Annotated in this window: 45 protein-coding genes and 2 pseudogenes; 9 read left to right on the top strand and 38 right to left on the bottom strand. The window is 47.0% G+C overall.

All coding sequences use genetic code 11. The features are described from left to right. Window positions 1-135 precede the first annotated feature (135 nt). The 8 genes from murJ to ACFSB2_RS21185 all read right to left on the bottom strand — a co-directional run bounded on the left by murJ (window position 136) and on the right by ACFSB2_RS21185 (window position 10,668). Window positions 136-1,677 carry a murein biosynthesis integral membrane protein MurJ gene (gene murJ / locus ACFSB2_RS21150; protein ID WP_377945098.1) on the bottom strand — a complete coding sequence of 514 codons (1,542 nt, stop codon included), beginning with the start codon at window positions 1,675-1,677 and terminating at the stop codon, window positions 136-138. A gap of 444 nt (window positions 1,678-2,121) precedes the next feature. Continuing rightward, complete coding sequence (locus tag ACFSB2_RS21155; RefSeq protein WP_377945099.1) at window positions 2,122-3,012, bottom strand: sulfotransferase family protein; 891 nt, start codon at window positions 3,010-3,012, stop codon at window positions 2,122-2,124. Between the two features lie 73 nt (window positions 3,013-3,085). Then, a complete protein-coding gene (locus tag ACFSB2_RS21160) occupies window positions 3,086-4,144 on the bottom strand; it encodes a glycosyltransferase family 4 protein (RefSeq protein WP_377945100.1) in 1,059 nt (352 codons plus the stop codon). Between the two features lie 317 nt (window positions 4,145-4,461). Beyond that, the gene (locus ACFSB2_RS21165; protein ID WP_377945101.1) at window positions 4,462-5,691 is read right to left on the bottom strand and encodes a glycosyltransferase family 4 protein; all 1,230 of its coding nucleotides are present in this window, start codon (window positions 5,689-5,691) and stop codon (window positions 4,462-4,464) included. Between the two features lie 141 nt (window positions 5,692-5,832). Then, window positions 5,833-7,017 (bottom strand): glycosyltransferase family 4 protein, encoded by a 1,185-nt coding sequence (locus ACFSB2_RS21170; protein WP_377945102.1) that lies wholly within the window; start codon window positions 7,015-7,017, stop codon window positions 5,833-5,835. Continuing rightward, complete coding sequence (locus ACFSB2_RS21175; RefSeq protein WP_377945103.1) at window positions 7,010-7,936, bottom strand: glycosyltransferase family 2 protein; 927 nt, start codon at window positions 7,934-7,936, stop codon at window positions 7,010-7,012. The genes ACFSB2_RS21170 and ACFSB2_RS21175 overlap by 8 nt, the downstream gene beginning before the upstream one ends. Further along, on the bottom strand, window positions 7,845-9,338 hold the full coding sequence (locus ACFSB2_RS21180; protein ID WP_377945104.1) for an O-antigen ligase family protein: 1,494 nt from the start codon (window positions 9,336-9,338) through the stop codon (window positions 7,845-7,847). Before ACFSB2_RS21180 ends, ACFSB2_RS21175 begins: the two co-directional genes overlap by 92 nt. A 229-nt stretch (window positions 9,339-9,567) precedes the next feature. Further along, a complete protein-coding gene (locus tag ACFSB2_RS21185; protein ID WP_377945105.1) occupies window positions 9,568-10,668 on the bottom strand; it encodes a glycosyltransferase in 1,101 nt (366 codons plus the stop codon). Window positions 10,669-11,736: 1,068 nt separating this feature from the next. On the opposite strand from ACFSB2_RS21185, the pseudogene asnB reads away from it, so the two are divergent. The 5 genes and pseudogenes from asnB (at window position 11,737) to ACFSB2_RS21210 (ending at window position 18,169) form a co-directional block, all read left to right on the top strand. Next, window positions 11,737-13,570, top strand: a pseudogene (asnB, locus tag ACFSB2_RS21190) (asparagine synthase (glutamine-hydrolyzing)). A 236-nt stretch (window positions 13,571-13,806) separates the two neighbouring features. Further along, a complete protein-coding gene (locus ACFSB2_RS21195) occupies window positions 13,807-14,688 on the top strand; it encodes an Rpn family recombination-promoting nuclease/putative transposase (RefSeq protein ID WP_377945106.1) in 882 nt (293 codons plus the stop codon). Between the two features lie 539 nt (window positions 14,689-15,227). Continuing rightward, window positions 15,228-16,256 (top strand): hypothetical protein, encoded by a 1,029-nt coding sequence (locus ACFSB2_RS21200; protein WP_377945107.1) that lies wholly within the window; start codon window positions 15,228-15,230, stop codon window positions 16,254-16,256. Between the two features lie 218 nt (window positions 16,257-16,474). Then, complete coding sequence (locus tag ACFSB2_RS21205) at window positions 16,475-17,140, top strand: GntR family transcriptional regulator (protein WP_377945108.1); 666 nt, start codon at window positions 16,475-16,477, stop codon at window positions 17,138-17,140. 15 nt (window positions 17,141-17,155) lie between these two features. Next, a complete protein-coding gene (locus tag ACFSB2_RS21210) occupies window positions 17,156-18,169 on the top strand; it encodes a bile acid:sodium symporter family protein (protein ID WP_377945109.1) in 1,014 nt (337 codons plus the stop codon). Between the two features lie 60 nt (window positions 18,170-18,229). Here the strand turns inward: ACFSB2_RS21210 and ACFSB2_RS21215 are convergent, their stop codons facing one another. From ACFSB2_RS21215 to ACFSB2_RS21240, 6 genes are all read right to left on the bottom strand, one after another. After that, window positions 18,230-19,945 carry an ABC transporter ATP-binding protein gene (locus tag ACFSB2_RS21215; protein WP_377945110.1) on the bottom strand — a complete coding sequence of 572 codons (1,716 nt, stop codon included), beginning with the start codon at window positions 19,943-19,945 and terminating at the stop codon, window positions 18,230-18,232. A gap of 38 nt (window positions 19,946-19,983) precedes the next feature. Next, the gene (locus tag ACFSB2_RS21220) at window positions 19,984-20,781 is read right to left on the bottom strand and encodes a hypothetical protein (protein WP_377945111.1); all 798 of its coding nucleotides are present in this window, start codon (window positions 20,779-20,781) and stop codon (window positions 19,984-19,986) included. A gap of 97 nt (window positions 20,782-20,878) precedes the next feature. Beyond that, window positions 20,879-21,841 carry an ABC transporter substrate-binding protein gene (locus tag ACFSB2_RS21225; RefSeq protein ID WP_377945112.1) on the bottom strand — a complete coding sequence of 321 codons (963 nt, stop codon included), beginning with the start codon at window positions 21,839-21,841 and terminating at the stop codon, window positions 20,879-20,881. 95 nt (window positions 21,842-21,936) lie between these two features. After that, on the bottom strand, window positions 21,937-22,902 hold the full coding sequence (locus ACFSB2_RS21230) for an ABC transporter substrate-binding protein (RefSeq protein WP_377945113.1): 966 nt from the start codon (window positions 22,900-22,902) through the stop codon (window positions 21,937-21,939). Between the two features lie 76 nt (window positions 22,903-22,978). Continuing rightward, window positions 22,979-23,944 carry an ABC transporter substrate-binding protein gene (locus tag ACFSB2_RS21235; RefSeq protein WP_377945114.1) on the bottom strand — a complete coding sequence of 322 codons (966 nt, stop codon included), beginning with the start codon at window positions 23,942-23,944 and terminating at the stop codon, window positions 22,979-22,981. 297 nt (window positions 23,945-24,241) lie between these two features. Then, window positions 24,242-25,234 carry an FTR1 family iron permease gene (locus ACFSB2_RS21240; protein ID WP_377945115.1) on the bottom strand — a complete coding sequence of 331 codons (993 nt, stop codon included), beginning with the start codon at window positions 25,232-25,234 and terminating at the stop codon, window positions 24,242-24,244. A 778-nt stretch (window positions 25,235-26,012) separates the two neighbouring features. Here ACFSB2_RS21240 and ACFSB2_RS21245 point away from each other — a divergent pair. The 3 genes from ACFSB2_RS21245 (at window position 26,013) to ACFSB2_RS21255 (ending at window position 28,998) form a co-directional block, all read left to right on the top strand. Then, the gene (locus ACFSB2_RS21245; protein ID WP_377945116.1) at window positions 26,013-26,918 is read left to right on the top strand and encodes a hypothetical protein; all 906 of its coding nucleotides are present in this window, start codon (window positions 26,013-26,015) and stop codon (window positions 26,916-26,918) included. Between the two features lie 896 nt (window positions 26,919-27,814). Further along, the gene (locus tag ACFSB2_RS21250) at window positions 27,815-28,750 is read left to right on the top strand and encodes an HD-GYP domain-containing protein (RefSeq protein ID WP_377945117.1); all 936 of its coding nucleotides are present in this window, start codon (window positions 27,815-27,817) and stop codon (window positions 28,748-28,750) included. A gap of 17 nt (window positions 28,751-28,767) precedes the next feature. Continuing rightward, window positions 28,768-28,998, top strand: coding sequence for a hypothetical protein (locus ACFSB2_RS21255; RefSeq protein WP_377945118.1), 231 nt, complete (start codon window positions 28,768-28,770; stop codon window positions 28,996-28,998). Between the two features lie 69 nt (window positions 28,999-29,067). Here ACFSB2_RS21255 and ACFSB2_RS21260 read toward each other — a convergent pair whose 3' ends face one another. From ACFSB2_RS21260 to ACFSB2_RS21315, 12 genes are all read right to left on the bottom strand, one after another. Next, entirely contained in the window at window positions 29,068-30,252 is a 1,185-nt protein-coding gene (locus ACFSB2_RS21260) for a GGDEF domain-containing protein (RefSeq protein ID WP_377945119.1), read from the bottom strand. 86 nt (window positions 30,253-30,338) lie between these two features. Next, window positions 30,339-30,899 (bottom strand): histidine phosphatase family protein, encoded by a 561-nt coding sequence (locus ACFSB2_RS21265; protein WP_377945120.1) that lies wholly within the window; start codon window positions 30,897-30,899, stop codon window positions 30,339-30,341. A gap of 36 nt (window positions 30,900-30,935) precedes the next feature. Next, a complete protein-coding gene (locus ACFSB2_RS21270; protein ID WP_377945121.1) occupies window positions 30,936-32,156 on the bottom strand; it encodes a hypothetical protein in 1,221 nt (406 codons plus the stop codon). Beyond that, the gene (locus tag ACFSB2_RS21275; RefSeq protein ID WP_377945145.1) at window positions 32,153-33,142 is read right to left on the bottom strand and encodes a glycosyltransferase family 2 protein; all 990 of its coding nucleotides are present in this window, start codon (window positions 33,140-33,142) and stop codon (window positions 32,153-32,155) included. Before ACFSB2_RS21275 ends, ACFSB2_RS21270 begins: the two co-directional genes overlap by 4 nt. A gap of 302 nt (window positions 33,143-33,444) precedes the next feature. Beyond that, the gene (locus ACFSB2_RS21280; RefSeq protein WP_377945122.1) at window positions 33,445-33,654 is read right to left on the bottom strand and encodes a hypothetical protein; all 210 of its coding nucleotides are present in this window, start codon (window positions 33,652-33,654) and stop codon (window positions 33,445-33,447) included. Between the two features lie 19 nt (window positions 33,655-33,673). After that, window positions 33,674-34,711, bottom strand: coding sequence for an oligopeptide/dipeptide ABC transporter ATP-binding protein (locus ACFSB2_RS21285; protein ID WP_377945123.1), 1,038 nt, complete (start codon window positions 34,709-34,711; stop codon window positions 33,674-33,676). After that, window positions 34,711-35,724 carry an ABC transporter ATP-binding protein gene (locus ACFSB2_RS21290; protein ID WP_377945124.1) on the bottom strand — a complete coding sequence of 338 codons (1,014 nt, stop codon included), beginning with the start codon at window positions 35,722-35,724 and terminating at the stop codon, window positions 34,711-34,713. The genes ACFSB2_RS21285 and ACFSB2_RS21290 overlap by 1 nt, the downstream gene beginning before the upstream one ends. Before the next feature lie 160 nt (window positions 35,725-35,884). Further along, complete coding sequence (locus ACFSB2_RS21295) at window positions 35,885-36,811, bottom strand: ABC transporter permease (RefSeq protein ID WP_377945125.1); 927 nt, start codon at window positions 36,809-36,811, stop codon at window positions 35,885-35,887. 6 nt (window positions 36,812-36,817) lie between these two features. Further along, complete coding sequence (locus ACFSB2_RS21300) at window positions 36,818-37,816, bottom strand: ABC transporter permease (protein WP_377945126.1); 999 nt, start codon at window positions 37,814-37,816, stop codon at window positions 36,818-36,820. A 67-nt stretch (window positions 37,817-37,883) separates the two neighbouring features. Next, complete coding sequence (locus ACFSB2_RS21305) at window positions 37,884-39,791, bottom strand: ABC transporter substrate-binding protein (protein ID WP_377945127.1); 1,908 nt, start codon at window positions 39,789-39,791, stop codon at window positions 37,884-37,886. A 2,023-nt stretch (window positions 39,792-41,814) separates the two neighbouring features. Beyond that, window positions 41,815-42,369 carry a DJ-1/PfpI family protein gene (locus tag ACFSB2_RS21310; protein ID WP_377945128.1) on the bottom strand — a complete coding sequence of 185 codons (555 nt, stop codon included), beginning with the start codon at window positions 42,367-42,369 and terminating at the stop codon, window positions 41,815-41,817. 325 nt (window positions 42,370-42,694) lie between these two features. After that, window positions 42,695-43,564, bottom strand: a complete 870-nt coding sequence (locus ACFSB2_RS21315) for a GNAT family N-acetyltransferase (RefSeq protein ID WP_377945129.1) — start codon at window positions 43,562-43,564, stop codon at window positions 42,695-42,697. A 678-nt stretch (window positions 43,565-44,242) separates the two neighbouring features. Between ACFSB2_RS21315 and ACFSB2_RS21320 the strand changes: the two are divergent. Continuing rightward, window positions 44,243-44,884, top strand: a pseudogene (locus ACFSB2_RS21320) (PSP1 domain-containing protein); the annotation flags it as partial. A 406-nt stretch (window positions 44,885-45,290) separates the two neighbouring features. Here the strand turns inward: ACFSB2_RS21320 and ACFSB2_RS21325 are convergent. From ACFSB2_RS21325 to ACFSB2_RS21380, 12 genes are all read right to left on the bottom strand, one after another. After that, window positions 45,291-45,962: a FadR/GntR family transcriptional regulator gene (locus ACFSB2_RS21325; RefSeq protein ID WP_377945130.1), complete on the bottom strand. Its 672-nt coding sequence runs from the start codon at window positions 45,960-45,962 to the stop codon at window positions 45,291-45,293. Between the two features lie 25 nt (window positions 45,963-45,987). Further along, on the bottom strand, window positions 45,988-47,046 hold the full coding sequence (locus tag ACFSB2_RS21330; RefSeq protein WP_377945131.1) for an Ldh family oxidoreductase: 1,059 nt from the start codon (window positions 47,044-47,046) through the stop codon (window positions 45,988-45,990). Between the two features lie 139 nt (window positions 47,047-47,185). Further along, a complete protein-coding gene (locus ACFSB2_RS21335; RefSeq protein ID WP_377945132.1) occupies window positions 47,186-48,340 on the bottom strand; it encodes a UxaA family hydrolase in 1,155 nt (384 codons plus the stop codon). Window positions 48,341-48,342: 2 nt separating this feature from the next. After that, the gene (locus ACFSB2_RS21340) at window positions 48,343-48,621 is read right to left on the bottom strand and encodes a UxaA family hydrolase (protein ID WP_377945133.1); all 279 of its coding nucleotides are present in this window, start codon (window positions 48,619-48,621) and stop codon (window positions 48,343-48,345) included. A 115-nt stretch (window positions 48,622-48,736) separates the two neighbouring features. Further along, window positions 48,737-49,678, bottom strand: coding sequence for a hydroxyacid dehydrogenase (locus ACFSB2_RS21345; RefSeq protein ID WP_377945134.1), 942 nt, complete (start codon window positions 49,676-49,678; stop codon window positions 48,737-48,739). Between the two features lie 12 nt (window positions 49,679-49,690). Next, window positions 49,691-51,136, bottom strand: coding sequence for an NAD-dependent succinate-semialdehyde dehydrogenase (locus ACFSB2_RS21350; protein ID WP_377945135.1), 1,446 nt, complete (start codon window positions 51,134-51,136; stop codon window positions 49,691-49,693). Next, window positions 51,111-51,980, bottom strand: coding sequence for a class II fructose-bisphosphate aldolase (locus ACFSB2_RS21355; RefSeq protein WP_377945136.1), 870 nt, complete (start codon window positions 51,978-51,980; stop codon window positions 51,111-51,113). Before ACFSB2_RS21355 ends, ACFSB2_RS21350 begins: the two co-directional genes overlap by 26 nt. 17 nt (window positions 51,981-51,997) lie before the next feature. Beyond that, window positions 51,998-53,182: a diphosphate--fructose-6-phosphate 1-phosphotransferase gene (locus ACFSB2_RS21360; protein WP_377945137.1), complete on the bottom strand. Its 1,185-nt coding sequence runs from the start codon at window positions 53,180-53,182 to the stop codon at window positions 51,998-52,000. Between the two features lie 9 nt (window positions 53,183-53,191). Beyond that, window positions 53,192-54,574: a hypothetical protein gene (locus tag ACFSB2_RS21365; protein ID WP_377945138.1), complete on the bottom strand. Its 1,383-nt coding sequence runs from the start codon at window positions 54,572-54,574 to the stop codon at window positions 53,192-53,194. A 45-nt stretch (window positions 54,575-54,619) separates the two neighbouring features. After that, window positions 54,620-55,558, bottom strand: coding sequence for a sugar phosphate isomerase/epimerase family protein (locus ACFSB2_RS21370; RefSeq protein ID WP_377945139.1), 939 nt, complete (start codon window positions 55,556-55,558; stop codon window positions 54,620-54,622). A 47-nt stretch (window positions 55,559-55,605) separates the two neighbouring features. Then, entirely contained in the window at window positions 55,606-56,664 is a 1,059-nt protein-coding gene (locus ACFSB2_RS21375; RefSeq protein WP_377945140.1) for a M24 family metallopeptidase, read from the bottom strand. 64 nt (window positions 56,665-56,728) lie between these two features. Beyond that, window positions 56,729-57,472 (bottom strand): sugar phosphate isomerase/epimerase family protein, encoded by a 744-nt coding sequence (locus ACFSB2_RS21380; protein WP_377945141.1) that lies wholly within the window; start codon window positions 57,470-57,472, stop codon window positions 56,729-56,731. Window positions 57,473-57,671: the final 199 nt, after the last annotated feature.

Raw genomic sequence — 57,671 nt, forward strand, 5'->3', positions numbered from 1 at the left:
TTGGCCCCCTACCTCTCTAGTTTCGATACACAATATATAGAACATACCATTATCCCTAATTTACTATGATTTTGTGATGGATTATCAACTATGGTTTAAACAGTTCTTTGACACACCATTGATTCACGGTTCTTCTCATGTTATTCTTTTTACTCCAAGTATTTTTCTCAGAAAGATAGAAATATCGCTCTTACCGTCAACAAAGGTGTAGATAGTGAGGAATAGTACTCCAAATCCAAGTGCAATCATACCTTGAAATACCAGTAGTTTCAGACTACCTTCTCCCCATGTTCTCGTAATACACAATGATGCACCAAAAGAACAAAATACCAAGATTCCAGGTATCCCACCCCTTCTAAATGCTTGTAACATGATTCTCACATATGATATACGGGTCCATTTGAAGATGGCTGTACACAGCATTACAACCGCCACCACTTGTGCAAGGCCATTTCCTAAAACAAGACCTTTAATTCCCAATCTATGTACGGTCAACACGCTAACCAATATGTTAACACCAACTGCTAGCAGAGAACGCATCATCACAGACCGATTTTTCTTCGCAGCGTAAAACACCCTATCCAAAATTGGTATCAGAATGTAAAATGGCTGAAAAACACCATAAATAATTAGCGGAGTAGCCGTAATCGCAACATCTTTAAGCGTAAAGGCACCATGTCTAAAAAGGAGATATATAATATCGCTTGAAAAAAGAATGAATATGCCACCAATAACAATGCTAATAAAAACTACCCAAGTGGTTGCTTTGACCAGATTCTTTTGCAACTGTACGAAATTATTGTCTAGAATGTTCGAGACAAATTGATTATACAATGTTGTAGCCAATGAACCACCTACAAGAATTGCCGGCATCAAACCTATTTTTGAGGCATAAGTTAAGTCACTTATGTAACCATTTGGAAGACCGGAAGCAAGAACCCTATCAATAATAAGATTTATTGTCCCTAATCCAGAACTAATTAAAATAGGAGGCATCAACCGTGCTACAGTTGGAACGCTAGGATGCCAGATACTTTGGCGTTTACTTAAGTATCGATATCGGATAACCGGAACAAATTGTATTATCAATTTCCCGAAAACACCTATTAAAAAACCAAATGCAAGGCTTCTAATACCGAGAACCGGTGCCAATATGATAGAGGTTGAAATCAAAATCACATTATATACCACACCTACTGCTGCAGGAAATGTAAACTCCTCAAAAGCGTTATTCACACCCGATAAAACTCCGGAGATTCCGGTAAACACGACCCCAACAATCATAACAGATAATAGCTGTACCGCTATGAGGTGCTCTCTTTTTGAGAACCCCGGGGAAAATAGTGAAACTAATGGATTTCTAAATAGAAAAGCTATAATGGTCATTATCGTAAAAATGACCATACTAAGAAGGAGAATTACATAGATCAGTGTACTCGCAGACTTATCGTCCTTTCTTCTTTCCGCCTTTAAAACTGGTACTAGAGAATACGTTAGGGCGGATTGAATAAGTCCAACTATTGTATCTGGGAAAATTAGCGCAATATAAAAAGCGTCTGTAAGTCCAGTCGCTCCAAATAGAAAAGCAATATACGACTCTCTCACAAACCCTAGGATCGAACTTATTGTTGTGAGTATAAATACAACAGTTGTTGATTTTGTGATTGACCTTTGCACCGATAATGCCTCCTATAACATTCCTTCAACAATTATATGTTTAGTATTTGTGGCATCCGAACTAATAAGCTACTTAATGAACATACGTTTGGAACCACTTTAGCAGATATACCAGATTAATCCTCAGAAATAGTACTTTAGTTGTGTTATGGGCATTATCGCTTGATATGCATATATCGAACGTCATTTGTAGTTCCTAGATACCTTGATCAACAATTTGATTTATATTCAACTTATAACTGTAATTCACCTACTGTTTTTTTGGAATTTGTATCAAATGTATCGTATTTTAGAGTTTATCAGGGTTCAATTTTTGTCGAATAAACTTAATGTTTAAAGCATTCGAACCTTTGATCAACACTCTGTACCATGTGTTGATCAAAGGAGAAGATATCTTGTAAAAAGCTCATTTTTATGGATCGTTATTCAATTTACTGAAATTTCTCAAGTCCAAAAGCTTAAATCCCTTTCTAAAAGATACTCAAGACGTCGGATGTCATCATAAAATACATTAACCAAGTTTCTCCTTGTAGTTGCATCCATACGGGGCTTATCGAAGGAAATTTTCCCCAACAAACGTGCCTTAACGACTTGACGCAGGTATTGAGGCAAAAATGGCTTAATTATTGTCTTAAGAGAATTTGGCTTAGTAATAAAATCATACGTCACCTTGGAACGAGGAATCCCAGATTTATTTAATTGAACATCTGTACTAACTTCGACAGTTTCATCAACTCCAAGGAATTTATATAGATTTACAAGCACACTGTTAGGCACAGATACAAACTCATCATAAATAACTATGAATACAGACTCCCTGCCAAACGTATCAATGTATCTTTTAATCTGCTCATAGTACATTCCAAGTCCTTTAAGCATCCATATAGGTTCGAAATTGTTCCTTTGTCTCTCACCCTCTATATTAAGAGCTTTCTCAAAAGACAAGTTCTCGCGTTGGTCTCGCAAAAGATGCCAATAAGCACTGTATGCCCGATCAATCGGATTGCGAAGAACAATAATAATTTTCGCATGTGGGACTAGAGATTTGATTGTCTTAGGGGTTTGTGGATAATATAAGTAATAAACAGATGACTCACCTACGACCTTTTCATTGGTGACCCCCGTGAACAGCCCTTCATAAGTAGAAACATCTCGTACAATCCCCTTCAGTATTCCTTCGTCACCCGGACCGTTAAATTGTGTTATTTCCTGAGAAGAAAAAAAATGAGACTCCTTAACCGGAGACATGTAGATATCCTTATGCTTTTTAAGAAAATAGTCTAAAGCTGTCGTTCCAGATTTTGCGGATCCTACCAGAATGAAGTTTGGAAGCATGTGCGAGTCCTCCTTGAATCGCATTAATCGAGATGCGTTTTATTATAAATAGCTGCACCATAAACTTTGCTATTCATGATTTAATTACGTGACTTATTAAATCGGAGAATGACTCTTCCCAGGTCCATTCTCTTACGCTGTTATAAGCTTCTTTTCTTATCCGATCTACCTCACCCCAATGCTCCCATGACCACAATATAGCCCTCACAATTTCCTCAACATCTAATTCCGTAAGTATTCCATTTTCCCAACTCGTAATTACATCCTTCATACCACAACGATTAGTCGTAATAACTAGCGACCCACATGACATCGCCTCTAAGACACTTAGGGGCAATCCCTCGAAACGCGATGGTAATATACATATATCATGTGAACGGTAAGCATTTATTGATTCTTCATCCGATGATAAACTTACTATCTCAACTCCATCTATATTAGAAAGGTCTAACTCTTTATCACCAACAGCTAATGTTAATCTGGCACAAGGATAAAATTGCTTGACTTTCACGAATGATGCCAAAAGCAAATCGAATCCCTTTCTATATATAGGGGATCCCACAAAAAGTATAGAATAACTAGGCTTTCGGCGTGATTTAAACTCTATACTTCTATAATTGTTATTTATCGAGTTACGAAACAAATACAGTTGCTCTGGGCTGGCGACATAATTCCCTAATAGCCAGTCTTTATCTTCGTTACTCATCACAACCGTCATATAAGAGTATCTTACAGACCAACAACTCTGCAATTCCGCAAAATAACGGCGAATTCCCCATTGATTTTTTTGTTCTATCTGTCGCAAACGCTGTTCAATTCCGTGAGTAAATGTTACTAACCTACGACTTTTACCGAATACCCGTGTAATTAATCCGCATATGGCAACAAAAGCCCCATCTGACCCATGAGCAATTACAATGTCACTTTTAAGTGAAACAAACGCTGCATTTAAGCGAAAACGAAGTCTACTAAGTGCAGTCAGGTGATTTGTTGTTTTATCTACTGACAACACCTCAACCTCAAACCCTTTGCGTTCAAGATATTCTATCTGCTCGTTTACCACACGCTCGAGTCCACCAACATGCTTTAGATTTGTTTGTGATACCACTAAAATCCTCAAACCTCGATTCATTATGCTATCCCTTCCCATTTTCTCTGTTTATAATTGATCAGTCTGTCTTAATAAGATCGAGAATAGCTTAACCAACGTCGCCGTGTGCTCTTAAAAATACTGTATATTCTAACAACAAACACACAAACAACATATTTGACCCTGACAATCAGCTCATAAGCTGTTGCGTTTAAAATAGGATGCACCATGCCGCACCTCAACAAAGAAAACATTCTTTCGTTACTCAAGAAACATGTAATCCTCCTCACCTCCTGAAAACTTTGGCTGCAAACGAACAGCGCTGCACATTACACAAAATATACCATTTAGACCATTTTTCATTTCACATCTATATCACCACTAACTAGTGCCTGGTAATCCGATACCCTCTGCCGCACCAATTCCTCCCATGCATACTTCGAAACAAAATTCCTACAGGTTTGAGCTTCAATTGGTCCCCACTTAAAGTATCCCTCTATGGAAGAAGCAATGTCGCTGGCCGTTAATCCCTTTGAAAGAAGCCTTTCATCAAGCCCACTTATTACTTCAGGAAGACCTCCGACGGGAGTTGCAACCACTGGTGTCCCAGAGGCAAGAGATTCTATTACGGTGAGGCCGAATCCTTCGAGCTCCTTAGACGGGAGTACCACCAAATCGGCTGCTTTGTAGTAAAGCAAGAGTTCTTCATCATCCACAAAACCAACAAAGTTCACACAATCTTGAACACCTAAGTTATGTGCTACAGCATTCAGGTGGTTTAACATTGGACCTCTTCCTGCCACAAATAGATGATAAGATACTTGCCCTTTACGTATTTTTAGTTCCGCCATTGCTTCAATCAAAAGGTCGAGACCCATCCGTTGTCTCAATCGTCTTGCTGTGAATAATATCCTAACATTGTCAGGTAATTGTAATTTAGCTCTGGCCGACAGCTTGTTATCAGATTCAGAATCTAATTGAAAATGGCTCATATCAACCCCTGCCCCAAGGATTGAAAAGGACTTCGAGCGTTTACGAAAGTGCTTCTGTTCACAAAGGAGCTTCATGTAATTACTCGCAGTAATGATGACATCTGACTCTCTAACAGATACCCGTTCTGCTTGGTTAATTACTGCTATCAAAGTTCGGGTAATAATCGATTTCATCTTATCCGGAATCTCTGCGCTAAACTCATCTGCCGCGGGCCCATGGAATGAGTAAACTAACCGCGGCACGTTGTTAGATTTAAACATCCGAATGAGTTTTCTCCAAATTGCGACGGATAATCCCGGAAGCGGCCAATTAACTTCGATTAAATCTGGTTTCGTTTTTCGACTTATCCGGATCAGGAGTCGAGTAACTCCGGTAACATAGTCGAATCCTCCGAATGGAAGAGGCTTTCTGTCATATCTTAAATAGCGTATGCCGTCGATTACCTCATCATAGGGTCGTTCATCCAATCTTGGCACAATCATAGTGACTACGAATCCAAAATTGTTCACTAGCCTCTTACATACTTCATATGTGTATCGGTGCGATCCACCCATTGAGTCTGGATATGCAGTATCGGCAACGTAGACAATCTCCAACTACGCTCTCTCCCCTCACTAAAATAACCAAGGCACTAATAAGTTAAGTCTAGAAAAATGTTGCTTAGTGATTATTCAGGTGCAATAGCGCGTTTGCGTAGACTACCTAGTGTACGCGCAGAGTATCTCCAACTAGCTTCCTTACGCGTTATGGGATTGGTACACGTTCGTAATCTTGCTAACAAACTTTGTTGAGCTACAAGCCTCACAAATAGAGATACCTTTAGACACTCTCTCTTCTATATGTTGGGTTCGCAGAACCATTAAAGCTCTCTCCATTCCTAAAACCAATGAATCAATATCTCCTGGTTCAGTGAGGATCCCCCCCCATTTCTTCAATATATCTCCAAGTCCTCCGGCATTAGTCCCCACCACCACTCGTCCTAAGGCAAGTGCCTCTAAAGCAGCCAGCCCAAAAGGCTCTGGCTCGACAGACGGAATTACCACTATATCTGCGCCAGCAATTACACTGTGTGCATCGTCTTGAGGAAGAAAATCAAGAAAACTAATCTGCTCCTGAAGACCGTAATCACTAACAAGTTTATATAAAGTATTCTCATACCGTAAATCGGAGGAATGGGCATTAACTCCTAAAATTATTGTGTGAATTTTATACCCTTGATTCAACAATACTGCCACGGCCTGAATTAAGATGTGTACACCCTTCCACGGAACAATTCTTCCGGAAAAGACCACAATAGGCGCTTCACCTCGTAGTCCCAAAAACACTTGAGGATTTTTAGACTTGAGATTAAGAATATCAGACGATATCCCATTCCAAATCATTTGGATCCTTCGTCCTGAAGAGTGCCTGTACTTACTTCGGACACTATCCGAAACGCAAATCACTGTATTGAACATTCTTAAAATGATTTTATGAAAGATGGATGAAGTAAGAGTATGATCATGATAAACATAAAAAGCACTGGAATTAAACCTCAATTTGGAAAATAAAATGATTGGGACAAGTAGAATAGCACACTTCAGTGTGTGAACGTGAACAATGTCTGGATTAAAAATCTTGCAAGCTTGGCACAACGATAAAATAGGTCGTATCAATTTTAGAGGCATGCACATTAGGGACAAAATCGTGTCCCTCAATCCATCCGCATACTTTCGATCAGCTAACTTACGATCTAATTTTAATTGAAAAAAGAGTATGCCTTTCCGAGCGCAAAAAGATTCTAGTGCCGACCCTGGAGAGCCACAAACTGCAACATCATATTGATCTGCGGGCAGTTCTGTTGCCAATAACTCGACTACAACCTCACCGCCACCCCTGAATATCTGATGATCTAAAAACAGGATACGCTTTCGTCTATGCATGAACATTCTCCCGCCGTCCATTGATCAACCCAAGGAATCGTCCTTTCATTGCTATATACCAACAAACCCAGCTTTGCTTCAATCCCCATCGGGTTATGCACCTAAGTACACCTGGCGCAGCAGCATCCCCACAAAGAGACCAGTAGACTACAGCAGGAAAGCATTGATTCCAGGGTCGAAACTTAGCAAAAGCATATGAAAAATTGTAAGCAGCATCAAACACCGCCTCAAGGCTTAAATCCTTTCGGTCATCTCCAACGGGTCTGGGAGCAGAGTGATGGTGGACAATTACATTTGGGTCGTATATAACTTTTTTTCCCCTACTTGTTAGAGCTAGTCCCAAATAGACTTCCCAGTGGATCTGCGCACCCGATCCAGATAATTGATTTGGCAACTCGATAAACCGCCGTCTAACACTCATGTTGACTCCTTTCGGCACATCTATCTCTTGTCTCGCCTTTCCTGCCTGACAATGGTCCCCAATCAGCCTGCCATAGCCAGTTACTATACCAACTCTTCCAAAAGAAAACCTTTGTATCGGTATTTGAGCATCTAAAATGTCACGCCCCGCGACACAAGCAATAGAGTCCGTATCGTTTATATAGTACGAACAATGTGCAGAAATCCAATTACTTGGAGCTTCGGCATCATCATCAATAAATAAGACAATGTCACCTTTTGAAGCAGAAACCCCCACCTTCATTGCCTCAAGTACACCAGGGTGATTAACATACACTGGTACGAGGCGTTGATTTAGGAATTGACTGACTACTAGTTCTGTATCTTTATCACCTCGACGAATAACCACAAGTACTTCGTAATCAAGATCATTGCACGTTTGTTGGTTTAGAATACTTGCTAGGCAGTCTGAAAGATATTTTGCCCGTTGGTAACTTGGTACTATGATCGATGCGAACATCAATCTTTCCTCCTTCTTCCATAAAATATTGAGAGAAAAAAAACGCTGTGACAAAAAACAAAACAGGAATTGTTTTCCAAAAAGTAAATACATCTCCTGTTAATGATTGCAATAACTCAGAAACCCAAATAGCTAGTATCATCCAGGTTATTGATCCACGAGACAGATTTCTAATGGACATTACAATTGGGGTAAACAGAAAGAGTGTAAAAGATATTAATCCAATAATACCTTGTTCTAAAATCGATGAGATAAACCCATTGTCAGTAAACATAGTGTAATTAAATACAGTCGATGCATAGTTAACTCCGTTATATCCGATACCGAGAAAAAGACTCCAAAGATGAGAAGCTATAAAAGACAATGAGTTGCTCCAAGAAGTTACTCGTCCTCCTCCTGCAACATTAAACTGCTGAACACTCGATATAGAGAAGAGTGGCACAACTCTAGTCATCCACAATTGTGCAATAAATCCATGCATGAATTCATTCATCGCTATAATAATGGTCGATGTTGTGACCGCAACTCCTATTAAGCTTACGGCCTTACCACGATTCCCTATCCAAAGTAATAAAAAATTAACGGCAATGGCCAACATGGCTGCTCTTGAGTAAGACGAAATTGCCCCAAAAGCAAATAGTGCTGTAGCCAAAAAATAGCAAACCATAACAAGGCCCCGACGTCGATATGTCATCCATAAGGATATGCCGAACAAAATTGACTCATAGTTCCCGAAAGCTCCAGCATTCTCATAGATTGTCCCACCTGCTCTATACATCTGAACTCCATTTAATGTGAAATACTGTTGCGACGTCATGCCTATACCTAGCTTGAACTCGATCAAAGTTACAATACACCCAACCACCGAACCAAAGATGGTCAAGTCTAAAATCCGATAGGCTTCCGATGTTTGCATGTATCCTTGGGAACGAACAAGTACGAACATAAACAAGGCAGCAAAAAGGCGAAATATCCTAAAATCGCTTGCGATTCCAGCCGAAAATGACGATGTATACCATGTAAGTATAAAGACAGATAAGATTCCAGTAATAATATAGATAATAAAAGAGCGCTGAAAAAAACCAAAAGTCCAATACCCTCTAGTATTACGAAAAAAAAGAACAATTCCAATCAAAGCTAAAATATCACCAATTTCAATCCGAAAGTTACCTATATTGAAACTAGGTGATATCGCCCAAGCCAGCAGCGTAAGAGCGAACCAGTAATTCACACTGTTATGGAAGAATTTCCTCACCAGAAATAATATGAGTAGTCCGACTACTACCAATACAATTGGTATACTATATATCTTTGTCGATATAGCTCCTATGAAAATTGATAAAATAATGATTATACCTACCAAAATAGCAGTTGTTCCGTGCCGACTCATGGCGACAGGCATACACTCATACTCCCCTTTGATGAAGACATTTATCCTAGCATATCTTCAGAGTGATGTAGGGCAAGTTCATTCCTAAAAACTAATAGCCGTAGTACGCACAAAGTATTACAAGAGGGCAATATCCGCCATCAAACAAATAACATACATTGTATTTATTAGTATTTTTTGGGTATTTATTTTTCCGAAAATTCACCAACTCAAATTTGAATATTATAGATACTCTGAAATATTAACGCCGTTTTCCCACAACCAACATCTCTTTTATATTCGACTCAAAAACTTCACGACCAAAATTCTTTGCCCATGTATGGATTTCGTTAGAATCCCATTTATGTTTCGATGCTTGATATAAGGTTTGAACCAAGTCTTCGACAGTTTGCTTATCAAAATATAATCCATTTAGCTCATGCTTGACAGTATCCAAAGCCCCGCCCGCTCTATAGGCGACAACAGGACGACCTAATCCGTTTACTTCCAACGGGGTAATACCGAAATCCTCCTCTCCCGGGAAAATTAACGCCCTGCATCGGGCCATGTATTCCAATTTAGATTCTTCAGATTGATAACCAAGAAATCTAATAGATGGGCCAGCGACACTCTCGAGCCTATTTCTGTCTGGCCCATCACCGATCACTAGAAGGGGTAGGTCGGCCTCTGTACATGCTCTGACAGCAAGGTCAATGCGTTTATAGCTAACCAATCTTGATACAACTAAAAAATAGTCCCCTGGTTCTTCAAACGTAGGTTTTATAGGTATATCCACAGGAGGAAAGATCACCTTTGAACTCCTGTTGTAATAATTCTTTATTCTTTTTGAAACTACTGAAGAGTTGGCGATGAAATAGTCGACATTCTTCGCTGTTTGTACATCCCACATTTTCAGGAAAGGTACCAACAACCTTGCCAATCTCCTAAGTAATCCTTTTGAGGTTTCATTTTCTATATACTCATCAAAATTCCACGCAAAACGCATCGGGGTATGGCAGTAACAAATGTGTATAGGCTTTGTTCCATCGTCAGTTGGTCCAATGGACACAGCCTTTCCGTATGCGCTACTTGATGAAATAACTAAATCGTATCCCCTTACAGGAAGTGTGCGAATTACAAACGGATATAGCCAGAAAAATAGCTTAAAGTGATTTTGTACAAAACCCATTTTTTGTATGAAGCTTGTTATTATGTTAGCGTCCTTCATCTCACTCCATAACTTGTCCGGGTCAACAAGAATTGTGTACACTGGAGCCTCCGGGAACATCTGATGCAGTGTAGCAACAACCCGCTCTGCTCCCCCTAGTTGATTTAAATAATCATGTACAATAGCGATCTTCAACTTACTCTCACTCCATACCCAGAGTAAAAAATTGGATGAAATTGATCTAGCCATATCTAAAGCGAGTGTTAATATCCGCTCCTCCTCGTTGAGATATAGCTTATTCAGTTAAACTAATATCGCTCTTATACCTATCCACTTGAGCAGCTCATTTATCCCCTAAACACAAGTCTGCGCCTTCGAAAAGTAACCTAATGATGGGTGATATCGATTGAAGCGATAATTAACATCAACGGCAAGTCCACTAAACTGCCTTGCCTCGAGCGGTTTTTCATTTATTCGACGTGCTTTTCCATCCAAAACAGTTATGAACAATTCGGTTGTAAGCTGCATGGTTCAGGTTACCATTAAACATCTTAATAGATGTGGGCCCTGCCCAAAGAAGATTAAACTGTGAATTACAATTGGAAGTTTATCGCGGTTAATCAATCTGGAACAGCCGCTTCTAACGGAGAGGGGAGCACAAAGCTGAAGAGAGCAAAAATGTAGGACTCTCCACTTTAGAGTATATGTATTTTTTTATCCCTATTCCCCAGTCAAAGCTTCTTTTTCTTTTCGAGCTATTATTATGGTAGAACATTTCTAGCGAATTTTCTTAAAGAATTTTCATCATTACGCCTTAGCATAACCAAGATACACAGGAATTCACATCATTAATTGGTTTATTAATGATAAAATAGTCATTTATCTGTGCTCCTAATTCATGCTCACATAACAAAATTACACCACTCGACTTTTTTCGTCAATCTATATATCCTTATCGTTCAGTAACATTTTTCACAAAAGATATTAATACGACACTTAGCATTGGCTCTTCGCTAACCCATCAAGCACTACGTTCTTGTGGGACTCTTCGCTGACCTACGTATGTTTACTCCACTTAACATTTCAATAGCTTTGTCTTGAAAAGGCTACCCAAATGACCCCCCACCCCAATTATTCATCATATCCCCATCCCGCTCCACCCCACCTCAATTCTGCTACAGTATTCTTTACAAACCATATATTCACCCACCCGAAATATTCTCGTGGCAAACACCTATGGTTTAGCAAAGGATGTGACTAATCATGTGCGGTATCACAGGATGGGTAGATTGGCGGCGTGACTTGACCAAAGAAAAAGAAGTGCTGCAAGCCATGACAGACACGATGGAGTGTCGTGGACCGGATACCGATTTGGCTGTCCCCCCGCGTCGCTTTTGGCCACAGACGCCTGGCCGTCATCGACATTGAGGGCGGCAGTCAGCCGATGGTCAAAAAAATCTCCGATACAAAGACATATGTCATCACGTACAGCGGCGAAATCTACAATTTCCAAGAACTGCAACGTGAGCTCAAATCGCGTGGGCATAGCTTTACGACGCGCTCTGATACGGAAGTCCTGCTGACTTCCTACATTGAATGGGGCCCTGCCTGTGTCGAACACCTGAACGGCATTTTCGCGTTCGGCATCTGGGATGAGGAAAACCAGGAACTCTTCCTGGCCAGAGATAGACTAGGGGTGAAACCGCTATTCTATGCAGAACGCGACAACGCCATCGTCTTTGGTTCAGAGCCAAAAGCGTTTCTGGCCAATCCGCTGGTAGAACCTGAAGTGAACATGGAAGGGTTGGCTGAAATCTTCACCATGCATCCCCTGCGAACACCTGGGCATGGGATTTACAAGGATGTGCATGAAATCCGACCGGGTTATACACTTCGCTTCAACCGTTCTGGCAGCCACCTCACTCAATATTGGCAATTGGAGAGCCACCCACACACAGCCGACGTTGACACCACCGCAAAACACATCCGGGAACTGCTTTACGATATCGTCGAACGCCAGCTGATTTCCGATGTGCCTTATTGCACCCTCTTGTCCGGCGGCTTGGATTCCAGCGCCTTGTCTGCGATTGCCGCCGACATTCTCAACCGCCAAAAGAAAGAGACCTTACAGACGTTTGCCGTCGACTTCAAAGACAGCGATAAACATTTTCAGCCAAGTATGATCCGACCGGATCTCGACGGGCCATACGCCCATCTCGTGGCAGAACATATCAAATCCCGCCATCGTGATATCGTGATCGACACGCCCGATTTGATCAAATCCGCCTTCATTCCATTGCGTGCGCGTGATCTACCCGCGATGGGTGAAATGGATACCTCCTTGTACCTGATGTTCAAGGCGCTCAAACAGAATGCCACGGTGGCGTTATCCGGCGAATCCGCGGATGAGGTGTTTGGCGGGTACCCCTGGTTCCATTCGGAGAAATACGTCAAAGCAAAGACATTTCCATTCCATGCGACACGGCCCAGTGTCTTAATGGAAGACATCGAAACTAAAATCAAACCAGAGGAATACCTGCAAGCGCGCTACCAACAAGCGATGGCAGAGGTCCCCCGCTTGGCTGGTGAAAGCGCATCCGACGAACGCATGCGGGAGATCTTCTACCTTCACTTGGTGTGGGGGTCGCTGCCAACCCTGCTGGATCGCAAAGACAGGATGAGCATGGCCATTGGCTTGGAGGTGCGGGTGCCATTTTGTGATCATCGACTCGTTGAGTATGTGTGGAATATTCCCTGGAACATCAAGACCGTCGGTGATAGAGAGAAGGGCATCTTGCGGGAGGCTGTGAAGGATTTGTTGCCGCATGAGGTGCTCTATCGCAAAAAGAGTGGTTATCCCGGCACACAGAATCCGTCTTATGTTGAGGCCGTTCGTTCCAGTGTGTTGGACATCTTGTCCGATGCAAACGCGCCTTTGTTGGCATTGGTGGACAAAGACAAAGTGAAGCGGCTTCTGGCCCCTGCGGAAACAGGCGATTCCATCATGACTGAAGCGCAGATGCGGACGCACTACTTGGCGTTTTTGGTCCAGGTCAACAAGTGGCTGCAAGACTACCACATATCTATTCGTGCATGATCGCAAGTGACATGCCGCAATTGCCACAGGGCCGCTGGAAAATGCAGCGGCTTTGTGGCGTTGTAGGATCGCAGTTGGTGTCGGATCGAACCTGCGCCTACTGATGATGCTCAAGGAAATCATGCCCTCACATACTCGCTTTGATGAACTTGTACTGTACATAATCGCACTATTGCTGGAATGACAGTACACTCTGTTGAGAGGTGAGCGGCATGCTACGAAGTCAGGATTTATGAATGGATTTAAAAGTGGATTTTGCCTTCAAACAGATGTTTGGTCAACCGCAGAACGCAGAACTACTGATAGACCTTCTCAACGCATTGTTCAAACGGAGCAAAAGGGAGCACATTGTGTCTGTGACGTTTCCCAATACAGAGTTGACGGCGGAAACCTTCGGCGACAAGGAAGCCCGTCTGGATGTGTTTGCCGTCACCGATGCAGAGGAACGAATCAATATCGAAATTCAACTATCCAATCACAGGGATATGGTGAAGCGCTCGTTGTATTACTGGGCAAGCCTTTTTCGTAGCCAAGCGAAATCGGGCATGAAATACCTCGAATTGAATCGCACCATCACGGTGAACATCTTGGATTTTCACTATTTCGACTCGACACCAGTGTACCACTCGACATATCATTTACTTGACGAAAAAACACAGATGCCGATGACCGATGTGATGGAGATTCATTTTATCGAGTTGCCGAAATTGCGGAAATCATATCTAGACAACCTTGCACAGGCTGTTCAAGACCCACTGGAAAGATGGTTGCTGTTGCTCGATGCAGCAGACAATGAACAAATTCGTACAGAGCTGGAGGCGTTGGCGATGAAAGATCCAATAATGGAGAAGGCGATGGAAGCATGGGAGCAAATCAGTCGAGATCCAGATAATTGGGCAGCTTATCTCGCTCGTCACATGGCGATGATGGATAAGGCTTCATGGTTGGCCGATGCGAGAGCGGAGGGCATTGAAGTTGGCAGGGAAGAAGGCAAATTAGAAAAATCCCTGGAAATTGCCCGTAATTTTTTATTGATGAACCATGATGTTTCGGAAGTGGCGAATGCCACTGGATTAAGCGTTGCACAGGTGGAAGAGATCAAGCGTCAATTACATTGATGAGCTTCATGCTGTTCTTCATGAGTATGAAAAATCGGACAGACGCTCATCTCAAATGAATGTCTGCCCGTCAGTTTAATCAAGATAGACACGGGCGGACAGACCTTCGGGATCACACTGCTGTTTGACAAGTCGCAAATGTGCCAGATTCGCGCCGTAACCGTCGATAAGCCGAGCGTCATCGGCCACGTACATCTCTTAGCAACTGATCGTAGGGAAAGAGTTGAGTGACTACGCGTTCCTCTGTTTGCTGCACACTCATGTTCTTTCCATCACCCTTACCATCATAATTTTCCATCCCTTGCAAATAGGGATGACATAAACAGCTTCGCGTTTTGGATAGAATCCACTTTACGGGTGTGGTTATTTGGCATGCCATGGGCACTTTTTCAATCGTTTTCCGTTTGCTTCTTTGGCCTAGCGCTTAGGGAATTTTTTCTCCAAAGCGTGCATTGTAGGGAAGATGAACACCATCTATACTGAGGTCCATAGGCAAACGAGTTAGCTCTTATCCGCTTTTAAGATAGGAGGAACAGTGAATGGATGAAGAACTAAAATCTTTTCTCACTGATTTTAAAAACGATATCAACACGCGATTTGACAAAATGGATGCGAAGTTCAGTCGTGAATTGCGCGAAGGGCTTGATGGACTGCGTTCCGAGTTTAATAGCGAATTTTCTACCGTCCGTAATGAATTCAAGGATGCACTCGCTGCTGACCGTGCCAAATCCGACAGTGATTTCGCCGCTGCTCAAATAGAATTCAAGGATGCGCTCGCTGCCGACCGCAAAGAATCCGACGATAAGTTCGCTGCTGCTCAAATAGAATTCAAGGATGCGCTCGCCGCCAACCGCAAAGAATCCGACAATAAGTTCGCTGCTGCTCAAATAGAATTCAAGGATGCGCTCGCTGCCGACCGCAAAGAATTCAAAGATATGCTCGCCGCCGCTCGCAAAGAATTCAAAGATGCGCTCGCTGCTGACCGTGCCAAATCCGACAGTAAGTTCGCCGCTGTTCAAAAAGAATTCAAAGATACGCTCGCTGCCGACCGTGCCAAATCCGACAGTGATTTCGCCGCTGCTCGCAAAGAATTCAAAGATGCGCTCGCTGCCGGCCGTGCCAAATCCGACAGTAAGTTCGCCGCTGCTCAAATAGAATTCAAAGATACGCTCGCTGCCGACCGTGCCAAATCCGACAGTGATTTCGCCGCCGCTCGCAAAGAATTCAAAGATGCGCTTGCTGCTGACCGTGCCGAATCCAACGATAAGTTCGCTGCTGCTCGCAAAGAATTCAAAGATACGCTCGCTGACTTCCGTAACGATGTGAATCGTCGCTTTGACGAAGCACATGTGGAACTCAAGAACGTCCGTAATCTTACAGAGCAAAATAACCGCATGCTTGCACAAATGATACACAACCACATCCCTGCACTAAAAGCAGATGTAACTTCAAACCATATGCTCACTTCCGAATTGCAGGAGGATGTAGATACAGTTGTAAACGCCTATGAACAGGTTGTAGAAAAGAGACAGATGCGAAAGTTGAAAAAGAACCCAGAGGGCGCTTGAATCGTAAGTCCAGAAAATACGCGAAGATTTCTCTCTAGCACCATCACGACGCACTTGAATATGTATCGAGTCGCTTCCGGCGCAAAAGCGTCGTACCATCAAGCACCACCGGAAATTCCTTGCACAGGCTTGTAAAATCCATCGACCAGAGGGATGCCCGAGGGTCCACCTCTTCCGATTTCTTGACGTATATTTTATACACGTATACAATATGCGTCATGAAGAATCTAACCGGATCGAAAAATGTAAAACAACTCCAAAAAAGTACTCCTCAATTGATTGCTGAGGCGCTGCGGGAGTCCATCATGCAGGGAGAACTGGCGGCTGGAGAACAACTTTTCCAGGATGAGATTGCAAACCAGTTCGGCGTGAGCCGCATTCCCGTGCGCGAAGCGCTGCGCCAGTTGGAAGCGGAAGGGCTTGTCACATTTTATCCGCACCGTGGCGCTGTCGTTACGGAACTGTCTTCGATGGAGGTGCAAGAAATTTATGAAATTCGCGTGGCGCTGGAAACCATGGCGTTGCGTATGGCCATGGATAAGATGTCCGGCGCCGATTTAAAGCGAGCTGAAGATGTTCTTCACAGGATTGAGGCGGATCCCGATGTTGCCCATTGGGGAGACCTGAACTGGCAATTTCACGATGCGCTGTATTCCCCTGCCCAACGTCCGCGTTTGGTCGCCATGATTGAAACCTTGTATGTCCAGATGGATCGATACGTGCGCATGCAGCTCAAACACCTAAACTACATGCAGCGGTCGCAACAGGAACATTGGGCGCTGTTGGCTGCTTGTCAACAAAGAGATGTGGAGACTGCCATTGGTTTGTTGGAACAACACATTCAAGTTGCGGCCCACACGCTCGTAGAACATCTCCAATCTTGAAGGGAAGTCTCATCTATGCGTCTACTTACATTTGTCATCGCCAAGTTGATGCCGCTCTGGATTGTCGTCGTTTCCCTCATTGCCTTTCATTGGTCTCGTACATTTATCAGTTGGAGCGGCATTTCAGATGACGCGCTTGGATTTGTGCTCTTCATGATGGGCATGACGTTGGAGCGGCAACGACTGAAGCAATTTTTAAAGCGACCCATTCCGCCGCTGCTCGGCTCGCTTGGGCATTGGATCATCGCGCCGGGGGTCTCTGTTCTCTTGGCATGGCTGTTTTTTGGCCTGCACACGCAATTGGCCAATGGCATCATTATGAATGGCGTCGTGCCGAGTGGCTCTTCCTCGAATCTGAATACGTTGGTCGCCAATGGCGATTTATCTCTTAGTGTCTGCATGTCTGGTATTGACACACTCATCGCCCCACTGCTCACCCCTGCCTTGAGCAAATTGTTTGCCGGGCAAGGCGTGCATCTCGCCTACCTCCCCTTTGTGCTCAAAACTGCGCGCATTGTGTTTCTACCACTTGTGTGCGGCATTTTACTGCAAATTGTGGCGCCCAAAATTCAGACGTGGGTACGTCCGATGTCCTCCATGCTGTCCGCGCTGGCGCTGTATGTTGTTGTCATTGGCATTGTTGCGCCGGCAAGCGCGTCTGTCTCCGCGCATGCGGCAATCCTGGTGCCCATTTTCGTCTGCGTTATCCTGCAAATCCTATTACAAATGGGGGCGGGCGGTCTCTACGCACGCCTGTTGAAATTTGATTCGTCCACGCTGCGCAGCGAACTGTTTGAAGTCGGGATATGCAATACCGCCTTGGCCGCCGTCCTCGCCACCGATGCGTTCGGACCGCTTGCTGGCGTAGCTTGTATGATCAACGTGGTCTGCTGTCTTGTCATCGGCAGTTTTGCCGCTGTCTTCTTATCCAGAATACCGCTGCGCCCAAGCAAAAGCGGCCAGAGCTCGGTGCTGGCAGGGCAGTCCATCAGTGATGGGGACTTCGTCGCATCTCCAGACAACATCTGACAAGGTCGATCCCCCCACAAAAAGCGACGAACCTCTGCCCGCCGCTCAAACGTATTTCGCTCATGAACTGTACTGTGCCCTGTGCAATTGACTGTACAGGCCGCCGCTTTGCACCAATTCCTGATGACTCCCCTGTTCGACGATGCCGTTTTGTGTGACGACGACAATTCTGTCGGCATTGCGGATGGTAGCCAACCGGTGGGCCACCACCAAGGTCGTCCGCCCACGCGACAATTCTGCCAAAGATTGCTGTATCGCCATTTCCGTCACGGTGTCGAGCGCCGACGTCGCTTCGTCGAGAATGAGTACCGGCGGATTCTTCAAAAACATGCGCGCAATGGACAGGCGTTGCTTTTGCCCACCGGAAAGCTTTACACCTCGCTCGCCAACAACCGAGTCTAGACCCTGCGGCAGGGATCGAACAAATTCATCCAATTGCGCGCGATGAACTGCTTCCCAGATTTCCGCTTCGGTGGCGTCCATCTTGCCATAGACGATATTCTCCCGCAGTGTGCCTGCAAAAATAAAGACATCCTGCTGGACAATGCCGATTTGCCTGCGCAAAGACGCCAACGTCATCTTGCAGATGTCCATGCCGTCAATGGTGATATTTCCCGCTTCAATTTCATAAAATCGCGGCAGTAGGCTGCACAACGTCGTTTTTCCCGCACCGGATGGCCCGACGAACGCAACCGTCTCCCCCGCATGAATCTGCAAATTGACATCGCGAAAGACTCGCATATGTTCCTCATAGCCAAATGAGACGTGGTTGTAGCAGATGTCTCCCTTGAGATGGGTCACTTCAACGGCGTCTGGCGCATCTGCGACGTCTGGCGCGGTTTCCAAGATCTCTAAATACCGTTGAAATCCGGCCACCCCTTTCGGATAATTTTCCAATACTGAGCTGATTTTTCGGATGGGTTGCAAGAGGATGTTCGTCAGCAACAAAAACTCGATAAATCCACCGTAGGTCAGTTGATGGTGGATGATGAACCATGCCCCGCAAATCAGTTCAAACAGCGAAACGACCGAGGTCAACAAGTAGCTGACTGCGTCGTTCAAGCTCACAACCTTATAGGAGTACAACTTAGTTTGACGATACCTGCGGTTATGAATGGCAAACTGTTCTTGCTCGTGCGCCTCGTTGGCAAATGCCTGCACCACACGAATGCCGCTGACCGCGTCCGCCGTGCGCGCGTTGAAATGGGCGATGTCCGTAAAGATTCGCCGCATGGCCCTTGTCATTTTGCGACCGCAGTAAATTTCCAACCACACCAAAGCCGGTACGATGAAAAACGTGAGCAATGCCAGTTTCCAGTTGGTCATCAACATCAAGAAAAAGGCGGCGACAAGCGTCATGGAGGCAATGAAGACATCTTCCGGTCCATGGTGCGCCAATTCGCCAATCTCAAACAAATCGCTTGTCACGCGCGAAATCAAGCGCCCTGTTTCGTTGTTGTCAAAGAAGCGAAATGATAATTTCTGAATGTGATCAAACAATTTTCTGCGCATGTCTGTTTCAATGCTGATGCCCAACTTGTGGCCATAGTAACTGACGATATACTTGAAGCCTGAATTGATGAGATAAATCGCAAGCATCCCAAAGCCCGCCCACAGGATAAGTGACCAATGCTTGCTCGGCACAAGTTGTGTGGTCACCCGCCCCACCACCAAAGGAAAGAGCAGGTCGAGCAATGCAGACAGCACCGCGCAACCGAAATCCAATGTGAACTGTCCTTTGTAGGGTCGATAATATGCAAAAAATCGACGAAGCACCCGAATCGCTCCTTTCTAAAATGAAGTATGCCTCGCGATCACTGCGCTTGTGCCGCACGAAATGCTTCACGGCGCACTTCGCGCGTCGATTCGCTGATTCGTGGACATGTAAAACAGTACGCTCCACCTACCCTGCAGTGATCCAAACAACAGGCGGTTTTCATATAAACAAGTTGATGTGGTGACGCCTCGCTTTCAATTTTGCGCATCTGCACAGCGAATGGGTTGCGCTTGAGCCCAAAAACGCTCGCATCTAGTTCAGTGCGCAAGCATTGGTAGTCATCCGCAAGTGTTTGCGACGTCCGCGCATCTGCGCCAACGGAGAATCGCTCCATCCCCATAGCAACTTTGATCGGCAATTGCCCCCAAAGTTGCCCAATGCTGATGTTGGCGGCTTTGGATAACGCCGTAAACAGCGGGCGCACTGTCGCGGCATAAAACGTCTCCAACACCTGTTTGCGCCAAGCCTGTCTTTGTGCCCCATCCACAGGACCAGCCATTTCGTGAAAATCATCCAAGTGAAACGCAAAGCGATGGTGCGGGCCAACTGGGTATAATTGCACTGTTAAGTTGCGAAGAGACAAGTCGATGGTCGTGTTTCGGACAGAAAGAAAATAATGCAAACCGGCAGTCAAAAAACCGAACCACCCACCAAAGGAAGTCGCTGCTGCGCCGGGTTCCAACGCTTGAATCATCGGGGCATAGATTTCCACAAAACGCGTCATGTGCGATGCTTGGACCATGTCTGTCATCGGGATCGAAAGAATGGGCGTTTCTTCCGCTTGCAGGCTGATCTTAAACAATTTCAGCATTTGGTTCAGGTCTGTCTTCGGCATGATTGAATCCCTCTCATCACGCTTATGATTGGTTGATGGCGACGACATCGATAAAACGGGTGGCATTGTCGCGCATCTACTGCGGTTGCTCAATCCCCTACTTGGTCAGGTCGGCGAGCGCATCCTTGATGGTTTGGGTGTTCGCAATGACGCCGCTGGTTTGTACCCAGTTGCCGTAACTCACCATATAAGAATGACCCGCTTGTACGGCGGGAAGCGATTTCCACACGGGATCATCAACCACCCAATTTGCCGCTGACTTGCTGTCAGATACCAGGAAAATATAATCGGCATGCATGCTCGGTATTTTCTCCATGGAAATCGGCGGAAAGCCGTTATCACCACTGACATCCGCCACTTTTGGCGGCGTCAACCCCATATCTCCATACAAAACCTGACCACTGAACCAGTCCTTGGTGACGATATAGATGCTTTTGCCATCCACCCACAGAACGGCAACCGTCTTGTTGCCGATGGCCTTGTGGATCTTGGCAGAAGCATCCTGGGCTTCTTGGTCATAATTCTGTATCGCTTGTTTCGCCTTGTTGGTTTTATGAAACATCTTTCCCATCGTCAAAAGCGTTTGCCGCCAATCTTGCGCCCCGTATTTAAAGACATAAGTCGGCGCAATTTTCGCGAGTTGCGCATACTTGTTCCCTGTTGCCAATGCAGTGTTATTCAGCAGAATCAAATCAGGATTGAAGCTTAGCACTTTCTCTGGATCTAGTCCGCTGGACATATCGAGTATTGGAACATTTTTCAATTGAGTCTGCAGGGAACTCTGGACATCTTGACCCAATGCCAGTTGGGCGACAGGTTTTATTCCTAGGGTTACAAGTTCGTCTTCCAAAAATGGCGCTAAAACCCGGGTAGGATTGGCCGGGATTGTGACCTTGTGCCCTACGTCGTCTTTCATGACGACTGGTGTATTCGCTTGTTTGACCTTGGCCGAAGCGTTCGTTGCTGTGTTTGTACTCTGTTGCGCGCCGCAGGCGGTCATACCTACCATCATGACTGTTAGCATGGCAGCCATTGCGATGGTATTTCTCTGATAACGCATCATATTCTCCCCCTCTCAAATATGGTAGTTAGAGCCATAGAGCTGACGTAGGGTTGACATCTCATTCAGCCAACTTGAACAATCCACAATTCAAATCACTTCGTCAGATCCTTAACCACCGTCTTAATCGTCAATGCATTTGTGATGGCGCCCATGCCAAAAAAGCTGCTGCTGCCGCTCACCTTAAACATATGACCTTGTTGCACGGCAGAGAGGTTTTTCCACACAGGATTGGAGAACAGTGGATTGGAGCTCATTGATGTATCCGCATCGATCAAAAAGATGTAATCCGCCTTCATTTTCGGCAATTCTTCCAGGGAAATCTGATCATACGACTTTCCTATGGAAAAGGCTGGCGGGGTCAACTTCAAATCGTCGTAGAGTACGGGGGCGCTGTCCCACCATCCGGTGCCCATGACCGCCAATGTTTTACCGGACAAATAAAGCAACGCGACGCTTTTGTCGCCAATTGCCTGGTGCACTTTCACTTTTGCGGCAGCCGCTTGCTTGTCATAGTTTTGGATGGCTTGGTGTGCAACCGTGCTCTTGTTGAAAATCTTGCCCAATTTCAGCAGATCGTTCCGCCAGTGGTTTGGCCACGGATTGGAACCTGACACAGTATTGTTAAATTCATAAGTCAGAGCAACTTTGGTAAATTGTTTGTAAAGATCAGTGGTCACCCAATTTGAATTATCGAGAATGATAAGATCCGGATTAAACTTCAGCGCATCTTCCGGTTTCAACCCTCCTGTGAAGTTCACTGTGGGTACACCCTTTAATTGCGGTTGTAAATACTCATATTCTGGTTGTGAACCGCTCGTGGACTCTTGAGCGGCAGGTTTGATGCCTAACACCAACAATGGAACTTCAAAGTCAGGCGCCACCACCCGTTTTGGATCGACGGGCACACGCACAGAATGACCGTAACTGTCCTTCACAACGTGACTCTTTGGCTGTGAAGTTGACGCAGATTTTCCTGTCTGCGCGCCGCAAGCGGTGGCACCTAGCACTGCCAAACCGACTACAACACCAGTTGAGACAACCTTGTCCAAGACATTCACACCACTACCTCCAATTCCACTCAACAACTTCTGTGCGATGGCTGTTCATCTAACGGACAGCGTCATCACGCGCCGATTATTTCACCAGCGCTTTCAGCGTGTCATTGATGGTTTTCTCGTCTGCATAGAACCCGTCGTTGATCCAATTCCCGTAATCCTCTTTGTATACGTGGCCTTCTTTGACCGCTTTCAGCGACTGCCAGATGGGACTGTTGGTGACTGTGTTCGACTGCGCTTGGCCTGCCGAATCTTCTGGCACTTCGAATATGTAATCCGCATTTAATTCTGGTAGTTCCTCTAGAGAAAGTTGCGGGAACGGACCAAGTGCTTTCTTATTCGCGGCTTTTGGCGGCGTCAGGCCCAAATCATCATAGAGAACACCCCCGCTTTGCCGTCCACGCGAGACCAGATAGATGTCCTTCCCCTCAATCCAAAGGATAGCGACCGTCTTTTTTTCCACCACTTTTTGCAATTCTGTTTTGGCGGATTGCGCCTTTTGGTCATACTGTTGAATCGCCTGCTTCGCCACATTGGTTTTGTTGAAAACCTTGCCCAACGTCAGCAACGTCTGCTTCCAACTGCTAGTCAATGTATTTTTAAATTCAAAAGTAGGCGCAATCTTTGCATACTGGTTATCGTTCTTCACCAAATCAGAATTGTGAATGATGATAAGGTCCGGATTGTAGCTCAGCACCTGTTCTACCGGCATGTCGGAACTGATTTCCGGCAATCCTTTTAACTCCGGAATATAACTAAAAGTGGTATTGCCATCCGCCCACTGTGCAACCGGTTTGATCCCCAACACAGTCAATGGATCTTCCAAATACGGCGCGATCACCCGCTGCGGGTTCATCGGAACCTTGACCTCATGTCCTGCCTCGTCTTTCACGACGTGATATGTTGCTTGCGATGAATTCCCTGCAGAAGAAGCGTAGTTTTGTGAAGTGAAAGTTGAATTAGACTGATCACCACAGCCAACCAGCCCCACCAATGTTGCCATCATGGTTGTTGTCAAGGCCAATGTTTTGATTGTTCTGACCACGAAGCATTCCTCCAGATATGTAAAAGGCGCCGAGCGCCCACACGTTCAAATCGGATACATGACTAATTTAGTCATCTTTATAATGCATAAAACAGGTTCTCGTACCCTTCTATTGCCTTCTCAACAACAACCGCCATGTATGGAGATGCCCAGACATGACGGCTCGTTGTTCCTAAAATTCATTCATAGATGTAGACATCATGTTTCGATTGATTTGAATAATGAATTAAATATTGATGGAACCTAACATGTTCAAGGCAGATATGTAATCAGCCCGTCAGCAAACCTTGTACGATATCAACTTTCCGCAGGTGAACTCGATGCAACCGCATTGCGCCGCGACTTTGGCTTTTTCGCACGAGCTGCATAGTACGATCCGATGACAAAGATGGCTGCAGCAATTTGAGTGATGATGGTCTCCCAGTTATTGAAGACAGAAAACCACGTCCCTGCCCAGGCCGGGAAATTCACGGACAAGCTGTGTGTCGGGATCCAATTGGCCAACTGCATCTCATTGACTTGCTCGCCAATCATAATTTCAAAGACGACACCCAACAAAATCCCGGTAAATACCAACATTTTTTTATAGGGCAATTTTTGATGCGCCAAGAATGTGAAGTAACCGGTGACTAAAATCAACACCATACCGAAGGCAGTCCCGAGAACGACATTTGTGATACCACACTGTTGCCGAATGCTTTGCAGAAAGATGTCCACTTCAAAGCCTTCCCGATACACCGAAGCAAAACCGAGAACAACCAGCCCTTTATATGCGACCGATTTTGCAACTTCAACCGAATCAGTGGGTGCAGATTCCATAGAATTAATGAGTTCTTTCTTCTTGCGGTTCTGGAATGATATCCACCCAGTCCAATAAATCCGGTGGAAAAACCAGTTCATGACGATGAGCAACACGACAATCGCCAAAAGACCTGTTGCCGCCTGAACACTGTTTTCAGAGGCAGTCATGGAAACAAGCGCCAAAATGCTCACTAGGATGAACCAAGTCACCAAAGTAGCCAAAAAGCCGATGCCAGCTCCGCCTGCGATGGGTTTCCAATACACTTTTTGCGTGCGTATCAGGCCAGCGACGACTGCGGATAACACCAAAATACATTCCAGACCTTCGCGATAGACCAAAACGGCCGTATCCACGATCCCTGCAGTTGGCGAAATTCCATGGGCAGTCGGATCCGGGTTACCTGCCGATGTAATTGCCTGCCAAACCAATACTGCAATAAGCACCGCTCCCGCCAGGCAAACCAGGCTGGTTCTAAGTGAACGGCTCATTGTCAAAAGACCTCCCTAAATTATGCGGATCGCTGCTAGAAAAACAGCAGAACTTCCGCCGAACTTAAACATGACTAATTCAATCATGTATTATGGTTCAGATATTACAATTAGATTAACCTAATGTCAATGATTATATCTGACTAATAGATAAAATATTTACGCTCTTCAATTTAAGCCAAGCCTGCATATGGATTACGCCACAAACCGCAACAGATGAATTACGGCGACACGAACTTGTAGAACACACGCGCCTATTCAGTGCTGCGACAACCATGCGCACAAACGAGACAGGCCGCCCCACCTCCCGTTGCACACGATGATGCGCCATGACATATATGCCATGAATTGCCCACATAAATCGTCATCTGTACCTGGATTCAATTTTCCTGTTACGTAGGATAAAGCATGCCATCACATAGGAGGTTGTTTAAATGGGTGTCTTTGGCGGCTATTCGCAGTGGGCAGTTGTGTTCTTGATTATCTTTGTTTTGTTCGTATTGCTAGTACCAGCAACAGGCGCAATCGGAGGTTGCTAAAGAAACGCTGAGTAAATGTTGAGGTTCCCGTCTCTGGAACCTCTTTTTTGAGGACAAGCGTTTCCCTTTGCAGAAATCTTTGGCTTCATAAGTCCTATAGAACGAAAGAAGCGCTTCATGCCATTCTCCTTTGTAGTCATTCTATCTCCAAAACGTGCATTGTAGGGATAATGGGCACCGTCTATACTCAGATCAAGACGCACTTGCCTTTTTAACTACAGAAGCATGAGGTGATTTTGATGGACAAAGAACTGGAAACGTTTCTTACATCTCAATTCGATAAAATGAATACTTCATTAAATCATGAGATTCGTGATCTCCGTAAGGAGATGGGTCAGCGCTTTAACGAGGTGGACCAACGCTTCGAAAAGGTGGATCAGCGCTTCGACGGGGTAGATCAGCGTTTCGAAAAGGTGGAACTACGCTTCGACGAGGTGGACCAACGCTTCGAAAAGGTGGACCAACGCTTCGACGAGGTCGATCAACGCTTCGAAAAGGTGGAACTACGTTTCGACGAGGTCGATCAACGCTTCGAAAAGGTGGAACTACGTTTCGACGAGGTCGATCAACGCTTCGAAAAGGTGGAACTACGTTTCGACGGGGTAGATCAGCGTTTCGAAAAGGTCGATCAACGCTTCGACGAGGTCGATGAGCGTTTCGAAAAGGTCGATCAACGCTTCGACGAGGTCGATCTGCGCTTCGAAAAGGTCGATCTGCGCTTCGACGAGGTCGATCAGCGTTTCGAAAAGGTCGATCAACGCTTCGACGAGGTCGATCAGCGTTTCGAAAAGGTCGATCAACGCTTCGACGAGGTCGATCAACGCTTCGAAAAGGTCGATCTGCGCTTCGACGGGGTAGATCAGCGTTTCGAAAAGGTCGATCAACGCTTTACCGACGTTCACCAAAAAATGGACATTGGATTTGCGAGCGTTCATCAAGAGATGAAGAACCACAAGAACCTAACCGAACAAAATAACAATATGATTTCACAAATGATCCAAAACTACATACCTGCCTTGAAAAGAAGTGTAGATAAAAATAACAAGCAATTGTCCGCGATGAAAAAAGATCTAACTTTGATTATCAAAGCGTCTCAACATATCACGATAAACGCGAACACATTAAAGAAAAAATATGAGAATTGAACACTTTCAAGATGGCTCCTTGCTTTCGTTACAATGAAGCATGATGACGATTTCACGAAAGACAGACGCTCGTCACACGTCAAATTTCTGAAATCGCTCTGTATCCTCATGGACGTCTAAGCCGATTCAAAACTGCTCAGTGATGACACTACGAAAAAATGTATTATCCTTTTTCAAAGTGCTTTAAACAAATGTCTTTCCCTCTCAAATATGCCATGGTATTATGTTCCTATAAAAAAATATTAAGAGAAAATGGGTATTCAGGAGGTAAAGGGATGAAAGCGAGCTATTACATTTGTCTAAAATGTGGTTGCGAATCGGCTTTTTATGAACAAAGAAGCAAATGTCCAGTGTGTCGGGGAGAAAAAACACTCGTCTTGATTGGTCAATCAGATGATCCGAACCTAATGGACAAGATTGAGCGATATAGACTGAGTTTTCAGACTACAAACGTTTAACGGTTACTGCCCATGATGCGCACTTATTGCTGTATAAAATGTGGTTATGACGCTGCCTCTCCTTATCGGTTACCATCATGCCCTCGGTGCGGAACTCGTAAACGGAACATCGTTATCGTCGGCGACGAGGGCATGAGTTTAGATGATGTGATGACCTGCATTGAGCAAATCAAAGTGATGTTTAACATCACCGATAGCACCTAATTGGACCAAGCGAGGTTGTTTGGTCCTTTGTCCGTTGTTTAAGAGATGAGGCATCGCTTAAACGCTGCCTGTGCTGCGGTCATGATGACTTTGGTGTATGCTTAGTGTAATTGCCTTATTTGACAATCCAAAAATGCAATCCTTAAATTTTTGGACACGAAGATTTAAAAACAATGACGTTTGATAAAGATAAAAACAAAATGCGGGATTAAAGAGACAAGTAGGTGCAAAAACATGCCACAATCAGGAGAGATGATGGACTGGCTTCGACACATGAAAGTAGGCCAATCAATCGAGAAGGTAAATACCGGAAAACTCGAAGTTTCTCTGTTGGCCAGTAAAAATGGAACAGAGATTATTCACCATACCCTTCATGAAGGGGGATCCTGGGGACTTACTCCGCAAGACGGATGGAATGAATTGGAGTCTGTGTTTGTCATCTCTGGATGTCTCGCTTATACAAGCGGTGATCGGCAAGGAATTGTATCACCAGGTGACACCATCTCTACCGAACCAGTTAAAGACCATGTGATTTTTACGGCTTTAGAAGATACGACTTTTTTATATATTTGTTCAAATGCCGTATTCCATTTTTACAGTGAAATTACACAAAAATTTCAACAATTGGCTGTGGATATCGAACAAAAAGACGGATATACTGCGGACCACTGCGAACGTATCCGCCGCAATTCATTGCTGATTGGCCAACGGATGAATTTGTCATCTTATCAGTTGCACTGCTTGAACTTTGGCTCATTCTTTCACGACATTGGGAAAATTGATGTACCTGACACCATTTTGTTGAAACCAGCTACATTAACACACGAAGAATTTGATATAATGAAAAGGCATCCGGAATTTGGTAAAAAGATCCTTTGTTCTACTGGCTTACCCCATCTGCACGATGCGAGTACCATCGTGGAGCAACATCACGAACGTTTCAATGGAAGTGGATATCCAAACCACTTAAAAGGTGACGCAATTGAAGTAGGTGCGGCCATTGTCGCTGTGATCGACAGCTTCGATGCCATGACATCCAAGCGCCCCTATAAAAGAGCGAAACCAGAAGCCTGGGCCATTGATGAAATTATCTCAGGCCGCGGGAGTTTGTATCATCCAGATGTCGTCGATGCCTTTTTAGCGTCCGTTGACGACATCACTAAATCATAATGAAATGAGGTCATATTGTGAAATTCGTTCCACGTGCAATTGCAATCGGCGCATTGTCACTATCCACAATCGCGGTGATGCCTGCCGTAGCAAGCGCAGATACCACATCTTCGATTCCAGGTATCCCTGCCCACCTGCAGATTGGCGGTTTAAGCATCGATGTCACGGCCTCTGACGGGCATATGTACATAACGCTCACTACTTCACAAGGCAGTATAACGATAGATCCGCCTATCGCAATGTCCTAAACACAAAATAATGGGTAAATCCTCCCTCTATTCAATTGTGGAGGGGGGATGCCTCCCTTGCCGCCCCCTTTACGTCATCCGCATACGATTCTTCTCCTTTTGTTGATACATTGACAAATCTGCCTGATGTACCATATCGGATACACGTGACCCTTTCGGTGCGTAAGTCCACCCCAAGCTGACATACACTTCTCTTTTTCCGCCTATATGTTCATCTGGCGATAAATACAGTTGATCATTCAAGAGCCGCTCAAGCTGACGGCACAAAGCCAAGCCATCCTGCGGCCGAACCTTTGGAAAAATAAAAAGAAACTCATCCCCGCCGAGCCGGACAAGCACATTTGGCTTCTTCATAATTGGTTTGACCAGATCCACCATGTTTTTTAGAACCGTATCCCCCACCTGGTGGCCATACGTATCATTGATCTCTTTGAATTTATCGACATCCGCATAAATAAGTCCGACATCATTTTGCTCAAGCATTTGGGATAAGTACATCTCCCCAAAGCTGCGTGAATATGCGTGTGTCAACACATCGTGATTTAAGCGTTCGTAAAGATCTTTCATATGCCAATGTACTTCTCCCAGCAACAGGACAAAAAATAAGATGGCGACGATCCAAGCGGTCGGATACACGGTGTGATGATGTTGTATCAGGATGGAGTCATTAAAATAGCTAAAGGCAAAGATCAATATAGAAAGACCATACGGCCACCGTCGACGGTAGCCTTGGCGATGCAAACCGATAATGACGACCGTAAACAGTGCGACCCAAGTGCCTCCATAGAGTACCATCTTTAAGATATTGAACCCGATGGCCGATTTTACTGGAGCAAACCAATATCCGTCAGGCACTTGCTGCATCACTGGGTAGATATCTTTACGGAATAGCACAGAGATCACCAGAAACAATAAACCGAACACTAAAACTCTATCGAAGCGGAAGACGTGTTTGTACTCGAACATGACCATAAACGATTGAATGCCGGCCATTTGCTCGAGAAATACCATCGGAAAAGCAATGCTGTAGCACAATTGAGCTTGACTGCCGTTATGTACAGACATCATCATAATTTGCGAGAGGGTCGCCAAAGTGATAAAGATGGTCACACGACAAAAGGGTCTGGCATACTTCTCCCAGTCACTATTCCAATAAATTGCTAAGAAACATGAAAGCGTGATTCCTATTGATACAAGCCACCAAAGCGGTAACGTTGCCATTTTAATTTCCAGATTCAGCACCCCATACTTCATCATGATGTTGTCCCAGTTGTCAAGGGTATTATACTATTCCCGCTCTCCATACAGGATACCGTTCAAAATGATAACTTTTATAAAAATTACAATTTACCCCATATGCGCTTTGCATCAACGAAGTGATGTCCACAAAAACTCAACTTATAAATATCAGGCATGGTAAGCTGTTGCCAAAAAGCAAAATCATATGTACCACGAAAATGATTCATAATCAATACCATGAGGTTGCCATGCGTTCCAATGACCACGTTGTCCCCTTGGTATTTTTTTAAGATATTGCGCGTCGCGCTGACACCTCTATGTTGAGCAGCATGATTGGATTCACCGCCAGCAAAAGAAAAAAACGGATTTGTCCAGAGCTGTTTCATCGCCTGCGCAAAATCATCCACATCATTTGTGGCGATCCGTCGCTCTCTTAAGTCCATCTCTATCAGAATTTCGTTGCCCAGGAAATCAGCAATCCCTTGAACCGTTTGCACAGCTCGTTTGTAGGGACTGGAAACGACCACATCGATATCTTCTCGCAAAAGGAGTTCGGTCACCCTGTTGGCATCCGCTATCCCTTGCGCGGATAAAGGTCTGCCAAATTCATCAGGAGTGTATGTAGAATGCGCGTGGCGCACGAAATAGAGATTTGTCTGCATAGTACCCCATCTCCTTTTGTACGCTCTGCAAATCACTCATTGAAAAAATAGACCGTGTGAAAACAGCAGACTTCCCTCTAAATCAAATACGCCAAACAACACGCATAGTCCAGTTGCAATCATCAGTTTCATATCATCAGACCATTTTCTTGTCCATATCAGTGCATAAATGGGCCAGATAACACTTAAGAAACGCAGTACACTAGTCAGTGGCGCCCCTGGAATGTAGGTACTGAGCGAAGTAAGTGCAAGTGCGATCACCCAAAGACTTGTGTCCCATGAAGCAACACCCGCTTCATGGAGCCGACCTTCCGTAAAGTTCCATTTAAGAGAAGCGTATACGTACAAAATGATCAACAACACAAACCCACACACATACAGCGTATTCAGACTCATATGCGGCAACGACTGCACTAAACCCGTGCCTGGAAAGCGCCAAACGCGTTGCCAAGCTGTTTCAGCATGAAAAATTGCAAACGGCTGCTGATAGCGTCCCCAGAGATAGGCGACAAACAAAAACCAGGGCGCTACGACGGAAAGGCCGTAAATGATGCCGAACTTATATTGTCTTCGCTGGAAAAAGCGCAAACCAAATACAATAGAAATCAGTCCTAATTCATGCAGACTCGTGCCCATGAATCCAGCAATACAGGCGATCACATCTCCTGTGCGGGACGCCTTTGTGAGACCATACACAATGAGCAACGTACATAAGACACTGTATACTTCTACATATAAAGCGCTCTCATAGATGGCCGCCGGATTGATGGCATACAATATAATGGCAAACAGCGCAGCTGTATCACCAAACCTGCGTTCAACAAGCAGATACATCAGCACCAAAGTCGCAATGAACACCAGGCTTCCCACGATGATGCTGCCTGTGCTGCCAAACAAGTGGATGATCAACGGAAACCCAGGGAAATAAGCTGTTGTGCGCAGCGCTGGAGAAAAAGGGACTGCATTGCCAGTCACGGTGAATGCTTGTTGCACATCAAGAGGCAATTGATACCCGTATTTTGCTATAGCAGCATACCACTGCGCATCCCACTGCATGAAGTGATCGAACCAAGTGCCTGTCAAGCGCAAGTGGCTTTGCGCATCCTGGATGGGAAATGCAAAACCAATCAACAAGACCGCAAAATGAAGGATGAAGACACCTATGATTTTTGCGATACCTACTACACTTCGCAGCGACGTATCATTCTCTTTCCTTTCATGCAAAAAGCCGGAATTCGCATACGCGATTTTCTTCACTCCCTTTCGCGGTCGTCTCTACTGGTTTCGGAGCCATGCTTAAAATTATAAAGCCCTTTGACGAAATACAACGGGCGAGCTCGCACTTCATCATAGATTCGTCCGATATACTCTCCCAGAATACCAAGCACAAGCAATTGTACACCACCAAGAAACAGCACAACCACCATCAGCGACGTCCAGCCCCGAACAACCGAATGCGTGAACAGTTTCATATACAAAATCGCCAAAATGCCAACAAACCCCAATATGCTGGACGAGAAGCCCAGCTTTGAGGCCCATTGCAAAGGACGGTGCGAAAATGACGTCACACCATCAACTGCAAAGCGCACCATTTTACGCAGCGGATATTTGGAAACACCCGCTACTCGTTCCGCTCGAACGTAGGGGATGCCGATTTGTTCAAAGCCAACCCACGACACCAGCCCCCGAATAAAGCGGTGTCGTTCGTGCATCGCCAGCAAACTGTCGACCACATTTCGATTCATCAACCGAAAATCACCAGTGTCCAGCGGAATCTGCACATCTGTAGCACGATTCAGAAAACGATAAAACCGTCCAGCACTCCAGCGTTTGAACCAACTTTCTCCCTCGCGCTGAACGCGCACAGCATAGACCACATCATATCCCTGACGCCACTTATCGAGAAACTGCGCGATAAGCTCCGGTGGATCTTGAAGATCCGCGTCGATCAGCACCACAACGTCTCCTTGCGCATGCTCAATGCCTGCTGTGACGGCAATTTGATGTCCAAAATTACGGGACAATTCAACAACCTTCACTTCTGGCTGTAAATGGACCAGCCGCAACAGCTTTGCTTGTGTATCATCCTGGGAGCCGTCATTGACGAAAATCACTTCATATAAAGTAGATAACTGTTCCAACACAGACCGCAGTCTTTGATAGGTGTGCTCAATCACCAGTGACTCGTTGTACACCGGCACAACCACTGAGATAAACGGTGTGGACTGTCTCCTCGAATACATAGGCTCATTCATGTCATGATGTTCATGTAGAGTACGCATCCAACCGTCACCCATCCTTACCTTATGCTGATCACTGCGGTCTATAAACCCAATATGATAGCATATTCCAAAAATTGTGCCAGTCATGAAATGCGTACGCCCCTAGAAACATGGGTCACTAGAGGCGTACGCATTTATATGATATGAAATAATCTCTTCATTGCAACATAACCATGGTGCCGCTGATATAAGCGGTATGACGGCCTATCCTGTGATGAATTCGCATTTTGCTCTGCTGCGAATGTGCGAATGCTACACGTCACTTATTCCTCGCGCATCGCTATACGACGACGAATGGCGCCCCGCACCAGGATAAAGGCAACTAATCCACCGTTGATGATGAGCGAGTACACCAGCACCACTAACGACCCCGACGACATCGTCGAAAAAGGAAGCGCCAGTAAACACAACACGATAAAAGTAATCGCTATGTGAAATGTCGTCCGCGCAATAATATCACTTTTTTCGATCACGTCTCTCGCCTCCTATCGCTTATTGAGCGGGCACCAAGTTCCAAGCCGGTATTTCACTCGCCCGATGACAAGCCACCTCGCTTGCATCTACACGTGTCAATTGTGGCTCAACCGTTTCACACCGCGCTTCCGCGTAAGGACATCTTGGATGCAAGCGACATCCTTTCGGCGGATTGGCGGGACTTGGCATATCGAAATTCTTCAACGGAATCGACCGATTCCCCTTAGCCACCTTCGGATCTGGCACGGGCACCGCAGAAAGCAAGGCTTGTAGATATGGATGCTTCGGATTGGCCAAGACCTGGCGCACATTGCCGATTTCCGCAAGCTTGCCTAAATACATCACGGCAATTCTTCCATTTTGCGCAATGTACTTCGCGGTAGACAAGTCGTGCGTGATGTAGATGAACGCAATATCCATCTTCTTATTTAGTGAAGCCATCAAATTCAAAATCGAGATGCGCAACGATACGTCAATCATGGAAACCGGCTCGTCAGCGACAATGATTTTCGGATTGAGCGAGATGGCTCTCGCCATCAGAACACGTTGCCGTTGTCCGCCTGAAAGCTGGTGTGGATATTTGTACAAGAACTGTTCTGGCGGATTCAATTCCACCGTGCTCAGCAGTTCACAAACCCGTTGGAAGACGTCTTTTTTCTTGACAATTTTCTTTTGCAAAATCGGCGCCGACAACGACTGATAAATCGTGCGCATCGGATTGAGCGCCGCATAAGAGTCCTGTTGGACCATTTGCACGCCACGTCTGAACTCTTGTAATTGTTGCTTGTTCATTTTGGCGAGATCGACACCGTTGTACGACAGTTTCCCGTGGGTCGGTTTCTGCAATCCTGTGACCACATTGCCCAGCGTCGTTTTGCCACAACCGCTTTCACCAACGAGCGCGACGACTTCCCCTGGGTAAATGCCAAAATTCACATCCACCACAGCACCGATTTTGGTCGGTTCGCTGAAAAGGCCCTGCCTACGCTCAAAAATGACGCTGACATCTTCCAGTTCCAATAAAGGTTTCACCTTACGCATATCTTGTACAGCCATCAAACTCGAACCTCCTCAAGATCAAGGTGCTGTTCCCGCGCATATTCTTCATTGGAATGAATATGACAATTGACCAGGTGATCCACACCCGTCTCCACCATGACAGGATCCACCCTTTTACATACAGGTTTAGCCTGTTTGCAACGGGGATGAAATGGACAGCCAGACGGCAAATTCAACAAGTTCGGCGTTGAACCCACAATTGGCTGCAAATCGTCATTGGACAACAACGACGGCACCGATTTCATCAAGTTGGACGTGTATGGATGATCCGCGTTATCGAATATCGAGTAGACATCGCCAACTTCCACCAAACGCCCTGCGTACATCACGCCCACCCGCTCTGCAAAGCGAGCCACCACGCCGATATCGTGGGTCATCAAAAGCATCGTCGTGCCCATGTCCTCATGAATCTGGGCGAGGATGTCGAAAATATACGCTTGCGTAATGACGTCCAAAGCGGTCGTCGGTTCATCCAAAATGACCAGTTCTGGGTTGAGCAACAAACTGAACGCAATCATGACACGTTGCTTCATGCCACCAGAAAGTTCGTGCGGGTGCGCCGCCAAAACACGCCCGGGTTCCAAGCGTACGTACTCAAGCAGCTCTTTTGCTTTATCTAAGATTTTCTTTTCCGTAATTTTGGCATCGTGCGCACGAACCGTTTCTATGACCTGTTCTCTGATGGTCATGACTGGATTCAGCGCATTTTGGGCAGCCTGGAACACCATCGAAACTTTGGACCACTTAAATCTCTGCATCTTTTCCTTGTTATATTTCAGTACATCCTCGCCTTGATAGAAAATTTCACCGGAAGAAATCAAACCTGGCGAAGATACCGAGCGCAAAATGGCCGAAGCCATGGTGGATTTCCCACTGCCGCTCTCGCCCACCAACGCTGTGATCTTGCCTTTTGGTATATCAAAATTGACGTGATTGACCGCCCGAATGTTGCCAGCGCGCAAGGGGAAGTCGACCGTCAAGCCGCGAACTTCAATGACGTTCTCGCTCATCTCTGTGCCTCCTAGAATCCGTTTTCATTCGTACCTTCATCCTACAACGAATTGTCACAAATGAGTACCGTCATTCGCGATGATCCGATTGCCAGATGTATCCACCCTTCATCTCTACGGTGATCATACACGTAGAGGTTGGCATCCATTCAACTCCAGCTTAACTGTTTGTACGCAAGCGAGGATTCATTGCGTCATCAATACCGTTGCTGAAGAAAATGCTCCCCATTTGGAACAATGACAGACAGACAATCGGCGCCAACAGATAGTAATAGCCGCGTGGGTTGAAAATACCGCCCGTGTTTTGAATGGCCAGGTTCAACATGGTGCCCCAGTTGGTGATGGAGAACGGCGCCAAACCAAGCAACATCAAACCAACGCTGGCGACGATGGAACCTTGGATGGTTTGAATGAAACTGATACTGATGTAAGAAGCGATGTTCGGCATGATTTCCCGCGAAATGATGTAGCCAGTACCCAAGCCCATCACGCGGCAAACCTTGATGAATTCACGCTGCTTGAGAGAGAAGATTTGCGAACGAACTGCTCTGGCCAAACCTGCCCACTGCCACGCGCTGAGGATGACGGCAAACAAAATCGGGTCTGTGATGGAGAACAGCGCCGCAATAATCATCATCGCCGGAAAACTCGGAATGGTCAGAAACAGGTTGGTGATGAACATTAAAATCGTGTCAAACTTTCCGCCAATCAGACCAGAAACGGTCCCAACAATCACCCCGATGATGATGGTGAACAAAGAGGCGAAAAAGCCGATGAGCAAGACGTCCCTGGAACCGTAAACCACTTGACCAAACGTGTCGCGTCCGGCGTAATCGGTCCCTAGCAAATGGTGAAGTGATGGCCCCTGGTAACGCTCATTGTACTGTACAGTCATGTTGAGATGAATGACCATCGGACCAAACACTGCCATGCACAGGAAGAACAAAAGGATGATCATCCCGATAAACGCTTTTTTGTTGCGGTAAATGGTGGTAAAAAACGCTTTGACCGCATTCGGTTTTAACTTTCTATCGAATGTATAGCGAACTGTTGGTTCACCTGTCGGTGTGGTCATCATTGTACTCATCGGACATCAATCCTCCAGTTTCACGCGCGGATCCAGCTTCGTGTACAACAAATCCGCAATCAGGTTAGCAATCATCACGGCCACGGCCGTCACCAAGAACAACCCTTGCATCTCTGGGTAGTCACGATTGGACGTTGCCTGTCCAATGTAGTACCCCATGCCTGGATAACTGAAATAGGATTCGATAATGGTCGAACCGCCTATCATCATACCGAATTGCAGCGCCAATGACGTGACGAGCGGCAACAGTGCATTTTTCTTTACATAGTTTTTCATAATATTAGAATCTGGCACACCGCGAATGTAAGCTGCGGTGATGTAATCTTCACCGAGGATGTTGACGGCGTTCCCTTTCATGGATAATGCCCACCCGCCGAGTGACGCAATGATATACGTAATAATCGGCAGTACCGCGTGATACAACGCGCTCAACATAAATGGAATGTTGAAACCTGGCGTCTCCTGTGCGCCATAAGCGCCTTGCACAGGGAACCAAGCGAGCTGAAAGGCGAAAAACACAAGTAATAAAATTGCGATGATAAATGATGGAACAGCGGTCGAAAGAATCGCATAGGTCGAAATGATTGGATCCAAAATCGACTTGCGTTTCCACGCCATGATGCTCCCCAGGTTAATGCCAATCAAGAAGCTGACAACCAAGGAGATGCTGAGTGTAAACACGGTCCACGGTAACGCGCGACCAATCACCTGGTCTACCGATACATTCGTATTGATGATGGACTGACCGAGGTTGCCGTGCAAAATCCCTTTGATATACGTGTAAAATTGTTGATCAATCGGTTGTTTCGGATTGTAGTGAATCATGCCTGCAATGATTTGATACGCTTGATCAATCGGAACTGCATAGGTGCTTGCATAAGTTCTGGCTAGATTGCCAACGATGTTACCAGGCATCATCCGCAAGAGCAGGAAAGTAATGATCATCGTCGCAATGACAGTAAGAAGCAATACGCCAATTCGTTTGGCCAACCCTCGAGCCGACATCATGTTCACCTCACTGTGATAATTCAATCAGTTTTGCGTACATACGCTGTCCTCAATTGATCAGCGATCAATTTGGCCAATAATTAAATACCCACCAGTCGGAGCCAAATCCAGTGTTCATTTCGGCAATTTTCAAAGCTGTTTCCGTACCTGTTTTTGGTAAAGGCATATTGCGGTCATACTTGCTCCACTCATTCTCCATCGGCCAATTGCCGCCCAACATCTTCACATTCGCCCAAGCGCCGGTGACATTTTGGAAGAAGTTGATGCCATAAACTGCCTGGTTAATTGCATACGCCATATTGTCCGTCATCTCTTGCCGTTTGGCTGCATTGTGTGTAACTGGAAATTCATTAATGTACGTGTTTGGATCAACCTTCTGTCCGTTTAATCCAATCAAATTCGTTTTGGGATGACCGTTATTCGGACCGCTCTTATATGTTGGAAAGCCAATTTCCTGCTCTGGAGTACTCCAAAACATGTAGTCCAACGAATTCCACGGTGAGCTGTATCCGAACGTCACATCAACCCAGTCTATGGACATATCGTACTTGCCGTTATCAGCATTGGTTGGTTCGATGCTTGCATCAGCTGCTATTAAACTCGTTGGAATTCCGAAATCAGTCAACTGCTGTGCTGCTACCTGACCACTGAGGACACCGGGCATCCAAGTGGTGTTTGCACCAATGATAAAATGTGGAACTTTCCCATTCGGTTCATGCCATTTGCCGTTCTCTTTTTTCCACCCAAGTTGCTCCAACATCTGTGTGGCCTTGGCTGGATTGTAGGTGTATTTCGTCATTTTGCTCAGCGTCTGCTTCGACAACACTGAAGAAAGCGTTGAAGGTACCAACCCTGTCATGTTGTATGGAGACGTAACACCAAAATAGTTACCGACATCGCGAATCTTGGAACGGTCAAACACGTAAGCAAGCGCTTGCCGGAATTTTTCATTTTGGAAAATAGGTTCTCGAAGGTTGAAGTACATACCAATGGACGCAACGTCTTCCATTTGGTAGTGCACCAAATCTGGATTGCTGGCCAGACCTGCATTCAAGACGTCTTGCGGCGGTGTGCCATCGTAATAATCCAACTGTCCGGACTTCAACTCGGCCCACTGCGCGGGTACCTGCTGGATCTGCTTAATCCACAGTTCCTTGAACTTAACGTCTTTTCTATCCCAGTAATACGGATTCTTCACCAATATCTGATCAGTGTTATTGGTTGAATACACCATATACGGGCCCGAACAAATTGGATCCGGAGGCGTATCTGAAGTGAAGTTTGCATAGTTTTTCGTCATTTGCGTCTGAATGGCAGTAGGTATCTTTACCCCCATCCAAGTATTCGCTGTCCATGTCGGCGATTGTTTTTTGGCTTCCTGTAACAACTGGTATTCTTTATCGGCATATTTGCCATAGATATGATAGGGAATCTCGCCTTGGTTATCCTGGGAAATCAACGCCATCCGCATTTGGTTAAACGGGTTCGTTTGCTTTGCCCAAACGAATACCACTGTATGCGCGTCGGGTGTTTCGATATTGGTCAAGTAGTTCGTTACCTCAGTGTGCTGCAACATGTAGTATGCCCAGATGTCCTTACTCGTGATGGGTGCACCGTCCGACCATCTTGCGTTTTTACGCAGATGCACGATGGTTTCCGTCGCCGTATTTTTGTACGATGCCGCTAGGCGAGGCGTGAATTGTTGCGTCGAACGAATGTATTCAAACAGTTGTTCAAACTCATACTGCGTGCCTGTTCCTTCTCCGCCTGCCGCAAATGGGTTTCCTTGAAACTGTGGCGGCATCGGCCAGGAACCATCGAACGTAAAAGAATCAGTCGTGTCGTACTTCGGCTGCGCCGGCGGTGAAGATGATGAAATTTTGGTCAAATCCACATTTTGTGCTGCACCGCAGCCTGCGAGGCCGACAGACAAGCCAAGCACTGAACATGCCGCTAGAAAACGTTTTCTCATGATGAACATTCACCCCAACTTCCTCGGTATCAAAAATGCCAGCATCTTGCCTTGCAACAATTCGAATTCCATGTTGTGCTCCGATGATTCATGTTTACCGAGCAATTAAATAAAGCGCCTCTTTTTTTGATGGGTGATAACGATGTTGCTTCAACCACCATAGAGAGCGCTTTCATAGGGGTTTTCTATTTTCAAACATCATTATCACCTCTTACAGTAATTTTGTCCATTCTCTGATGTAATGGAACTAGATTTCACATAAACCACAATAAAATCACGATAAAGTAATTAATTCGCGATGACACAATCCGCAACCGCTTTCAAGAGAACATTACAAAGGTACGCTTTCTCATCTGAAACGAGAACACTGTCGGATGTGTGCATACACGCTTCCTTTATCTCCCCCTTCACTGTTCTCTGTTTTCTCTCTTTCGCGACCAGAAACTCAACTCAAGGCACATTAACAAACCAAAGTTGAGGCACGGCGCGCTACTGAAAGCAAAAAGTGCAATCCCCCTTGTTACGACCGCATAATTATTCTGCGAAAAACAAAAACAATTTTGAAATTGATTATTGGGCACAGACTCGCTTCTGTCAACCGGTAATTTTTATAGATGAATCCATTTCAATAAATATATAATATATATGTAGCAGTCCCCACCTCCATACGACATACGGCAAATAACCAAATGTAAATACATGAAATAAAATAAAAAATAATAAATAAACAGGTTAATAATCGTTGATATATCTTCATTTCATTCCTTTTTATTCAATCATTTTTCTATACACGCCATACACAACATCGAGACTTAGTTTTTACGACATCGAAAGATTCCTATGCTGTTCTATGCTGATTTACAATGCGCAGGCCTACCAAACTCACTTGTTCTTGTTTCATGCTACCCATCGAGTGCAATTATACCTCTTAACCCCTTGAAAATTCAGCAAACCCAACATTTCCGTCTAACATCTCATTCACCATTTTCATCCATTCGTTCTACACACGCTCTGTGTCAGCCAACTTACGGAGAGATTGATCCACATTTCTTTCATCTATATTTGTACACCAACGAATCGACATCGTACCAAAAGCGACAAAGAAAATTACGAGTTATTTGTTTTTTATTTTTTATGACCGATTATGTTTATTTCCATCTATATACACAATTCATGTTCGATACTGCACAAAAGTGTGAAACCACTTAACAGTCATCACAGTACTCTCTTGCTTCCTTAAAAATACACTCTGTATAAGCCTACACTGATGGTGTTTTTCCGTGAAATAAATGCCTGTCGATGAATGCCTAACCAACATCAATCACATCATAAATGACAGAACATTATGTAAAACATGTACAGTACAAAACGATGAAATCTCGTCTTTTCATGATGCCGACACATCAACTCACACTTAGCGCCTTTTCATTTTTTATTGGTTTGAACATCTCTGATGCATCAAAAACAGCAAAACCGGTTTATTACAGCAAGCTGCTGCAAAAAATCATTCTGAACATTTTTTCGATAAATTTCAGTAATATGAATGCATTTGTATACATATGATTTTGATTCTTCATAAAAGGTGGAAGTGACAAACTGTATGAACGACGCTCAAATACTATGTAAGTTTTTTCCATGATTCAGCCTTGAACTTTCTGATGTTTTTGTTGTGGAAGAAAACTTTGCGCATAACAACCGAAAATCCGAAAACCAGTAATTCAGCGTCAACGGCGAACGGCAATTGTCAGCGTGATCGACAACTTATAAATGCGCTACGAAATCATCAGGATATACAGTCCTTTTCCTTTCACGACTCAACAATCCTGATTCTGGACGAAGCCAACAGCGTCGATACAAGAATCGAGATACTAAAAAGAAGCCTCGTCGATTTGACCTGACGAGACTTCCTTTACTGTATGCTGTTTCTCGAAAATTAAGTTTTACTGTCCAACAAGTTTTGTACACAATGATTCTTCACGTCCAATACACCGCTTGTAAAAGAACAATCTAGCCCAGAGCTATATTACGCGTTCAACAGTCGCAAAAATTCCCGCATGAAACCAGGTAGATCCGGCCATGCGTGCCCTGATACAAGGTTGCCGTCCACGTGCAGTGTTTTCTCTGACACATAGATGGCCCCCATGGCCTCTACTGACGGTTTACAAGCAATATACGCCGTCATCTTGCGCCTTTGCAATTTGTCTCGGACGGTCTCCAGCACTTGAGCCGCGTGACAAATGGCGCCAATCGGTTTGTTTGCATCGATAAAATGACCAACAATGCGCGGCACATGCTCATTGAGGCGAATATATTCTGGGGCACGACCACCCGGAATCACAAGCCCATCAAACTGTTCTGGATTGATGTTCTCAAATGCTTCGTGCGCCTCCAGTTGATATGCAGGCATCTCTTTGTATGTTTCCCAACCGACAAAATCATGCACGACCGTATGCAGTACCCTTTTTGTCGGAGCGGCAATCACCGCCTCAATGTCCTCTTCCAACAAGCGAAAGTAAGGATAGTGGACTTCAAGCGCTTCCACAGCGTCACCAGTCAAAATCAGTACCTTTTTCGACACGTCGCATCATTCCTTCCTAGTCTGTATGGTCATCCAGGAACCACTGCACACGCTGTCAGGCAAAGATGCTGACGATCACGACGAATCGTCACAAGCGGAAGTTCAGAGATGACACTTTTAAGTTACCACCAAGGGAACGAGAGTGGAATAGGACGTGTTTTGGATGGAAAGACAACTGGGTTGGGGCAATTAGACATCGTCGGTATCTGTTGAAAAATCGAAATATCACAATTGAGACTCCATCATCTTCTTCAATAATGCAAGATGTGGCCCAGCCAACTTCAATAGTTCAAATTCTCCGTCATTGCAATTCCCCCCTCAGTACCTATCGTTCTGTCGGTTTGGGTATGACGACTGCGCCGCAAGCCCGCTCATAGAATTCAATGGGGCCTGCTTCATCGATGATGGCATACGCATATCCACAACGTTTCATGTCAAATAAACAATGGTGTAACAGTGATTTGCCGAGTCCACTTTCCCGGCAGTTGGGCAAAACACCCATCGGCCCGAAAGTCCCCTTCTTGAAGCGAACGACATCATAACAACCGAACCCGATGATTTCATCTTGCCTCATCGCCAAAAAGATGGGGGGAACTACATAGGTGAAGCCATTGTGCACCGCATCTAACCAGCGGCTGCTAAACGTCTGCTGAACAAAGAGACACAAGGACGCTTCATCCCCTTTATCAGCGCGTCGAATGATCACTTCCGAGATCTCTGCGCACGTAGGGAGGGGAAAGTTCTCCAGTGCAACGACCATGTCTCTTGGTTCACACACAATTTGACGTATATCATCTTCTGTAATATTTGATGAAGATGTTTTGAGAAGCGATGCAATGTCACACAAATCTAGAATTGCACTATACAGATGACCCTCGTTTATCATGCATTGCCGATATTTTTTTCGCAGGTCATCTGCCAGATGCAGCACCTCCATCAGAGACGCAGATATGCTTGGCTTGGTGGGCGAAATGGAACATGGCACTTTGGTATCCTGCAGTCCATATTGATTTGCGCACACCTGTAATTCGGCGATACGAAACCGACCACGGAGGTAAAGTTCCCCAAGCACACTTGTTCCTTCCAGCAGTCCACCGACAAAGAGATCAAACGGATTGATGACATCACGCCCAGTTGGCACCGCCAATGTCGCATATTGAATGACGCGTTTCACCCGGTTGCTGAACGTAAACATGTGTATAGCACCACCTCTCAAGGTCACGTCAAAGATTCCTCGTCGTTCCATGCAACCGGCGTTGTAGAACCCGTCTTCCAATCGCCTTTCAACATCGCGTATGCAATCGTGTCGACATACTGATGTTAGCGATGGATGCATGCATCGCTGTCACTTCTTTCACGTATAAGGTAGGTAAATAAATCATTCTCCATCTCCTTCCTTTTGCCTGCCTACATTGTCAATTAACTGCCGAATTTCCTTGTGATGTCTGTTACATTCCCCACGGGCTTCTTCAACGGAGGCGTATATGCCTTCTCGTCTGACATGGCCATGATTTTCAATTTTTCACGGCCTGCACGACAAATCGGACATTTGCCGAGGATACCATAAGCTGCGGTGTCATAGCCGCATTTCAGACACACGTGCAAATATGATTGCATGTTCATCACCTGGAAATAGTATGTCGCCATCTGGATGTCGAAGTCCCGCTTTCCATGTCTGAAATCCATGAGACAGTATGTCGGATTATGTTTTTACCGAATATTGAAAATTAAACAAACTACGCGGTGAATATGGTGTATCATTTGGAGACAGAGGAAATCTGCTGCTGCACTTTTTGTCACATCATCTCCTTTACTTTCAGAACTTTCCCATGTAATGTCATCGCGCATTAATCATGAATGGAGTTGATTTGAAATGAAGGTGAACGTTGTCGGCGTGCGATTTAGAGAAGCCGACAAAATATATTATTTTGCCCCATGCAATCTTCCGTTGCATGTTGAAGATAGGGTGATTGTGGAAACCTCGAATGGAAAAGAATGCGGGCGGATCGTCAAATCTCCTTTTGTTGTGAATGAAGAAGAAGTGGTTCTTCCATTAAAACAAGTCGTTCGCCTTGCAACAGATGCTGATTTAGACCAAGTAGAGCGAAACAAACAAGCTGCCCGCCAAGCCATGGCGCTGTGTTCAGAGCGAATTACAGAGCATGGGCTCGACATGAGACTCATCGAAACAGAGTACACGTTTGATCGCACCAAACTCACATTTCATTTTTCAGCAGAACAGCGTGTTGATTTCCGTCAACTTGTGAGGGATTTGGCTTCCATTTTCCGCACCAGAATTGAATTGCACCAAATTCAGGTTCGCGATAGGGCAAAACTCGTTGGGGGGATTGGACCATGCGGGCGGATTTTATGCTGTTCTACCTGGATATCCGAATTTGATCCCATCTCCATTCAAATGGCGAAAAATCAGCGTCTCTCATTGAACCCTAGTAAAATCTCAGGCGTGTGTGGGAAACTCAAATGCTGTCTGAAATTTGAATCCGAAAATTACGAAGAACTCATACTATGAACGTGTAGGACGAACTGTTTGTAACCGTGAAATCATTCGCGCAATCGATAAATATACAGCACAGCATCAAAACACCTTCCCCTTCAGCGCATGATGCACCGAGTGGGGAAGGTGTTCTATTTTCATGACTCACTGAGGCCTTGTCTATCTCATCCAAACGCAACGAAAAGGCTTGGTGAACGCGCCAACTTCTATGAAAATCCTGAGATCAAACTAAACTAGGCGCGGAATATGTGAAAAACATATGCAAAAAGGCGATACCAGAATCAACACGAGGTGAGTGACTGTCATTCAGATGTTGCTAAGAGACAAGTGGAAACAGATGAAAACCATCCAACGCACACCTGATAAGTGGCATGGGGACAATGAAAATTCTGCAATCAACAACCGTTCATTTGCCAATGATGGCCCTGCGCACACTGTGTAGATGAGACTCCATCGCCTTTGCAGCGTCTGCAGATTGACCTGCTTCAATCGCATCGACAATTTGCTCATGCTCATCTAACGATGCCAAAGCCCTGTTGGGAATGGTCAGCGACTGTTGACGACCTTCAGCCAATGCGTCTAGGAGCATCCACATCACTTTGACCAGCAGCATATTTTCAGACGCCTCGGCAATCGCCATATGAAACTGCGCGTCTTTTTCCGCCAATATGGTGAGTGTGTCTGCGCTCCGTCGCGCCTCGTCGATGATATTGCGAAGCCGTTGAATGTGTTCGGGGGTCCCTCTCTGCGCTGCCCAAGAAGCTGCCTGTGTCTCAAGTGTTTGTCGAATTTCAAATAGGTCCTGAATCTTTGCCCCAGCAAACTCCAGTGACGTGACCTCGGGGTCAGCACTGGCCACAAAGATCCCCACGCCATGCCGGACATCAAGTACTCCTCTACCAGAGAGGATTTTGATGGCGTCGCGAATCGCAGTGCGACTCACCCCAAAGACGACAGCAAGATCCCGCTCGGTAGGAATGCGATCCCCCGGTTTCAACTCACCGCGGACAATCGCGTCGGTCACCTGCGCCACAATTTTTTGGCTCAGTGCGATATTGTCGGAAATCTGTTCGAACATGGTCCAATCCCCTCACGTTTCAAACTCACGCAAACTCCTTTGGTAAATTTAGAGAGAATCTGTTTGCAAGCGCCTGAAGCTCATTCTTCGTTGTCTCTGGTAGCGCCATTCCCTGCGCTTCTCGCTTGCAAATCTCTGCACGCTGGCGTTCACCGGGCAAGTAGACAGCACTGACTCCTTTGGCGAGCGGATTTGCATGAATCGCTTGCTCCATCTGGGACAAACGAGTCGCGAACGCGCCTGACTCTCCCAGGAAAAATCCAGGATTCAGCACCAAGACGAATATCCCTGTATTTGGCGCGTCTGGGGCATCATCATAAATCGATCCGACTTCGTCTCCAATCGCTGCGCCGCTTAAAACACCGGATAAGATCTCCACCAGCAGGGCCAGACTGTAGCCCTTTGGCCCAGCCATCGGCAACAAAGCGCCTTTAAGCGCAGCCGCCGCATCCGTCGTCGGCTCTCCTGCTTCGTCGATGGCCCATCCCTCGGGAATTTCACTGCCATCTTTAGATGCCATGATGACATTACCTCTGGCCGTAACACTGGTCGCTAAATCAACAGAGATCTGCTCATCACCACGCCCGGCTGACATTGCGATGGGATTTGTGCCAAAATATGCGCGACGTCCTCCCCACGGGGGAATCGCTGGCTGGGCGTTGGTCAAAACCAACCCGATGAACCCTTCGTCCGCCGCCATATTGGCGTATCGAGCCAGAACACCGATGTGGTTTCCACGCCGGACGGTGACGGCCCCAACGCCAGCCTCTTTCGCGCGTTCAATGGCCGTTTGCATGGCTGCTCTGGCCACAACTGGCCCTAATCCGTCGTCTCCATCCACGGTTGCGGTCGCCGCGCCCGTGATCTGGACCGATATATTTGGACGCGGATTGATCTTCCCTTTGTCTATCCCGCCGATGTATGCGGACAGGCGAGAAATCCCATGCGTGGATTTCCCAGATAAATCAGCTAGCACCAGCGTGTCTGCAGTCCAGTCGGCGTCCTTGGCTGGAACGCCCGCGGCCACAAAGCAATCGGATGCAAATTTTTTCAAGTCTTCAGTCGCATACTTTGCCCCATCCACAGACACACGCTCCCCTTGCTCCACAATTTCTGAAATCGAATTCTGTCTAACCGGCACACAGCAAGCATGCGCCGGTTATTATACCAGTTCGCTCCCCAATATCCAACGAGATCGAAATCACCATTGGTTGGCCCACACGTTAAGCGCTGGGGTACAACTTGGTGAGCACAAACTCCTTGTGACCCAGTGCTTCCGCCACTGTCAGTCGACCGTTTATCGTGCGCTCCATCACCGACGCCAGTTGCTCACCAGCTTGTTGCAAAGTGATTTCGTGCGAAAGTAAGCCGCTGACGTCCACGTCGATGTGCTCCTGCATCGCTTTGGCCGTCTTCGGATTGCCCGTCAGTTTAATCACTGGCTCAACCGGATGACCGACGATGTTGCCTTGACCAGTCGGGAAAAAGTGCAACACAGCGCCGCCCGCACACATCAGGGTGATACATTCCGCAGCCGCAGATGAGGTGTCCATAAAATTGAGGCCAGGCTTGACCGGCGCTTGTGAAGGCTTCAGGACATCAACAACAGGTTTGGTTCCTGTTTTTTCGATGTTCCCCATCGCCTTTTCCTCAATGGTGCTCAGCCCACCGGCAATGTTGCCCTCGGTTGGCTGGGAGCCCAACAAATCCACGCCCTGAGCTTGAATGAAGCTCACATAATCGTCGTACGTCTTCATAAATTGGCTGCGGACTTCCGGCGTTGTGCACCGCTCGGCAATCAGGTGTTCTCCCCCCGTCAACTCGGAGGTTTCGCCAAACAACACGGTTGCACCCGCATCAAGCAAATGATCAACCACCCGGCCGACGGTGGGACAAGAAGCCAAACCGGTCGTGGTATCCGATTCACCGCACTTGATGCTGAAAATCATTTCGCCAAGCTCCACCGGCTCCCGCTGCAATTCAGAGGCGTACTGGACAAACTCCATCGCTTTCCAACACGCTTGGCGCACAATCTCCAGTTCTCCCTGCCCCTCAATGCTAAACGCCGCCACCGGTTTGCCCGTCGTGGCAATCCCGTCTGCGATGCGCTTCGTCCAATTTTGTTCGATCCCGATGACAATCACGGCTGCCACGTTCGCATTGCGCCCGGTGCCGATCAACGTGCGAAAATGCAACTCAAGGTCCTCGCCATATTGCAGGCGACCATACGGATGAGGGAGGGCCATCGTCCCTTGAATCTTGTTTGCCACTGCTTCACACGCTTCGTTTGAGATGTCGTCAACAGGAATGATCAGCACATGGTTTCGGATACCGACACTACCATCTGGACGCCGATAACCCATCAATGGTTTTGTCATTTCTACCACCTCTTACTTTTGATGTTATGGGTATGAACGTAGTCGCCGCGCTGCCAGGCGGACTTTGTCACACCGACGATTTGACCATACTCAATCACATCGGATGCTTGCGCTAAATCTTGCAGTGCGATCTTATGGCCAAGCGGAATGTCTCCCCTCGCCACCACCTCAACCTTGGTGTTGTCATCCATAAAAATCCCGCTGATTTCCTCGCCGTTTTGAATGTCTCGCGTGGCGACGCCTACATGGTCTCCTTGTTTGTGTACAAGAAACTTGTGCATATCGGACAACCTCCTCCTTGAACGGTTCACCTTCGTGTAATAGGCATCTCGTATGTGGTATGACCATAAAAAAGCAAACAAATATGCCTTTGGTTACAAATGGTATAAATTTACTTCACGCCTGTTTTGCCTCTACTTTACGCAGCGCCAAATCCACCTCAGCCAGAATAAATTCGGCGACACGCTGCGAAGATTCATTCGTAATGCCGGCCACATGCGGTGTACAAACGGCGTTATCCAACTTCAGCAACAAATCATCGTCTGCAGGTGGTTCCTGTTCACGCACGTCCAGATAGGCGGTTTGCGCAGGGTGCGCGCGCAGCGTATCCAACAGTGCCGCTTCATCGACGGTTCCCCCACGGGATGTATTGATAAGCACGGCCGAATCCCGCATCTGCGCCAGCTGTTTTTCGCCGATCACATGCCTTGTCTCAGGCGTGAGTGGCACATGGACGGAAATAAAGTGAGCTTCCTGCATGACCGTCTCTAAACTGACCAAGTCGACATGGACATCTTGGACAAGCGCGCTGGTGGAAAGAACAAACGGATCGTACGCAATCACGTGCATGCCCAGCGCCCTGGCGCGCGTGGCGACGCGCTGTCCGATATCACCGACACCAACCAGCCCCAGCGTCTTGCCGTATACTTCGTTGCCCATTGCAATTGTGCGATTCCATACACCCCCCTTCACGTCGGCGTCACAGCGGCGCAAAAATCGAGCCTTGTCAAACAGGCAAGCGATGACATACTCTGCGACACTGATGGCGTTGCACCCCCGCGCCGCAACGACCTGCACATTGCGATCCCGACACGCCGCCAGGTCAATGTTGTCAAGCCCGACACCCAATCGTCCAACCACGCGCAAATTCGGGTGCGCGTCGAGCAACTCCGCATCGACGCGCGTTCGATTACGCACGATCAGCGCATGCGTTTCTGCGCCCATTGCCAACAGCCTTGTTCTATCGTCCACCAAACTTGCGTCGTAAACGACATCGTACGCATTGGCGAAGGCAGCGGGCAGCGGCCACCACAAATCTTCAGTCATCACGACTCGCATGCTCGTCTCTCCTTACAGCTCTTGGCTCACGTATTTCACTTCTTGAAATTCTTCCATGCCGATGCGTGCGCCTTCCCGCCCTAGGCCGCTTTGTTTCCAACCGCCCATCGGCGCAAATGCGACGGAGGGCAACGCATTGTTCCATCCGACGATGCCGTATTCAAGCGCTTCCGTCATCCGCGCGCCACGCCCTGCATGGTTGGTGTACACGTAAGCAGCCAGTCCCATGTCGGTATCATTGGCCAGCTTTATCACTTCATCTTCGTCGGAAAAACGGAAGATGGGCGACATCGGGCCAAACAGCTCGGCGCGGGCAAACGTGGTGTCGGGCGGCACATTTTCCAAAAGCAGTGGCGATAGATAAAATCCATCGTCTGGATGCTGCAACTTCGGATGAATCGGACGGGCGCCTCCAGCGATGGCTTCATCGGCCAACACCCGCAACTGCTGCCGCGCCTTATCATCGATGACTGGCCCAAGATCACTTTGCGGATTGGTCACTGGATCCGCCAGCTTCATCCGGCTGACCGTCGCAGCCCAACGCGTGACAAATTCTTCATAAACTGAATCATGTACATAAATGCGGTTTGCCGCGATGCAGGATTGGCCGTTGTTGCGGAATTTCGCTACCATCGCGCCTTCCACTGCTTTCTCGACGTCCGCGTCATCAAAGACGATAAACGGCGCGTTGCCGCCCAATTCGAGCGCCAAGCGCTGCAATTGTCGCGCAGAGGATTTCACCAGGGATTGCCCCACCGCAGTCGATCCGGTGAAACTCACCACGCGCACAGCTGGATGCCCCATCATGGCTTCGGTGGTGCTGACTGCCGGCCCATGGATGAGGTTGACGACGCCATGCGGGAACCCTGCCTCCTCCAGGCACTTGAACACTTCGATCACGGACAGCGGCGCTTTTTGCGATGGACGAGCGACGACTGTACACCCTGCGGCCAGCGCTGGCGCCAGCTTGCGCGCCTGGATGGACACGGGAAAATTCCACGGCGTCAAGCAGAGTGCCACGCCAGCAGGCTGGGCGCGGGTCCAGTGCCGTTTGTTTTGCACCTCGTTCGGGATGTACGCGCCTTCTGGGCGCCGCGCTTCTTCAGCAAACCAGCGGAAATACTCAGCGGCGAATTTGATTTCACCCACCGCTTCGGCCAACCGCTTCCCGGACTCGACAGCGAGTACATACCCGATTTCTTCCGCCCGCTTGAGCAGCATCCGCGAAGCCTCCAGCAACATATCTGCACGAGTTCGCGCCGTCGTCAGCTTCCAAGCGCCAAAGGCGCGCGCAGCCGCTTCCACGGCCTCCATCGCCTCGTCCACACCCCCGTAACTGAGTTCAGCGATGGCACTGCCAGTCGCGGGATTGATCACGTCCAACAAGTCCTGATGGTTAGACGCTCGCCATACACCATCGATGTACATCGACTTATGATCGTTGTAAAGCTCCGCCATTGGTCACTTCCTCCAAACGACAGTAAGATATCTTCTCATAAACCATCTCTTTGAGACGTTCACGCGCAAACTGCATCATGGAAAACGGATCATCCGGAAATTGGCGACTTCCTTCGCTCAAACCGCTGACGAATGCCAGACGCAATTCGGTGTCAAAGTTGATTTTCGCGATTCCATACTTTAGGGATGCCTGAATCTGCTCCTTGGGTATCCCACTGCCGCCATGTAGGACCAAAGGCACATCCGTCTGCTCGTAGATGTGCTGCAGACGTTGGAGATCGAGCTTTGGGGCGCGTTTGTACATACCGTGTGCTGAGCCGATGGCGACAGCCAGGGAATCCACTTGTGTCCGCTCGACAAAGGCGACGGCAGCCTCGACGGAAGTATAGACGACTTCTTCATCCGCCACCGAAATGTCATCCTCCACACCGCCGATGGCGCCGAGTTCACCCTCCACGGGCACACCGACCGCATGACAAGTCTCCACTGCTTTCTGGGTCAATGCCACATTGTCTTCAAATGGCAGTGCAGACGCATCCATCATGCACGAAGTGAATCCTGCATACAGGGCTTCCACGACCTGTGGATAGGTTCGACAGTGATCCAGGTGAATGCCTACAGGGATCTTGTAGTTCGCCGCCGTTTTCACAATGTGATCCGCCAGGGATTGCATCTGCCCATTGCGAATCGCCCGCTGCCCAATCTGCAACAGCACGGGGGAATTTGAAGTGTCAGCAGCTTCAATCACGGCTTCCACCATATCCAGTGAATGGACACTCAAGGCGGGCACCGCGTAGTGGTTTTGATATGCGTCAAGCAACAAGTTTCCAGCCGCAAGCGGCATAGGTTTCCACCTCACTTCTATGATTTCAACACAGTCAACGGCAACCTTGGGTGATCTTCCAAAGAGGGCAAGTCAACCAGCGGGATCAACCAATGCAAGAATTCATCCGTCAGTTGTTGTTCCGCTTCAGACAGTATCCTGACCTTTCCTGCGACCGCTTCCAGCGGGACATGGATGAGCTCGGTGGCGTATGGCTGCGTATCAGCGCCTTGGCGCACGTACCCAACCATTTTTCCGGATTGGCCTGACAGCAACGCCGCTGCGCCTGCCCGCCCAAGCGCCACTGCTTCTTCTCTGTCCAGCGTCGACTGTGACTCCGCCCAACACCGCTGAAGCAGCCCAAGATTCTCGTAACGCACTCTGTAACCGAGCTCCTGGCGAATCCGTTCAGCCACTTGAGCGCCTATCCCACCGAGAATGGTGTCCGCAGAACTCCCCGTCCCCGCAGATTGCAACACCGCGTGACCTGTATCATCCTGCACACCTTCGCTGATGACGACGAGCGCAGAGCCTGTGCCTGCGACGCGCTGGCGAATTTGCTCCAGCAGTTCAGGCACACAAAGCGGTTGTTCTGGCAGACAGATGAATGGCGCCAAGCGCTGAGATGGATTTTGCGCCAAATGCGGCACAAGCGCCGCGGCGGCTGCCAACCATCCACCGTGCCGCCCCATGACTTCGACGACGCGAACCTGCTCAAAGCCTTTCATCGCTTCCAAATCAATCGTTAGATCCCGGACAGCTTTGATGACAAATCTTGCGGCGCTGGGATAGCCTGGACTGTGATCAATTTGAACCAGATCGTTGTCGATGGTCTTTGGCACGCCCATGACCTGGAGCGGCGCGCCCATGGCCTTTGCCGCATCCTCCACTGCTTTGGCCAGTGCCATGGTTCCATTGCCGCCCATCGCCAGAAAACCGTCTATTCCTTGCTTTTGCAATTGCTTGACTGCTATTTCAGCAACCTCGGCAAAGCCTTTGAACCGACCGGATCCCAACGCAGCCCCAGGCGTATCCAATAACCAAGGGTGCGCTGAAGAGATGGGCGCCAACTGTCCCTCGAGCAATCCTGCCACTCCGCCCACGAGACCGAAGCTCTGCATCGTTGCACCGTTTTTCGGACTCGTTGAAACGCTCAATGCGCCATAAAGAGAAGCGTTGAACACCGTTGTCGGTCCGCCGAATTGCCCAATCGCAATCTTCATAATGGCCTCCTAAAACCTCGTCACTGGAATTTTCATCAACGTCAACACGCGCGCCAATTCCTCTACGGCATCTCCGTAGGCGAAGGCGTAATGAGGCTCAAAACCGGCTTCCATCACATTCACGACGCGCTTTGCCACGTCAGCGTCGCCATCCAGTCGGACGCACGCTGACGTCCCGCGAAACCGTTGCGGCACATCCAGCACTTCACCACTGCCGATGAGCGCGCGCACCTGCCCACCTTGGTCCTCCCCTATGCGAAGCAGTGAGATGCGGCCAGGTTTCAAGCCGAACTCAAGCGTAAATCCGATCTCGCGATTCGGATGTTTCCCAGCCACGGCTCCGGTGTCGTTGCGGGCGAGGGAAAATGCGCCTGCGCCACAGTGCCAAAACACAACTGCGCCTTCTTCTTCACGCACTTCCACCAAATCGCCGAGGTATGCTGGAGAACCCGTCAGTTGATAGAGCACATCCATAGATAGGGAACCGAGCACGTCCGCTTCACAGGAGCCCATGATGCCCGTGTCTGTCAGGGCTGAAATGGTTGAACACGCCGCCGCGCCAAATTCGGTGAAAAATTCCGGCCAACAGCGAACGGCTACGGCATCAGCTTTCAGTTGGTGCAACTCCGCCTTCAACACGCTGATCATCTGTGCAAATTTTTTGACAGACTCCGGTGGCAAATGTTCAATGGCGCGCACCTGTTGTTTGATTTGTTCGATCTCAACGTCGCTCACTGTCTCTGAAACGGACGCGGCGCGCTGAAAAGTGTCGTTGAGGTCTAAATGTGTGATGTCAATGCCCAACTGGCGGCAAACGGACGCACTCGGCTGGGAAAAGAAGAAACCCTCTGGCGCATCTCCGAGCGTGATCACGTGAAATTGTTGCAGCTTTCGCCACGCCGCCCAAAAACGCAGCGCCACTTGCAAACTGTCTTCAAAACTGGGTTCGTCGGCATTTCCGTACACCAGTCGAAATGGGATGCCCATATTGCGCAGCCGCTGTCCGGCCGCGTTCGCGCCCGTCAATGAGTTGAGCGACAAGCGCTCGCCAAATTTTTGATTCGGCTCGCGAATCGCCCACAGAATGCAAGGAACCTTGAGTTCTGAAGCGAGTATATCGATATACCTCGCATCCACGAATGTCGTGAATTGACACAGAAGCACATCAATCTTTCCCGAAAGCTGTTGGGCGGCTGCCTCGGCTGATTGCGGATCTACAACCAAGCTGTCAATGAAGTGCCATTGATTTGGTTGACGTTTCAAAACCTCGCGGGATTCTGCCGAGAGTTGGTTGGCCGCTTCAATATCAAACGTCGCTCTACCAAAACTCACATATCCCACGCTCAGTTGACTGGCCGCGTTCTTCACCTGCGTTTGCGTATCCACACTCATCGGAATACCTCCTTCAATCAAACGCGAAACAAGTGTTAACAGTCATCAGTAGCTCTGGCGCACTGTTTTTTGTTCTTTCAACTCTGAATAATCCCCAGATGGCGGACGCATGGCAACCAAGGGCGCCAAATACGCCAAAGTGAGTTCCAAGCCAGTTTGAACAGCATCTGTCGATGAAGAAAAGAAGGGATCTTCCTGTTCAATCAACAGAGGACCTTTGTACCCGACATCGACAAGCGCCGTGATAAACCCGCGCCAATTGACATCCCCCTGTCCAGCGATTCTATGTCGCCAGAATTCCCCATCCAATAGTCCGTGTGTCCTTTGCACCGACGGCAGCACTTCTGAATCCTTTGCTTGCGCCAAATGAATCTTGTCCTTGAACGTGTACACTGCGTCTATGTAATCAATGCCCTGCCATACGAGATGGGATGGATCAAGGTTCAAACCAAAATACGGAGAGTTCAATTTATCGAAGATCCGCTCCCATATTGCCGGGCTAGTCGCAATGTTGAAACGCGGTGGCCATTCGTGATACATCGGACAATTTTCCAGCAACAATTTCACGCCATGCTGTTCAGCGTATTCTATGAAAGGAGGGAAAATATCTGTGAGCAGTGCGAGGTTTTCATCAAAAGATTTACTCGGATCTCGCCCGGTGAACGTGGAAACCGATGTCGCACCCAACTGTTTCGCGGCGCGAATCAGCGTTTTCAACTCACTGGCCGCTTGCTCCCTGTTGGCGGCATCTGGATGAAGAAAGTTCAATGCGCCATACATAATGTCATGAATTTGGATATGATGCTTTTCCGCAGCCGCCAAAATGGTCTCTACATTGCCATCCGCGACTGCTTTCCAGTCGATATATGGATATCTGGGTCCCCCATACAGTTCGGCGTCACGGAGATTGTGATCTGACATCCATTGAAATGTTTGATTGAGATCCCAATCCATCAAACAACTGTGGTATAGGCCTACATCCATGCTTGCCACCGCCTTTATGGTATGATGTGTGCGATTTCAAAAGATGATCAGATGACGAAGATACCTGGGCGTTTTATGACACCTGAAGCGGATGTACATTCAACCATCGGCCAATTCCCTGACGGAGCCGCCAAGATTTTCCCACCATTCTCCGTCACCAAACAGGTATCCTCCGATTTGGTCCCGGCGATGGACGGATTCCAAGCGACGCCCATGCCCGCCTGCAGCGTTTCTGTATCCACTGGCGTAGCCAACCGCACGCGCGTGCGATAACCTGTAATGCCGCCTTGATGATGTTGTTTCCACTCATCAGGATATCCACGCGCTTCATACCCGTTTTTCATCACTGCCAGAACCTGCCCAAGACTGACGCCCGGTTTGGAATGCGCAATGGCGAGCGCATCGATGTAACATGTCGCTTCGTGGCGCGCAATGCGATCTGCTGACGGCTGGCCAAATGACACCGACCTGGTGGCCGAAGCAATCAAGCCCCGTCTCCTTCCACATACCGCAACAATCATGTATTCGTTTACAGGATTGGCCGTCGGCAAAGCATGACGGCGAAGCTTGCTGCGTTCGTCCCCGCCAACCAGCAATACAACTGGTTCAATGCCTTTTTCCCAAAGCTGCCGACTGACAGCGCCCGCGACAGAGAATTCAGTCATCCCCCGCTGCAATTGCGGCAACACAGTCTCCAAACTATGGGTAACTTCACTGGACAGCTGCTCCAAATTCGCTGCCTCATAGTCATCCAAGACCGCCTGTAGTTTCCACAGTCTATCCTTCATTGCATCCTCAGTGATGATTTGTTTTACACTTGGTTCTCCTTCATACCAAAGATACTGCTCGACCTCTACAGGCAGACCTTCCATTTCCTCTTCAAGCAAGCGCATCGCTTCAATGTTATTGACCAGGACAACGACCCGCTCTGGCGTCACCATCACCTTGAAACAAGCTGCATCCGCAGCCATATTCACAAATGAACGCGCCCCGGTCAGCCAACTCGTCGTCACTTGACTGCTCAACATCAATGATTCGGCCTGTAATTCGGCGATCACGTCGCGCAACATCTCGACTTTTCTTGTGAAAGACGCTATCTTATTCACGTCAATCCCCCATCCGAAATGGACTCTCCATTTTTCAAACAGACAAAGTAGTATCGTTTTCGCTTCAAAGACTTGCTGTCTGCGCGCTTAAATATTCAAAACTGATGCGCATGCTCTCCATGGGACGTTTGTTTGTCGTGTCCTGCTCAACGACCAACCACGGCAGATTCATGGCTGAAATCAGCGGCAGCACTTCATCCAGTTGCAGTTCTCCTGTACCTAATTCGGTCCATTCTCCGTCTCGCACATCTTTGATGTGCATATACTTCAACCTATTGCCAAACTGAGATAAGAAATGTTCTACGGTCGTTTCTGAACGCATCACCCATCCTAAATCTGCAGCGAGCCCCAACGCGTCCGCATCGGTATTTTCAACCAGCGTATTGAGCAAGCGACAATCGTCTTGCAATTCCCAATTGTGATTGTGAAAACAGACTTGAATGCCCTTCGCTTTCGCCTCGGCGCCAAAAGCGTTCAAAGTTGCGGCAAACCGTTGGAAATCTTCTACCGTGGAATCATGAGGACTACTGATAAGCAGGTATTGAACACCGAGTTCAGGAAGTAGTTGCAGGACTTGTTGCTGCCGCTCTGGATTATCCACCAACTCCACGATATTGGTGTGCGCAGAGAGAATCACCAGGTCCCTTTCCGCAAGAAATGGTTGAATCGCATCCCGCGCATTTTCCAACGCGCGCAAATTTGTCTCAACACCTTGAAAGCCGAGCGTTTCAACTTCCTTGAGGATGCCAAGATAGTCTGAAAACAGCCTTTCGCTCCCCCATACAATCGTCTGACAAGCAATTTTCATATAAACACCTCATTGTTTGAGTAAGATGAAGTACACGCGATCACGTCTATAAGTAGGAGGTATTACCACCGAATTATATCTACACGCCTAGAGAAAGTCAACACTACGTTTAGAATCGTCTGAATCATCCAACCACGTAGAAACGACGGCTGTTTCCAACCTTCGTTTCTACGTGAACGACTTGAAAACGACTTGAACG

It is taken from the genome of Alicyclobacillus fodiniaquatilis, assembly GCF_042678105.1.
Lineage (GTDB): Bacteria > Bacillota > Bacilli > Alicyclobacillales > Alicyclobacillaceae > Alicyclobacillus > Alicyclobacillus fodiniaquatilis.

Bases quoted from the DNA above. Each gene is read 5' to 3' on its own strand.
- ACFSB2_RS21350 (WP_377945135.1), bottom strand. From the start codon at position 51,136: ATGGCGGAGCTTTACAACGATCATAAGTCGATGTACATCGATGGTGTA.
- ACFSB2_RS21240 (WP_377945115.1), bottom strand. From the start codon at position 25,234: ATGAGCCGTTCACTTAGAACCAGCCTGGTTTGCCTGGCGGGAGCGGTG.
- ACFSB2_RS21355 (WP_377945136.1), bottom strand. From the start codon at position 51,980: ATGCCGCTTGCGGCTGGAAACTTGTTGCTTGACGCATATCAAAACCAC.
- ACFSB2_RS21365 (WP_377945138.1), bottom strand. From the start codon at position 54,574: ATGAGTGTGGATACGCAAACGCAGGTGAAGAACGCGGCCAGTCAACTG.
- ACFSB2_RS21195 (WP_377945106.1), top strand. From the start codon at position 13,807: ATGGATTTAAAAGTGGATTTTGCCTTCAAACAGATGTTTGGTCAACCG.
- ACFSB2_RS21155 (WP_377945099.1), bottom strand. From the start codon at position 3,012: ATGCTTCCAAACTTCATTCTGGTAGGATCCGCAAAATCTGGAACGACA.
- ACFSB2_RS21290 (WP_377945124.1), bottom strand. From the start codon at position 35,724: ATGAGCGAGAACGTCATTGAAGTTCGCGGCTTGACGGTCGACTTCCCC.
- ACFSB2_RS21325 (WP_377945130.1), bottom strand. From the start codon at position 45,962: ATGTTCGAACAGATTTCCGACAATATCGCACTGAGCCAAAAAATTGTG.
- ACFSB2_RS21295 (WP_377945125.1), bottom strand. From the start codon at position 36,811: ATGAGTACAATGATGACCACACCGACAGGTGAACCAACAGTTCGCTAT.
- ACFSB2_RS21340 (WP_377945133.1), bottom strand. From the start codon at position 48,621: ATGCACAAGTTTCTTGTACACAAACAAGGAGACCATGTAGGCGTCGCC.
- ACFSB2_RS21205 (WP_377945108.1), top strand. From the start codon at position 16,475: ATGAAGAATCTAACCGGATCGAAAAATGTAAAACAACTCCAAAAAAGT.
- ACFSB2_RS21380 (WP_377945141.1), bottom strand. From the start codon at position 57,472: ATGAAAATTGCTTGTCAGACGATTGTATGGGGGAGCGAAAGGCTGTTT.
- ACFSB2_RS21300 (WP_377945126.1), bottom strand. From the start codon at position 37,816: ATGTCGGCTCGAGGGTTGGCCAAACGAATTGGCGTATTGCTTCTTACT.
- ACFSB2_RS21210 (WP_377945109.1), top strand. From the start codon at position 17,156: ATGCGTCTACTTACATTTGTCATCGCCAAGTTGATGCCGCTCTGGATT.
- ACFSB2_RS21360 (WP_377945137.1), bottom strand. From the start codon at position 53,182: ATGAAGATTGCGATTGGGCAATTCGGCGGACCGACAACGGTGTTCAAC.
- ACFSB2_RS21180 (WP_377945104.1), bottom strand. From the start codon at position 9,338: ATGCCTGTCGCCATGAGTCGGCACGGAACAACTGCTATTTTGGTAGGT.
- ACFSB2_RS21335 (WP_377945132.1), bottom strand. From the start codon at position 48,340: ATGACAAAACCATTGATGGGTTATCGGCGTCCAGATGGTAGTGTCGGT.
- ACFSB2_RS21345 (WP_377945134.1), bottom strand. From the start codon at position 49,678: ATGCGAGTCGTGATGACTGAAGATTTGTGGTGGCCGCTGCCCGCTGCC.
- ACFSB2_RS21170 (WP_377945102.1), bottom strand. From the start codon at position 7,017: ATGCATAGACGAAAGCGTATCCTGTTTTTAGATCATCAGATATTCAGG.
- ACFSB2_RS21285 (WP_377945123.1), bottom strand. From the start codon at position 34,711: ATGGCTGTACAAGATATGCGTAAGGTGAAACCTTTATTGGAACTGGAA.
- ACFSB2_RS21200 (WP_377945107.1), top strand. From the start codon at position 15,228: ATGGATGAAGAACTAAAATCTTTTCTCACTGATTTTAAAAACGATATC.
- ACFSB2_RS21265 (WP_377945120.1), bottom strand. From the start codon at position 30,899: ATGCAGACAAATCTCTATTTCGTGCGCCACGCGCATTCTACATACACT.
- ACFSB2_RS21275 (WP_377945145.1), bottom strand. From the start codon at position 33,142: ATGTATTCGAGGAGACAGTCCACACCGTTTATCTCAGTGGTTGTGCCG.
- ACFSB2_RS21175 (WP_377945103.1), bottom strand. From the start codon at position 7,936: ATGTTCGCATCGATCATAGTACCAAGTTACCAACGGGCAAAATATCTT.
- ACFSB2_RS21315 (WP_377945129.1), bottom strand. From the start codon at position 43,564: ATGTTTACGTTCAGCAACCGGGTGAAACGCGTCATTCAATATGCGACA.
- ACFSB2_RS21220 (WP_377945111.1), bottom strand. From the start codon at position 20,781: ATGCCGAAGACAGACCTGAACCAAATGCTGAAATTGTTTAAGATCAGC.
- ACFSB2_RS21370 (WP_377945139.1), bottom strand. From the start codon at position 55,558: ATGGATGTAGGCCTATACCACAGTTGTTTGATGGATTGGGATCTCAAT.
- ACFSB2_RS21245 (WP_377945116.1), top strand. From the start codon at position 26,013: ATGGACAAAGAACTGGAAACGTTTCTTACATCTCAATTCGATAAAATG.
- ACFSB2_RS21250 (WP_377945117.1), top strand. From the start codon at position 27,815: ATGCCACAATCAGGAGAGATGATGGACTGGCTTCGACACATGAAAGTA.
- ACFSB2_RS21160 (WP_377945100.1), bottom strand. From the start codon at position 4,144: ATGAATCGAGGTTTGAGGATTTTAGTGGTATCACAAACAAATCTAAAG.
- ACFSB2_RS21260 (WP_377945119.1), bottom strand. From the start codon at position 30,252: ATGAAGTATGGGGTGCTGAATCTGGAAATTAAAATGGCAACGTTACCG.
- ACFSB2_RS21225 (WP_377945112.1), bottom strand. From the start codon at position 21,841: ATGCGTTATCAGAGAAATACCATCGCAATGGCTGCCATGCTAACAGTC.
- ACFSB2_RS21305 (WP_377945127.1), bottom strand. From the start codon at position 39,791: ATGAGAAAACGTTTTCTAGCGGCATGTTCAGTGCTTGGCTTGTCTGTC.